General features: G+C 62.9%; 59 protein-coding genes and 1 tRNA gene (2 of these 60 running past the window's edge). 27 read left to right on the top strand and 33 right to left on the bottom strand.

Annotated features, from left to right (window positions below; genetic code table 11):
• The 6 genes from H143_RS20310 to H143_RS0108820 all read right to left on the bottom strand — a co-directional run.
• Window positions 1–669, bottom strand: the 5' portion of a protein-coding gene (locus tag H143_RS20310) for an arylamine N-acetyltransferase (protein ID WP_019937877.1). The gene continues 153 nt to the left of window position 1, outside the view; only the first 669 of its 822 coding nucleotides appear in the window; it begins with the start codon at window positions 667–669; its stop codon lies beyond the left edge, outside the window.
• Between the two features lie 49 nt (window positions 670–718).
• Complete coding sequence (locus H143_RS0108840; RefSeq protein ID WP_019937876.1) at window positions 719–1,876, bottom strand: iron-containing alcohol dehydrogenase; 1,158 nt, start codon at window positions 1,874–1,876, stop codon at window positions 719–721.
• Window positions 1,877–1,941: 65 nt separating this feature from the next.
• Complete coding sequence (locus H143_RS20305; RefSeq protein ID WP_155803575.1) at window positions 1,942–2,466, bottom strand: diacylglycerol kinase; 525 nt, start codon at window positions 2,464–2,466, stop codon at window positions 1,942–1,944.
• Entirely contained in the window at window positions 2,361–3,395 is a 1,035-nt protein-coding gene (locus H143_RS0108830; RefSeq protein WP_019937874.1) for a glycosyltransferase family 1 protein, read from the bottom strand. Before H143_RS0108830 ends, H143_RS20305 begins: the two co-directional genes overlap by 106 nt.
• Window positions 3,392–4,231, bottom strand: a complete 840-nt coding sequence (locus tag H143_RS20300; protein ID WP_019937873.1) for a UDP-2,3-diacylglucosamine diphosphatase — start codon at window positions 4,229–4,231, stop codon at window positions 3,392–3,394. The genes H143_RS0108830 and H143_RS20300 overlap by 4 nt, the downstream gene beginning before the upstream one ends.
• 128 nt (window positions 4,232–4,359) lie before the next feature.
• Window positions 4,360–4,812, bottom strand: a complete 453-nt coding sequence (locus tag H143_RS0108820; RefSeq protein ID WP_019937872.1) for a multidrug/biocide efflux PACE transporter — start codon at window positions 4,810–4,812, stop codon at window positions 4,360–4,362.
• 94 nt (window positions 4,813–4,906) lie between these two features.
• Between H143_RS0108820 and H143_RS0108815 the strand changes: the two genes are divergently transcribed.
• Window positions 4,907–5,776, top strand: a complete 870-nt coding sequence (locus tag H143_RS0108815; RefSeq protein ID WP_019937871.1) for a LysR family transcriptional regulator — start codon at window positions 4,907–4,909, stop codon at window positions 5,774–5,776.
• A 322-nt stretch (window positions 5,777–6,098) separates the two neighbouring features.
• Here the strand turns inward: H143_RS0108815 and H143_RS0108810 are convergent, their stop codons facing one another.
• The 4 genes from H143_RS0108810 to H143_RS0108795 all read right to left on the bottom strand — a co-directional run bounded on the left by H143_RS0108810 (window position 6,099) and on the right by H143_RS0108795 (window position 9,440).
• Window positions 6,099–6,434: a hypothetical protein gene (locus tag H143_RS0108810; protein WP_019937870.1), complete on the bottom strand. Its 336-nt coding sequence runs from the start codon at window positions 6,432–6,434 to the stop codon at window positions 6,099–6,101.
• Window positions 6,413–6,700 carry a hypothetical protein gene (locus tag H143_RS22430; protein WP_155803358.1) on the bottom strand — a complete coding sequence of 96 codons (288 nt, stop codon included), beginning with the start codon at window positions 6,698–6,700 and terminating at the stop codon, window positions 6,413–6,415. The genes H143_RS0108810 and H143_RS22430 overlap by 22 nt, the downstream gene beginning before the upstream one ends.
• Before the next feature lie 28 nt (window positions 6,701–6,728).
• Complete coding sequence (locus H143_RS23185; RefSeq protein ID WP_019937868.1) at window positions 6,729–8,264, bottom strand: methyl-accepting chemotaxis protein; 1,536 nt, start codon at window positions 8,262–8,264, stop codon at window positions 6,729–6,731.
• A 219-nt stretch (window positions 8,265–8,483) separates the two neighbouring features.
• Window positions 8,484–9,440 (bottom strand): LysR family transcriptional regulator, encoded by a 957-nt coding sequence (locus H143_RS0108795; RefSeq protein ID WP_019937867.1) that lies wholly within the window; start codon window positions 9,438–9,440, stop codon window positions 8,484–8,486.
• Window positions 9,441–9,569: 129 nt separating this feature from the next.
• On the opposite strand from H143_RS0108795, the gene H143_RS0108790 reads away from it, so the two are divergent.
• From H143_RS0108790 to H143_RS0108770, 5 genes are all read left to right on the top strand, one after another.
• The gene (locus H143_RS0108790; protein ID WP_231378486.1) at window positions 9,570–10,439 is read left to right on the top strand and encodes an ABC transporter substrate-binding protein; all 870 of its coding nucleotides are present in this window, start codon (window positions 9,570–9,572) and stop codon (window positions 10,437–10,439) included.
• A 16-nt stretch (window positions 10,440–10,455) separates the two neighbouring features.
• Window positions 10,456–11,187 carry an amino acid ABC transporter permease gene (locus H143_RS0108785; RefSeq protein ID WP_019937865.1) on the top strand — a complete coding sequence of 244 codons (732 nt, stop codon included), beginning with the start codon at window positions 10,456–10,458 and terminating at the stop codon, window positions 11,185–11,187.
• Window positions 11,184–11,927, top strand: coding sequence for an amino acid ABC transporter ATP-binding protein (locus H143_RS0108780; RefSeq protein WP_019937864.1), 744 nt, complete (start codon window positions 11,184–11,186; stop codon window positions 11,925–11,927). The genes H143_RS0108785 and H143_RS0108780 overlap by 4 nt, the downstream gene beginning before the upstream one ends.
• A gap of 14 nt (window positions 11,928–11,941) precedes the next feature.
• Window positions 11,942–13,297: a lyase family protein gene (locus tag H143_RS0108775; protein WP_019937863.1), complete on the top strand. Its 1,356-nt coding sequence runs from the start codon at window positions 11,942–11,944 to the stop codon at window positions 13,295–13,297.
• 98 nt (window positions 13,298–13,395) lie between these two features.
• A tRNA-Gly gene (locus H143_RS0108770) sits at window positions 13,396–13,470 on the top strand.
• 82 nt (window positions 13,471–13,552) lie between these two features.
• Here the strand turns inward: H143_RS0108770 and H143_RS0108765 are convergent.
• From H143_RS0108765 to H143_RS0108735, 7 genes are all read right to left on the bottom strand, one after another.
• Window positions 13,553–14,119: a DUF4337 domain-containing protein gene (locus H143_RS0108765; protein WP_019937862.1), complete on the bottom strand. Its 567-nt coding sequence runs from the start codon at window positions 14,117–14,119 to the stop codon at window positions 13,553–13,555.
• A gap of 77 nt (window positions 14,120–14,196) precedes the next feature.
• Window positions 14,197–15,879: a tetratricopeptide repeat protein gene (locus tag H143_RS20295; RefSeq protein WP_019937861.1), complete on the bottom strand. Its 1,683-nt coding sequence runs from the start codon at window positions 15,877–15,879 to the stop codon at window positions 14,197–14,199.
• A gap of 15 nt (window positions 15,880–15,894) precedes the next feature.
• Complete coding sequence (locus H143_RS0108755; RefSeq protein WP_019937860.1) at window positions 15,895–17,088, bottom strand: CaiB/BaiF CoA-transferase family protein; 1,194 nt, start codon at window positions 17,086–17,088, stop codon at window positions 15,895–15,897.
• A gap of 59 nt (window positions 17,089–17,147) precedes the next feature.
• Window positions 17,148–18,632 (bottom strand): tetratricopeptide repeat protein, encoded by a 1,485-nt coding sequence (locus tag H143_RS20290; RefSeq protein ID WP_019937859.1) that lies wholly within the window; start codon window positions 18,630–18,632, stop codon window positions 17,148–17,150.
• 5 nt (window positions 18,633–18,637) lie between these two features.
• Entirely contained in the window at window positions 18,638–19,753 is a 1,116-nt protein-coding gene (locus tag H143_RS0108745) for a phosphoserine transaminase (RefSeq protein WP_019937858.1), read from the bottom strand.
• A gap of 2 nt (window positions 19,754–19,755) precedes the next feature.
• A complete protein-coding gene (locus H143_RS0108740) occupies window positions 19,756–20,973 on the bottom strand; it encodes a hypothetical protein (protein WP_019937857.1) in 1,218 nt (405 codons plus the stop codon).
• Window positions 20,974–20,980: 7 nt separating this feature from the next.
• Window positions 20,981–22,465 carry a pyridoxal-dependent decarboxylase gene (locus H143_RS0108735; RefSeq protein ID WP_019937856.1) on the bottom strand — a complete coding sequence of 495 codons (1,485 nt, stop codon included), beginning with the start codon at window positions 22,463–22,465 and terminating at the stop codon, window positions 20,981–20,983.
• Window positions 22,466–22,755: 290 nt separating this feature from the next.
• On the opposite strand from H143_RS0108735, the gene trmB reads away from it, so the two are divergent.
• Genes trmB through thiS form a run of 3 tightly spaced genes read left to right on the top strand, consistent with a single transcriptional unit; the run spans window position 22,756 to window position 24,697 of the window.
• Window positions 22,756–23,520 (top strand): tRNA (guanosine(46)-N7)-methyltransferase TrmB, encoded by a 765-nt coding sequence (trmB, locus tag H143_RS0108730; RefSeq protein ID WP_019937855.1) that lies wholly within the window; start codon window positions 22,756–22,758, stop codon window positions 23,518–23,520.
• 32 nt (window positions 23,521–23,552) lie between these two features.
• Window positions 23,553–24,497 (top strand): prolyl aminopeptidase, encoded by a 945-nt coding sequence (gene pip, locus H143_RS0108725; protein ID WP_019937854.1) that lies wholly within the window; start codon window positions 23,553–23,555, stop codon window positions 24,495–24,497.
• Complete coding sequence (thiS, locus tag H143_RS0108720) at window positions 24,497–24,697, top strand: sulfur carrier protein ThiS (protein WP_019937853.1); 201 nt, start codon at window positions 24,497–24,499, stop codon at window positions 24,695–24,697. Before pip ends, thiS begins: the two co-directional genes overlap by 1 nt.
• 39 nt (window positions 24,698–24,736) lie before the next feature.
• On the opposite strand, the gene ffh is transcribed toward thiS, so the two are convergent.
• The gene (ffh, locus tag H143_RS0108715; RefSeq protein ID WP_019937852.1) at window positions 24,737–26,143 is read right to left on the bottom strand and encodes a signal recognition particle protein; all 1,407 of its coding nucleotides are present in this window, start codon (window positions 26,141–26,143) and stop codon (window positions 24,737–24,739) included.
• Window positions 26,144–26,273: 130 nt separating this feature from the next.
• Here ffh and H143_RS0108710 point away from each other — a divergent pair, with 130 nt between their 5' ends.
• Genes H143_RS0108710 through H143_RS0108695 form a run of 4 tightly spaced genes read left to right on the top strand, consistent with a single transcriptional unit; the run spans window position 26,274 to window position 28,704 of the window.
• Window positions 26,274–27,122: an inner membrane protein YpjD gene (locus H143_RS0108710; protein WP_019937851.1), complete on the top strand. Its 849-nt coding sequence runs from the start codon at window positions 26,274–26,276 to the stop codon at window positions 27,120–27,122.
• On the top strand, window positions 27,119–27,370 hold the full coding sequence (locus tag H143_RS0108705) for a PP0621 family protein (RefSeq protein ID WP_019937850.1): 252 nt from the start codon (window positions 27,119–27,121) through the stop codon (window positions 27,368–27,370). Before H143_RS0108710 ends, H143_RS0108705 begins: the two co-directional genes overlap by 4 nt.
• Before the next feature lie 17 nt (window positions 27,371–27,387).
• Window positions 27,388–28,044 (top strand): 1,6-anhydro-N-acetylmuramyl-L-alanine amidase AmpD, encoded by a 657-nt coding sequence (gene ampD, locus H143_RS0108700; RefSeq protein WP_019937849.1) that lies wholly within the window; start codon window positions 27,388–27,390, stop codon window positions 28,042–28,044.
• Window positions 28,045–28,083: 39 nt separating this feature from the next.
• The gene (locus tag H143_RS0108695; protein WP_019937848.1) at window positions 28,084–28,704 is read left to right on the top strand and encodes a glutathione S-transferase family protein; all 621 of its coding nucleotides are present in this window, start codon (window positions 28,084–28,086) and stop codon (window positions 28,702–28,704) included.
• Between the two features lie 60 nt (window positions 28,705–28,764).
• Here H143_RS0108695 and H143_RS0108690 read toward each other — a convergent pair whose 3' ends face one another.
• Genes H143_RS0108690 through leuC form a run of 3 tightly spaced genes read right to left on the bottom strand, consistent with a single transcriptional unit; the run spans window position 28,765 to window position 32,231 of the window.
• Complete coding sequence (locus tag H143_RS0108690; protein ID WP_019937847.1) at window positions 28,765–30,108, bottom strand: MFS transporter; 1,344 nt, start codon at window positions 30,106–30,108, stop codon at window positions 28,765–28,767.
• Window positions 30,109–30,164: 56 nt separating this feature from the next.
• On the bottom strand, window positions 30,165–30,809 hold the full coding sequence (gene leuD, locus H143_RS0108685; protein ID WP_019937846.1) for a 3-isopropylmalate dehydratase small subunit: 645 nt from the start codon (window positions 30,807–30,809) through the stop codon (window positions 30,165–30,167).
• 3 nt (window positions 30,810–30,812) lie between these two features.
• Window positions 30,813–32,231 (bottom strand): 3-isopropylmalate dehydratase large subunit, encoded by a 1,419-nt coding sequence (leuC, locus tag H143_RS0108680; protein ID WP_019937845.1) that lies wholly within the window; start codon window positions 32,229–32,231, stop codon window positions 30,813–30,815.
• A 185-nt stretch (window positions 32,232–32,416) separates the two neighbouring features.
• On the opposite strand from leuC, the gene H143_RS0108675 reads away from it, so the two are divergent.
• A complete protein-coding gene (locus tag H143_RS0108675) occupies window positions 32,417–33,361 on the top strand; it encodes a LysR family transcriptional regulator (RefSeq protein WP_231378485.1) in 945 nt (314 codons plus the stop codon).
• On the opposite strand, the gene H143_RS0108670 is transcribed toward H143_RS0108675, so the two are convergent.
• On the bottom strand, window positions 33,344–34,255 hold the full coding sequence (locus H143_RS0108670; protein ID WP_019937843.1) for a LysR family transcriptional regulator: 912 nt from the start codon (window positions 34,253–34,255) through the stop codon (window positions 33,344–33,346). The two genes, H143_RS0108675 and H143_RS0108670, sit on opposite strands and share 18 nt — an antisense overlap.
• A gap of 94 nt (window positions 34,256–34,349) precedes the next feature.
• Between H143_RS0108670 and H143_RS0108665 the strand changes: the two genes are divergently transcribed.
• The 3 genes from H143_RS0108665 to yghU are packed head-to-tail and all read left to right on the top strand — an operon-like array spanning window position 34,350 to window position 36,634.
• A complete protein-coding gene (locus H143_RS0108665; protein ID WP_019937842.1) occupies window positions 34,350–35,033 on the top strand; it encodes a peroxiredoxin-like family protein in 684 nt (227 codons plus the stop codon).
• A 12-nt stretch (window positions 35,034–35,045) separates the two neighbouring features.
• Window positions 35,046–35,750, top strand: a complete 705-nt coding sequence (locus H143_RS0108660) for a glutathione S-transferase family protein (RefSeq protein WP_019937841.1) — start codon at window positions 35,046–35,048, stop codon at window positions 35,748–35,750.
• Window positions 35,751–35,779: 29 nt separating this feature from the next.
• Window positions 35,780–36,634, top strand: coding sequence for a glutathione-dependent disulfide-bond oxidoreductase (gene yghU / locus H143_RS0108655; RefSeq protein ID WP_019937840.1), 855 nt, complete (start codon window positions 35,780–35,782; stop codon window positions 36,632–36,634).
• 57 nt (window positions 36,635–36,691) lie between these two features.
• Here the strand turns inward: yghU and H143_RS0108650 are convergent, their stop codons facing one another.
• A complete protein-coding gene (locus H143_RS0108650) occupies window positions 36,692–36,895 on the bottom strand; it encodes a hypothetical protein (RefSeq protein ID WP_019937839.1) in 204 nt (67 codons plus the stop codon).
• A gap of 133 nt (window positions 36,896–37,028) precedes the next feature.
• Window positions 37,029–37,349, bottom strand: coding sequence for a hypothetical protein (locus H143_RS20285; RefSeq protein WP_019937838.1), 321 nt, complete (start codon window positions 37,347–37,349; stop codon window positions 37,029–37,031).
• Window positions 37,350–37,595: 246 nt separating this feature from the next.
• Between H143_RS20285 and H143_RS0108640 the strand changes: the two genes are divergently transcribed.
• From H143_RS0108640 to H143_RS0108625, 4 genes are all read left to right on the top strand, one after another.
• Window positions 37,596–38,342, top strand: coding sequence for an SDR family oxidoreductase (locus H143_RS0108640; RefSeq protein ID WP_019937837.1), 747 nt, complete (start codon window positions 37,596–37,598; stop codon window positions 38,340–38,342).
• Window positions 38,343–38,490: 148 nt separating this feature from the next.
• Window positions 38,491–39,348 carry a DJ-1/PfpI family protein gene (locus H143_RS0108635; RefSeq protein WP_019937836.1) on the top strand — a complete coding sequence of 286 codons (858 nt, stop codon included), beginning with the start codon at window positions 38,491–38,493 and terminating at the stop codon, window positions 39,346–39,348.
• A gap of 128 nt (window positions 39,349–39,476) precedes the next feature.
• Entirely contained in the window at window positions 39,477–39,941 is a 465-nt protein-coding gene (locus H143_RS0108630; protein ID WP_019937835.1) for a DUF4440 domain-containing protein, read from the top strand.
• Window positions 39,938–40,684 carry a DJ-1/PfpI family protein gene (locus tag H143_RS0108625; RefSeq protein WP_231378484.1) on the top strand — a complete coding sequence of 249 codons (747 nt, stop codon included), beginning with the start codon at window positions 39,938–39,940 and terminating at the stop codon, window positions 40,682–40,684. Before H143_RS0108630 ends, H143_RS0108625 begins: the two co-directional genes overlap by 4 nt.
• Window positions 40,685–40,767: 83 nt before the next feature.
• On the opposite strand, the gene H143_RS0108620 is transcribed toward H143_RS0108625, so the two are convergent.
• The 4 genes from H143_RS0108620 to H143_RS21590 all read right to left on the bottom strand — a co-directional run bounded on the left by H143_RS0108620 (window position 40,768) and on the right by H143_RS21590 (window position 43,242).
• Complete coding sequence (locus tag H143_RS0108620; protein ID WP_019937833.1) at window positions 40,768–41,715, bottom strand: GlxA family transcriptional regulator; 948 nt, start codon at window positions 41,713–41,715, stop codon at window positions 40,768–40,770.
• 207 nt (window positions 41,716–41,922) lie between these two features.
• Window positions 41,923–42,198, bottom strand: coding sequence for a Txe/YoeB family addiction module toxin (locus H143_RS22005; RefSeq protein WP_081627024.1), 276 nt, complete (start codon window positions 42,196–42,198; stop codon window positions 41,923–41,925).
• Window positions 42,176–42,463, bottom strand: a complete 288-nt coding sequence (locus H143_RS0108615) for a type II toxin-antitoxin system Phd/YefM family antitoxin (RefSeq protein ID WP_019937832.1) — start codon at window positions 42,461–42,463, stop codon at window positions 42,176–42,178. Before H143_RS0108615 ends, H143_RS22005 begins: the two co-directional genes overlap by 23 nt.
• 407 nt (window positions 42,464–42,870) lie before the next feature.
• On the bottom strand, window positions 42,871–43,242 hold the full coding sequence (locus H143_RS21590; RefSeq protein WP_231378483.1) for a hypothetical protein: 372 nt from the start codon (window positions 43,240–43,242) through the stop codon (window positions 42,871–42,873).
• Between the two features lie 11 nt (window positions 43,243–43,253).
• Here H143_RS21590 and H143_RS23125 point away from each other — a divergent pair, with 11 nt between their 5' ends.
• On the top strand, window positions 43,254–43,388 hold the full coding sequence (locus tag H143_RS23125) for a hypothetical protein (RefSeq protein WP_019937831.1): 135 nt from the start codon (window positions 43,254–43,256) through the stop codon (window positions 43,386–43,388).
• Window positions 43,389–43,770: 382 nt separating this feature from the next.
• On the opposite strand, the gene H143_RS22935 is transcribed toward H143_RS23125, so the two are convergent.
• A complete protein-coding gene (locus tag H143_RS22935; RefSeq protein ID WP_019937830.1) occupies window positions 43,771–44,145 on the bottom strand; it encodes a hypothetical protein in 375 nt (124 codons plus the stop codon).
• 156 nt (window positions 44,146–44,301) lie between these two features.
• On the opposite strand from H143_RS22935, the gene H143_RS0108590 reads away from it, so the two are divergent.
• The 5 genes from H143_RS0108590 to H143_RS0108570 all read left to right on the top strand — a co-directional run bounded on the left by H143_RS0108590 (window position 44,302) and on the right by H143_RS0108570 (window position 48,270).
• Window positions 44,302–45,648, top strand: a complete 1,347-nt coding sequence (locus H143_RS0108590; RefSeq protein WP_019937829.1) for a site-specific integrase — start codon at window positions 44,302–44,304, stop codon at window positions 45,646–45,648.
• A gap of 76 nt (window positions 45,649–45,724) precedes the next feature.
• Complete coding sequence (locus tag H143_RS0108585; RefSeq protein WP_019937828.1) at window positions 45,725–46,087, top strand: type II toxin-antitoxin system RelE/ParE family toxin; 363 nt, start codon at window positions 45,725–45,727, stop codon at window positions 46,085–46,087.
• Window positions 46,087–46,407, top strand: a complete 321-nt coding sequence (locus tag H143_RS0108580) for a helix-turn-helix domain-containing protein (RefSeq protein ID WP_019937827.1) — start codon at window positions 46,087–46,089, stop codon at window positions 46,405–46,407. Before H143_RS0108585 ends, H143_RS0108580 begins: the two co-directional genes overlap by 1 nt.
• 42 nt (window positions 46,408–46,449) lie before the next feature.
• Window positions 46,450–47,058, top strand: a complete 609-nt coding sequence (locus tag H143_RS0108575) for a hypothetical protein (protein ID WP_019937826.1) — start codon at window positions 46,450–46,452, stop codon at window positions 47,056–47,058.
• Window positions 47,059–47,133: 75 nt separating this feature from the next.
• On the top strand, window positions 47,134–48,270 hold the full coding sequence (locus tag H143_RS0108570; protein WP_026349859.1) for a hypothetical protein: 1,137 nt from the start codon (window positions 47,134–47,136) through the stop codon (window positions 48,268–48,270).
• Window positions 48,271–48,367: 97 nt separating this feature from the next.
• Here H143_RS0108570 and H143_RS0108565 read toward each other — a convergent pair whose 3' ends face one another.
• The 4 genes from H143_RS0108565 to H143_RS0108550 form a co-directional block, all read right to left on the bottom strand.
• The gene (locus tag H143_RS0108565) at window positions 48,368–49,585 is read right to left on the bottom strand and encodes a hypothetical protein (protein WP_231378482.1); all 1,218 of its coding nucleotides are present in this window, start codon (window positions 49,583–49,585) and stop codon (window positions 48,368–48,370) included.
• A 322-nt stretch (window positions 49,586–49,907) separates the two neighbouring features.
• The gene (locus H143_RS0108560; protein ID WP_019937823.1) at window positions 49,908–51,467 is read right to left on the bottom strand and encodes an LA2681 family HEPN domain-containing protein; all 1,560 of its coding nucleotides are present in this window, start codon (window positions 51,465–51,467) and stop codon (window positions 49,908–49,910) included.
• 62 nt (window positions 51,468–51,529) lie between these two features.
• Complete coding sequence (locus tag H143_RS20270; protein WP_033365436.1) at window positions 51,530–53,278, bottom strand: UvrD-helicase domain-containing protein; 1,749 nt, start codon at window positions 53,276–53,278, stop codon at window positions 51,530–51,532.
• A protein-coding gene (locus tag H143_RS0108550; RefSeq protein WP_019937820.1) for an ATP-dependent endonuclease crosses the window boundary here: on the bottom strand, window positions 53,275–54,945 show its 3' portion. Its footprint extends 78 nt past the window's final position; the window shows 1,671 of its 1,749 coding nt (coding positions 79–1,749); the start codon falls outside the window, past its right edge; it ends in the stop codon at window positions 53,275–53,277. Before H143_RS0108550 ends, H143_RS20270 begins: the two co-directional genes overlap by 4 nt.

Raw genomic sequence — 54,945 nt, 5'->3', positions numbered from 1 at the left:
GACGTAGCGATTCATGACGCTGACGCGTCCATCGGGTTTGAACAGGCTCAGGAACAGATTATTGACGAACGGCGAGCTCGGGTGCGTGGCCGTAAAGTGATTGGCCATGTCGAAATCGACGGGAAGATCGTGTTCAAGCGTCGAAACCCAGGCGTCCGCGGGCTCGCTACCCAGGCGGTGCCGCAAAATCCAATCGTTATCCTTGCGATACATCCAGTGCGTCGTGTCCGCCGGACCGGAGCTTCCGCAGTCCACGAGCGGCACCGGGAACATGGGGGCGGGCCCGCCAAAGCCTGGGTCCAGAACGTAGGTTCCCTCTTCGACGGCGACGGTCAGGAACATATGGGTTCGCGGAGATTTCTGGCGCGGGGACATCAGCAGGACGCGCGCCGAATGCCGGGCAGGCTGGAATCCAAGCGCCTCAATCGCCGCCGCAAACAGCGTCATGTGCTCGAAGCAATAGCCGCCGCGCCGCGAGCGCACCAGCTTTTGCTGAAGACTGTCCAGATCCAGCCGCACGGGGCGGCCGAGCAGGACATCGAGGTTTTCGAACGGGATATGCCTCATATGCGCCCGCATCAGCCCATCCAGCGTTTCGAGCGAGGGCAAAGCATTGCCGCACCAGCGGATGCGTTCGAAATAAGCGTCCAAATCGAAAGCGGTCGTCATCTTCGGGCCTTCCTGATTACCGCGCACATCGCGCCAGCGGTAGCGCAGGTCAATACGCCGCCTGGTAGATCGCAAACGCATCGGCGCGCGTCACGTCGCGCGGGTTGTTCACGAGTAAACGCGTCTGCAGCATCGCGTCGTCGGCCAGCCGGCCCAGGTCGCCCTGGGTCACGCCCACCTCCGACAAACGCGAGGCAATGCCGGTCTGCGGCGACAGCCCGGCGCAATAGTCGATGAACGCCGCGCAGCGCTGCATGCTCGTGCCCGCGCTGCCCGGCACGACGATGGCCGCAAGCTCGGCGTACAGCTCGCGCGCCGCGTCCGCGTTAAAGCGCAGCACGTGCGGCAGCACCAGCGAGTTGGACAAACCGTGCGGCACGTGGAAATGCCCGCCCAGGGGATAAGCCAGCGCATGCACCGCCGCCACCGGCGCATTGGCAAAGGCCTGGCCGGCCAGCATCGCGCCCAGCAGCATGGCCTCGCGCGCCTGGCGGTCGTGCGGATCGCGGCAGGCTCGTAGCAGATGCCCGGACAAGAGCGCCAGCGCCTGTCGCGCCAAGCCGTCCGACAGCGGGTTCTTTTTATGGGCGCTGGTGTAGGCCTCGATGGCGTGCACCATGGCGTCGATGCCGGTGGCGGCCGTCACGGGCGCGGGCAGGTCCAGCGTGAGCTCGGCGTCCAGCACGGCCATGTCGGCGTACAGGTGCGGCGACACCACGCCTGCCTTGGTCGTGGCGCCGGTAGTCACGATGGAGACGCAGGTCACCTCCGATCCCGTGCCCGCCGTGGTGGGCACCTGCACCAGCGGCAGGCGCGGCCCGCGCACCTTGCCCACGCCGTACATCTCGCCCAGCGGCTGATCGGACGTCGCCAGCACCGCGATGAGCTTGGCCACGTCCATGGACGAGCCGCCTCCCAGACCCACCACCACCTCGACCCGCGCCTGGCGCGCACGCAGGGCCGCGTCCAGCACCACGTGGTCGGGCGGATCGGCGATCACGTCGTCGATGAGCGTGACCTGCCAGCCCTGCGCGGCCAGGCTGTCGAGCGCGGGCTGGATGAGGCCGCAGGTATTGAGAAAACGATCGGTAACCACGCACACCCGCGCCCGTGCGGCATAGCGGGCGCGCAGCAGTTCGCCCAGGCGGCGCGCGGCGCCGTAGGACAGGGTGATGTGCGCAACGGTCTGGAATTCGAAATCACGCATGGCGGCCTCCTCTTTTAAGAGGCTAAGAATACTGCGACTGCCTTGCGCGCCGATTTGTGCAGGCCTCAGAGGCGCATCAGCCAGTTCCAGAGCTGCGGACCCAGGATGAAGCCCCAGGCCAGCACGCAATTGACGAGCGCGACCGTGACGGCGGCGCTGCCCAGGTCTTTCGCGCGCTTGGACAGTTCATGCCGCTCGAGCGAAATGCGGTCGACGGCCGCCTCGATGCCGGAGTTGGCCAGTTCGACGACCAGGACCAGCAGCACGACGCCGACGAGCACCGCATGCTCGACCGGGGCGACCGGCACGAGCAGGCCGATCGGCACCAGGACGGCCGCCAGCGTGAGTTCCTGGCGGAAGGCGCTTTCTTCGCGGATCGCGATCTGAAAGCCGCTCAGCGAATACTTGAGCGCATGCCAGGCGCGCGTGATGCCGCGGTTTCCCTTGTACGGGTTGGGCGGCAGCGTAGAGGGTTCGGGTTTCTTCAAATGACGGCTTTCTCGGTAGGCGCGGGTTCGGACTTGGGCAACGGCCGCAGATGCGAAGCAAACTGTTCGGACGCCGCGCGCCACGAGAACCGCTCGGCCCAGGCGCGCGCGGCCCGGCGCTCGATCTTGAGCGCATCCAGGCAGGCCTGCTGCAGATCCTCGTTCATCGCGCCGGCGTTGCCGCCGCTCAGCACATCGACGGGCCCGGTGACCGGATAGGCCGCCACCGGCGTGCCGCAGGCCAGCGCTTCGAGCAGCACCAGGCCGAAGGTGTCCGTCTTGCTCGGAAATACGAACACGTCGGCCGCGGCATAGACTTTGGCCAGCTCTGCCTGCGTCAGCACGCCCAGGTAATTGGCGTCGGGGTAGTGTGCCTTGAGCTTGTCCAGGACGGGACCCGTGCCCGCGACCCATTTGGAGCCCGGTAGATCCAGCTCCAGGAACGCCTCGACATTCTTCTCGATCGCCACGCGGCCTACATACAGGAAGATGGGCCGCGTTGTATCGAGCACCTTGGATTCCATGGGATGGAAGATGTCCAGATCAACGCCGCGCGTCCACAGGACAACGTTGTCGAAGCCGCATTTCTCCAGGTCCTGCTTGACCACGGGCGTGGGCGCCATCACGGCCTGCGAAGCGCCGTGGAACCAGTGCAGGAAACGGTAGGTCCAGGAAAGCGGGATGCCAAAGCGTGCCTGCACGTATTCGGGAAAGCGCGTGTGATAAGCCGTCGTGAAAGGCAGTCCGCGCTCATGCGCATAGCGGCGCGCGGCAAGCCCGAGCGGACCCTCGGTGGCGATGTGCAGTGCATCGGGCGCGAAGGCGTCGATGCGTTTGCGCAGGCGCCGGTACGGCAGCAGCGAAAGCCGGATTTCAGGGTAGGTCGGGCACGGCAGCGTGCGAAATTCCTGCGGGGTGATGAGTTCGACCTCATGCCCGATCGCGCGCAGCTCGCGCGAGGTGCTCTTGAGCGTGCGCACCACGCCGTTGACCTGCGGCTCCCAAGCATCGGTGACGATCATGATCTTCATCGGTATTTCTCCTGGCGGAAAATGGCCTGGTTGGTGGCTAGCGCTTCTGGCTCGTGCGTGGGCACGGTCTGCGCGGAGCGCATCACGGTCCAGTAGACGATCTGGAGTTGGCCGTCGTAGGTTTCGACGAGCGCCGACAGGCTTTCAACCCAGTCGCCGTCGTTGCAATAGAGCGTGCCGTCGATCTCGCGGATTTCCGCCTTGTGAATATGGCCGCACACCACGCCGTCGCAATCGCGGCGTCGGGCCTCCGCGATCATCGCGTTCTCGAAGGACGAGATGAAATTGACCGCGTTCTTGACCTGGTGCTTGAGATACTGCGACAGCGACCAGTAGTCAAAGCCGAACTTGGCGCGGACGCGGTTGAACCAGCGATTGAGCGCGAGGATCATCGTATAGGCCGTGTCCCCCAGGTACGCCAGCCACTTGGCGTGCTGGATCACGCCGTCGAACAGGTCGCCGTGCACGATCCACAGGCGCTTGCCCGTGAGCGTCGTATGGAAGGCCTCTTCGCGCACGTGGATGTCGCCGAACGCGATGTCCTTGAACTGGCGCGCGGCCTCGTCGTGATTGCCCGGGACGTAGACCACGTTCGTGCCCTTGCGCGCCTTGCGCAGGATCTTCTGCACCACGTCGTTGTGCGACTGCGGCCAATACCAGCCCTTCTTGAGTTGCCAGCCGTCGATGATGTCGCCGACCAGATACAGGTGTTCGGATTCGTTGTGCCGCAAAAAATCGAGCAGATATTCCGCCTGGCAGCCTGTCGATCCCAGATGGATGTCGGACAGCCAGATTGCGCGATATCGGTGACTCGGTTCGAACGTGCTCTCACCCATGCATGACTCGTGCCGTTTTGGTTATACGGCATTGCGCCATGCCCGCATGACGACACGGTGACAGTCATGAAAAGTTTGTATGACATGTGGCGCATCTGCAAAAGAGCGCAACCTTGCCGCGCGAAACGCTATCGGCCCGTCGTGCCCAAGATCCTGCCGCGGGCGATCCAGCGCGCGCGCGCCGCGTCGTAGATTCCGTTGTACGCCATGGTGTAGGGCAGTATGAACAGAAGCAAACCCACCTCCACCATGAAGGCCTCGATCAGCGAGAAGTCCAGGGCGAACGCGGTCAGCGGCACGCAGACCAGCGCCAGACCGCCTTCGAAACCGCACGCATGCAGGGCGCGAACCCGGACAGTGCGCGCAACGCGCGACACCGGCCAAAGCCGATCGAAGGCGGCGTTGTAGGCCATGTTCCACAGCATGGCCGTGATCGAAATGATCACGGACAGCATGCCCACCTGCGTCATCGGACGACCGAGCAGCCAGGCGCCCAGCGGCGCGCTAAGCGCCAGCAGCAGCACCTCGAAACCGAGGGCGTGGATGAAGCGTTCGAGCAGGGATTTGTTTTGCCGTTTCATATCCGGACCGCGTTAGGGCTTTTGCAGACCGATAGGATTTTCATCGATTTTTTGTATATATTAAAAATACAATCCATCGATTAAATTGATAACCATGCGCTACTCGCCGGAAGGTCTGCACGCGTTTGTCCAGGCCAGCGCCCTGGGTTCGTTCTCGGCCGCCGCGCGCAAGCTGGGCAAGCGGCAGTCGACCGTCAGCATGGCGATCGCCAACCTCGAGGCCGACCTGGGACTGCAGCTTTTCGACCGCCAGGGGCGCCAGCCGGCGCTGACCGAGGCCGGCCGCAAGGTGCTGGGATACGTGCAGGAAATCCTGGCCGCCGGCGAACGGCTGGACGCGCTGAGTATCCGCCTGGCCGGCAACATCGAACCACGGCTGACTATCGTGCTCTCCGACGCCTATCAATTCAATCCCGACACCGCGATGCTGCGGGACTTCGAGCAGCGCTATCCGGACATCGAGTTCGAATGCATGGCCAGCGAGGCGGGCGATGTGCTGGACCTGCTGCAAAGCGGCCGGGCGCACCTGGGCATTGTGGTATCGCAGCCGGCCTATCCGCCCGACATAGGGGTCGCGCGCCTGCCCAAACAGGCGCAGATGGGCCTTTACGTGGCCAGGGATCATCCCCTGGCGCGGCAAAAAAGCATCACGCGCGCGCACCTGGCCGCCCATCGCCAGCTTTACCTCAACACCTACATCGACAGTACGCGCGCGCCGCAAGGCCGGGTCTGGTCCGCGCCGGACTATCTGATGCTGCTTGAAATGACGGGATACGGCTTCGGCTGGGCCGAGCTGCCGCGGGGCATGGTGGCCCAGTTCAGCCGCGGCAACCTGGCCGAACTCAGGCTGCGCGGCTGGCCCCGGCCCATTTCGATGGATGCCGCATGGTCCAAACCCAAGCCGCCGGGGCCGGCGGGACTGTGGCTATTGGAGCGGCTGCTGCAGGACGGCGCGGCGCGATAGACAGCGCGTTCCTGCCCCACCCCGTGAGCAAGACCGGCCGAGATCGACATCCTGACCGGCGAGAACAGGCTCATGGACGTTCCCGAGACGTGCAGCAGGGCCGCCACCGCGGGAATGCTCTGGCCCGCCTGAATGGCCAGCACCGCCTCCTCGTGCAGCGCCTTGAACATGCCTTGGGCGCAAGCGTGCGAGATGCCTGCGCCGGACAGGACTTCGGCCATCATGGCAAACAGCAAGACTGCCTGGACCGCATGCCTGCCGGTCGCCCACGCCGAACGGGCTTCCTGGCCAAGCAGGGTCCCCTGCCCACGGATCAAGGCGGTCATGACGCCTCCCTGACATCCGGCAGCAGCCGCGTCGCAACCAGCGCGCCAATGAGCACGACATACGGCAAAGCCCTGCGCGCGGTTGCCCAGGCAGCGCGCCTGTCCGGACGCACATCCATCAAATAGCGCAGCACGATGAGCGGACCGTAGGCGGCCAGCAGCGCGGCCTCCGGACCCAGCAAGAAGGCGGCGCCGGCCCGCAGCGCCAGCCCCGCCGCGATCCAGAGCGTCTCGCGGGCGCACTCCATGATCGATGCGCCCAGGTCCGCCGCCCGCGCGGTATGCCAGAACAACGGCAACCAAACCAGCATCAGCAGGGCGACCGGCACCATGGAGTACAGGCCCAGTTCCGCTCCGGGGATATGCGCGTAGGCGGCGACGGGCGATGCGCGGCGCTGCGGCCGCCCCCGGACCCGCAACGCCGATGGCCGCCGCAGCGCCTGCGCCGCGCGCCGCCGAACGCCGCCGGCCCGGCCAGCATGGCCACGGGCACGGCAATCAGCAAACCCAGGATTGCCGCCCTGATCGTGTTCAGGCGCCCGCTACCGATGGCGGCGATGACGGCCAGCGCGGGCAGCGACCAAAGGAAATAGCTCATCCGACAAGGATGACGGGACTGATCGCCGTCATGGCAGCCTGAACGCGCCGATGGCCTGGTTCAATTTCAGCGCCTGCTCCTTCAGACTCTCCGCCGCCGCCGCGCTCTGCTCGACCAGCGCTGCGTTCTGCTGCGTCATCTGGTCCATGTGCGCGATGGCCGTGCCAATCTCGGAAATGCTGCTGGACTGATACTCGGCCGAAGCCGAGATCTCGGCAATGGTGGTCGTCACGCGCTGCACGGCGCCGACGATGTCCTGCATGGTCTGTCCGGCCTGCTGCACAAGGGCCGCCCCCTGGTCGACGCGCTCGGTGGAATTGGAGATCAGCGCCTTGATCTCGCGCGCGGCCTGGGCGCTGCGCTGGGCCAGGGTGCGCACTTCGCCCGCCACGACCGCGAACCCCTTGCCCTGCTCGCCGGCGCGCGCCGCCTCCACCGCCGCGTTCAGGGCGAGGATATTGGTCTGGAAGGCGATGCCGTCGATCGTGCCGATAATGTCGACGATCTTGCTGGAGCTTGCGCTGATCTCGCTCATCATCTGGATGACCTGCGAGACCACGGCCCCGCCGCGGTTGGCAACGTCCGAAGCGTTCTCGGCGAACTGGTTGGCTTGGCGCGCGGCCTCCGAGCTCTGGCGCACGACGTCCGAGAGCTGCATCATGGATGCCGAAGTCTGCTCCAGACTCGCCGCGGCCTGCTCGGTGCGGCTGGAGAGATCGGCGTTGCCATTGGCGACCTCGGCAGCCGCCGTTTCTATCTCTTCGGAACCCTGGCGTACCCGGCGGATGATGTCGCGCAGGCCATCCTGCATGCGCCGCATGGAGGCGAGCAGGCTGTCGGAGCGGCCGTCGGCACGCAGTTCGCGGCTCAGGTCACCCGCGGCGATCACGTTGACGACATCGGCCGCGTCCTGCGGCTCTCCGCCGAGCTCGCGCAGGATGGAGCGCGTCAGCATAAAGCCAAGACCGGCCAGTACGACGAACAGCCCGCCGCCAATCAGCAGGAAGCGCGCGGCATAGGACCAGAACGCGGTATTGATGTCGTCGATGAACACGCCATTGCCGACCACCCAGTTCCAGGGCTTGAAAAGCACGGCGCACAGCAGCTTGGGCACGAGCTTGCGCGATGGATCGTCGGGACGCGCCACGGCGGCGGTCATGTAGGCTATGCCGTCCCTGGGCAGGTCCTGGGCATAGATGTCCGAGGTCATGCGCCCATCGGGCAGCCGGGATCCCTTGTCCATTTTGCCGACCCGGCTGGCGTCGGCATGCACGAGCATCATCCCGGCCATGGTGCGCACGAAGATGTAGTCATCGTCGTGGCGCAGGCCCGAGAGTGCCTGCACGGCCTGCGCCTGCGCCTGCTCGCGCGTAAGCTTGCCGCTCTGCTCGAGCGCGTAGTAGCGCTGCATGATGCCTTCGGCCAGCAGCGAGGACTTGAGAATTTCTCCCCGCCGCGATTCGAGCATGTTCTGGCGCAGCGCCTGCAACGCAAAGCCGCTGATCAGCACGATGCCGATCAAGGCAACCGCCACGATGGAAAGAATCCGGGTGCGCATCTTCATGCATTGTCTCCGTATGCGGTTATTGCCGATGGGGCGATCGGGCAATACCGCAGTTGTTGTCATTTTTGAATGGCAATCGTAAAGCGCAAGGCCGCGCTGCCTGACCACAAACAACACCGCAGATTGGGCGCATTTATTATTATTTTTGCTTATATCGATCCACCGCGACGAGCATTTTCTGGCTTTTAATCGAACGACACCCCTCTTTGATGCGCCCGGCTACTTCACCGAGGCGCCGCCCGGCCATAACGGCACGACCGCCTGCGCATTCTCCGGCGCGCGGGCCCGGAAGGCCTGGACGCAGCGGTGTACGCAGTCCAGAAAGGTGCCGGCATTGCTGCTGGGTGGCTGGCGCAGCTGGTGAATGTATCCGAACAGGATCCAGCGTTCGGGTACCAGCGGGCGGATCACCAGACCGCTCAGATCGATGGCCTGTACGCACAAACGGTCCAGAATGGCGATGCCGGCGCCGTCGCGGGCCAGTTGGCAGGCCATCAACGACGAGCGCGTCTCGATCGCATACTCGGGCCTGACACCGCCCGAGCGCAGGAAATCGTCCACCTGATGGCGCCAGGGCTGTCCGGGCCACAAGCCCAGCAGCGGCTCGGACCCCAGATCCGCGGCGCTCAGCGATGGCTTGGCCGCGAGCCGATGCGTGGCGGGCAGTACGGCCTCCATCCGGGCCTGGAACAGCGGGTGGTTTTCGATTTCGACAAAGGGATGGCTGACCGGCAGGGAGATGATGCCCAGGTCGTACAAGCGTGTGCCCATCTGGGCCTCGATGCCAAAGCGCGACTGCTCGTCGACCGAGACGCGGATGCCCGGGTTCTCGCGGCAGAAAAGCGCAAGAGCGGGCGAGACGATGCCCTGGCCGATGCGCGAGGCCGTCACCAGTCGCAGCCGGCCCCGGGTTTCGGTGCGGATAGCGCTTGCGATGCGTGGAATTTCGTCGAATCCGGCCAGGATATGTTCGGCATCGCGATAGAACGCCCGTCCTTGCTCGGTCAACTGCAGGCGCCGGCGCGTCCGGTGAAACAGCTGCAGCTGGATTTCCGCTTCCAGCAAGCCGATCAGGCGGCTCGCGGCGGGCGGGCTGATATTCATGGTCTCGGCTGCCGCAGCGAGCGAGCCTTGGCTGACCACCAGATGAAAGAGACGCAGGGCGCGGATGTTCAATACTTTTCTTTTTGCGGCAACCGGTTGGCGGATATGGGGTTTTATCCCACTCTTCCATTTTTTTGAATAATACGTTGATTAATTCACATTATTCAACGACAGCGTCACCTTAGACTTTGGCATCAAAGCGTGGCGGTGATACCGATCCGCCAGGCAAAAAAACCATACCGAAAGGAGACAACGATGATCCGGATGCGAATCTTGATGGCGGGTGTTCTTGCGCTGGCAGCGTGCGCGCAGGGGCCGGCGGCCATGGCGGGCAGCCTTGAACTGGTCGCCCCCGGCGTGTTGAAGGTTGCCTACCGCACCGACGACAAGCCGGTTTCTTTTATTCAGGACGGCAAGCCCACCGGTTTCATGGTGGAGTTGATGAATACGGTCGCCCGCCGCATGGGTCTGAAAGTGACCTATATCTCGACGGCGTTCGCCGCCATGCTGCCTGCCGTGAGAAATCATCAGTACGACACCGCGGCCTTCGGTGTGCTGGTGACACCCCAGCGCAAGGCGGTCGTGAACTTCACCACCCCGGTCGGCTACGGCCAGGCGCAACTGGTGAGCCGCAAGAATGCTTCGCTGGCCACGCTGAAAGACGCTCAAGGCAAGACCGTCGCGATCACGACCGCAAGCGCTCTGATCCCCTTGCTCCGCAAGATTGCGCCCGAGGTGTCGATCAAGGAGTTTCCCAACGTGGCATCGAGCACCAACGCGTTGCTGGCCGGACAGGTCGATGGGCTGTTCACCGGCAACGCCACGGCGCAGCGCATCGCCATGCAGCACCCGGAACTGGTTGCCACGCAAACCGTCGAGAGCGACGCCAATGCGCTGCCGGTCGCCAAAGATCATCCCGCGCTGCGGGCGGCGATGAACAAGGCGCTCGCTGCGACGATGGCCGACGGCACCTACGGCAAACTGTTCGCCAAGTGGAATCCCAAGGGGGTGCGCATTCCCCGGCGCATGTATGCCGACTATCCGGGCATGCCCCGCCAAACCGCGCAATAAACACCGCGCAACCATCATGCATCACGGTCTGCAGCAGATTTTCTCCACATTTTTCAATCCGACGCTGATCCTGCGGGCGATGCCGCAGTTGCTAATCGTCGGCCTGCCCAATACGCTGCTGCTGGCGGTGTGCGCCAGTGCGATCGGCATCGCGCTGGCGCTGCTGGTGGCGGTCGGCCTGTTGTCCGAGCAGCGCTGGGTGCGCCTGCCATGCCGCGCCTACGTCGACATTCTGCGCGGTCTGCCGCATATCCTGACCGTCTACCTGATCGGGCAGGGCCTGCCGCTTGCCGGCCTGAGCCTGTTCGGGGACAACACCTACGGTTATGCGGCGCTGGCGATCGGACTGATCGAAAGCGCCTATTTCGCCGAAATCTTCCGGGCCGGCTTCCAGGGTGTCGAGCGCGGCCAGGTCGAAGCGGCGCGCAGCACGGGCATGACCCAGTTCCAGACCCTGCGCTACATCATCATGCCGCAGGGCGCGCGGCGCGTTCTGCCGCCGCTGACCGGCCAGTTCATCCTGGTCATCAAGGCCACCTCGCTGGTGTTCCTGCTGGGCCTGACGGCATCGCAGCGGGAAATGTTCGCGCTGGCTCAAGACAGCGCGATCAATAACGCCAATCTGTCGCCGCTGACTGCCGCGGGCCTGATCTATCTCGCCCTGACGATTCCGACGACCTATGTGATCAACACCTGGGACCGCCGCCTTCGCGGCGGTCGCGCAACCCGAGCGGTAGGATCCGAATGAACCCGCACCCAGGCACCCGCGTGCGCTTTGAACGCGTGAGCAAATCGTACGGCAATGCCGCCATATTGCACGATATCGATCTCGAGGCGCCAGGCGGCACGACGACCTGCATCGTCGGCCCGTCGGGCTCGGGCAAATCCACGCTGCTTCGCTGCGCCAATTTGATGGAGCGTCCGCAATCCGGGCGCATCCTGCTGAACGACCTCGATATCACCGCGCCCGGCACCGACATCGACGCGGTGCGCACGCGGGTCGGCATGGTGTTCCAGCACTTTCATCTGTACGCGCATCTGGACGTGCTCGCCAACGTCAGCCTGGCCCTGCGCAAGGTGCGCGGCCTAAAGCGGGACCCAGCCGAGGCGATCGCGCGCGACAAGCTGCTGGCGGTCGGCCTGAACGGCTTGGAAGCGCGTCGGCCGCAGGACCTGTCGGGCGGGCAGCAGCAACGCGTGGCCATTGCGCGCTCGCTTGCCATGGAACCCGAGGTCATGCTCTTTGACGAGGCCACCTCCGCCCTCGACCCCGAACTTGTCAAGGGGGTCCTGGCCGTCATGCGCGATCTTGCACAGGCCGGCATGACCATGATGGTCGTGACGCACGAAATGCGTTTCGCGCGCGAAGTCGCTGGCCAGGTCGTGTTCGTGGACGGCGGGCGCATCATCGAGCAAGGACCGCCTGAGGAATTTTTCGACCGCCCGCGCCACCCGCGTCTGCGCCATTTTCTGGAGCAGGTCCTTTGACCTGTGATGCACCCATGACTGATACGTTTACCGCGCGGCCATCGAGCGCCGACATCCAAAACCTGTTCGCCCAGCGCAGCCATTGGCAATCCTGGCTCGATGTCGAGGCGGCGCTTGCCCAAACCCAGGCCGAAATGGGCATGATTCCGGCGGCCGCGGCGCTGGAAATCGAACGCAAGGCCAATCTGGATCATGTCGATGCGACGGCCCTGGCAGCCGATATTGCACGCACCCGGGCTCCCATCGTGTCGTTGGTGCGGGCGCTGGCGCGAGTCTGCGAAGGCGATGCCGGCGGCTATGTGCACTGGGGAGCCACCACGCAGAACGTCATGTTGACTGCCCGAACCCTGCTGATGCGCCGGGCGCACGAGGCGTTCATGACCAGGCTGGGCGACGTGCTGTTCAAGCTGGCGGATCTGGCCGATGCGGGGGCCGGCATGCTCACGGCCGGACGCACCAATTTCCGCCAGGGCCTGCCGATCACCTTCGGTTTCAAGGCAGCCGCGTGGATCGAGGAGTTCCTGCGGCACCAGCAGCGCTTCGAAGGCGCCGAACCGCGTGTCTTCGCTTCGCTGTGGGGAGGCGCGCTGGGCGCTATGCACACGTACGGCGACCAGGGCGGCGAACTGAATCGCCGCCTGTCCAGACGGCTTGGCCTGACGCCGCTGACCGTGCCGTCGCGGGCGGGGACCGACTACATCGTGGAGCATTTCCTGTTGCTCGCGTTGTTCAGCGCAAGCTGCTCCAAGATCGCCCGGGATCTGTACGGCCTGATGGCCGACGAGATCGGCGAAGTCTACGAGAATCAGGGCGACGAGGTTGTCGGCTCCAGCACCATGCCCAACAAGGTCAATCCCAAAGTCGTCGTGGTGGTGATCGCGCTTGCCGCCCGCTTGCGCGCCCTGACGCCGTTGGCGCTGGAGGCGATGCAGCCCACGCATGAAGGCGATGCCGCCAACAACCAGATGCTTTACGCGCTCATCGATCAGGCCTGCCCCCTGGCGTACGAGCTAGTCTGCGCGATGGACGAGCTGCTGGCCTGTCTGAAGCTGGCGCCGGAGAACATGCGCCGCAATGTCGCGTCTTCGGGGCAGACCATGGCTGCGGAAAACGCGATGATGATCCTGGCCCCCGCGTTGGGGCGGACCCAGGCCTACGAGCGGGTCAAGCATGCGATCGCGCAGACCGAGACGCGCGGCGGCCAATTGGCCGACCGGTTGCTCGAGGAGGAATCGGTGCGCCATGCCGTCGAGGAGTCCGCGCTGCGGGCGGCGCTGGACCCGGCCGCCTATACGGGCAACAGCGCACAGATGGCGAAAACCATGGCAGCCAGCGCGCGCCGCGCCGCGACGGCACTGACCGGCGGCTAAGCGCAGGTCAGCCCGCTCGATTCGCACCGCGAGGCACGCGCCCGCCATTTGCTGAACAAGCCGTGAAGACCTAAAATACCGCCTCTTAGGCGTTGCGTGCGGGCGTCGTATAACGGCTATTACCTTGGCTTCCCAAGCCAAAGACGAGGGTTCGACTCCCTTCGCCCGCTCCATGCATTTGCCGGCAATACCCCGTGCAGACTCACGAGGACATGCCGCTCAAACGCCTTTGCAGGCCGGGGTTCGCCGCGCGCCTCAGGCCAGATAACTTACCGCTGCCTTGCCCGCGCCCACCACGCCCAGGGCGATCGCAACATACCAGGGCCACTTCTGCCCTTTGGTAATGATGGCGATCGTAGCCACCGCAATGCCTATGTGCACCAGCGTCGCCGCAAACGTCAGTCCGTGGTGCTTTTCCTCGTGCTTGTTGCTGGCGGCGAGTTTCTCGTCGCGCTTGTGTTCGAGTTCCTGGGCCTTTTTCTGTATTTCGCGAGTCTGCGCTTCGTAGCGCGCGGCCTGCTTGAGGTAGTCGGCGGCATGCTCGGCGTTCGTGCCCGCCGCAATGGCATACAGGTTCTGCTTGATGCTCTTGGCCTGGTAATAGGCCCATTCGTCGCTGGCCTGGGCCTGCATGAGCACGGCGTCGTTCTTTTCGGAAATCGCGTGTCCCGTCTCGACGGTCTCCAGGCTGGCGACCACGGCCGCCAGCACGGCCAGCACGGCAATGGTGGCCGACACCCTGATCATGAAATTGTCGCCTGCGTGCATCGCGCGCTCGGCGTGCTCGGCATGCTCAAGCTGCTCGTTGGCCAACTCTTCCATGGTGAATCTCCATCGTCATGAGCAAAACTGGAACCTGTGCCGAGCAGTCTGTTTGCAGGCCTGCCCCATGCACAGCGTCAGACCGCGCGCAGGAAATAGAACCCCTGAACCGCATCCACTACGCCCTGGCCCGCGAAACTGATGATCCGGCCCGTCTCGTCCATGCGCGCAAGCTTGAAGATGACCGCGGGCGCGCCATTGGCCGCCGCCAGGCAAAGCTGTCCGTTGATCATCTGCCAGCGGTCGGCGTCGGCGGTCCCTGGATTCTGCAGTAGACCCTGCGCGGCCAGCGACATCGCCGACGAGAGCAGGCGTGCGTTGAGGTCGAAGAATTTCCAGGTGCTGCCTTCCAGTTGCGCCGCCGTCAGCGCGGGCGCCTCGGCGTAACTGGCCAGGATGGCCTGAAGTTCTGCTTGATCGTTTTCCATATGCTTTGTTTGCCTCTCGCCAGAAATAGTTTGTGGCGCCTCATTCGACGAAGCCGCCTTCAATGCCGCCACGACTTCGGTAATGACCGGCTCCCATGCCCCCATCGCAGGCTGGTGGAAAAGCCGCGCGGTCGGATACCAAGGGCTGTCCTGGCGGTTCAGCAGCCAGCGCCAGCAGCCATCGTAACGCGACAGGATCCAGACCGGCCGGCCCAGCGCGCCCGCCAGATGCGCCACTGCCGTGTCGACGGTGATGACCAGATCCAGGCCCGCGATCAATGCCGCCGTGTCGGCGAAGTCGCGTATCTCGTCGGTCCAGTCGACAAGCTGCAATCGGTCGAGCGACGCCTGCGCCTTCCCGGGCGACTCGTCGATCTGCAGGCTGACCCGTTGAACACCCGGAACCGCCGCCAGCGGCGCGAGCTGGGCAGGCCGCAGGCTGCGGCGCGCATCGAAAGGCCGTCCCGGGGCGCCGGCCCACACCAGGCCCACCTTATATCCAGGCAACGCCGCCAGCCGCCGCGACCAGGCCGCCGCCGCGATGGGATCGGCAAGCAGGTAGGGCGTGCGGGCGGGAATTGTCTTGAGCGTCGTGCCGAACAGCCCCGGCAGGGAGCGCATCGGCGTCTGGAAGTCGAAAACCGCGGTCTCAAGCAGCCGATCGACCACTTCGATGCCGGGCAGCGACGCGCGCAGCAGCCTGAGCAGCGGCGACGGAACGAGCAGCGTGACATGGGCGCCACACGCGGCCGCCATCGGGACATAGCGGACAAACTGCAGGCTGTCGCCATAGCCGTCATCGGCGAAAACCACCAGCCGCTTGCCGGCAAGCGGCTCGCCGCCCCAATCCGGGCACGTGATCGCGGCCAGTTCCTTGCGTTTCCCGTATAGCTGGAAATACCAGCGAAAGATTTCGAAGCCGCGCGGCAGGTCGCCGGCGCGCAGCAGAGCCATCGCACGGCCCAGATGCACCGGGGCGTAATCCGGCTTGAGCGCCAGGGCGCGGTCATAGCTGGCCACCGCCTCGTCCAGGCGCCGAAGATCATATAGGGCCACGCCGCGGTTGCGGTAAACCTCGACGTCGGGCTTGAGCGCCAAAGCCCTGTCGTAGCTGGCCACCGCTTCCTCGAAGCGGCCCAGCCTATACAAGACCGTACCGCGGTTGCGCAAGGCCTCGACCAATTCGGGATCGAGAGCGATCGCCTGCTCGAAACTCGCCAGTGCCTCGCCAAGACGCTGTTGCCCAGTCAGCTGAACGCCGTGATTGACGAGCGCCGCCGCATCGTCGGCCTGCCGCTGGCCTGCCGTCGCAAGCGTATCACCGTCCTTCAAGGCCAGCCCCCTTGATCACGCAATCACTCCCAGTTCCCGCAGCCTGGCTCTCTGACCGGCATCGAACCCAGCGGCCTCCAATACCGCATCGGTGTGCTCGCCCAATGTCGGCGCCCGCCGCGCGATGGCGCCTGGCGTCTGCGACAGCAGGGGAAAAATCGCGGGCTGCTCTACCTCGATGCCGCTGGCTGCCTTGACCGAGGCAATGGCGCCGCGGGCGCGGTAGTGAGGGTCGCCGGCGATATCGGCCACCGTATAGATGCGGCCGCAAGGAACGCCGGCATCGCGCAGGGCCTCGATCACCTCGGCGATTGTGCGCTGCGCCGTCCAATCGCCGATGGCGGCATCCAGCTCGGCGGCGCGCCCGGCCCGACCGTCGTTGCGCGCCAGGTCCGGATCGCTCCCCAGTTCGGAGCGGCCTATTTTGTCCATCAGGCGGCCGAAAATGCCGTCGCCGTTGCCCGCGATGAGCACGTAGCCGTCCTTGCACAGATAAGCGTTGGACGGCGCGATGCCCGGCAGGGCCGCGCCCGCCGGTTCACGCACGGCGCCGAACACGGAATACTCGGGCAGCAGGCTCTCGGTCAGGTTGAAAATGCTCTCGTACAGGGCGGCGTCGATCATCTGGCCCTGTCCGCCGCGCGCATCGCGCTGGTACAAGGCCAGCAGCACGCCCAGGGCGCCGTGCAGGCCGGCCACGGTATCGCCGATGGAGATACCGGCGCGCACCGGCGCCCTGCCCGGCTCGCCACTGAGGTAGCGCAGCCCCGCCATCGCCTCGCCGATGGCGGCAAAGCCGGGTTCGCCCGACTTGGGCCCGGACTGGCCATAGCCCGAGATGCGCAGCATGATCAAGCGCGGGTTGGCGGCGTGCAGCGTTTCCCAAGACAGGCCCCATTTTTCCATCGTGCCGGGGCGAAAATTCTCGATCAGCACGTCGGCCTGGGCCGCCAGGGCGCGCACCACGGCCTGCCCCTCGGTTTGGCGCAGATCCACGCATACGGACTGCTTGCTGCGCGACTGGGCTTCCCACCACACCGAGGTGCCTTCGTGCAGCATGCGCCATTTGCGCAGGGGATCGCCTTGGCCGGGAGGCTCGACCTTGATGACCTGCGCGCCGAAGTCGGCCAAGGTCTTGGCCGCGAAAGGGGCCGCGATCAGCTGCCCCAGTTCCAGCACGCGGATGCCGGACAGTATCTGCGCCGCCATGTTTCCCCCCTAGGCTTATCTCGTCGCACGCAGCCAGCAGTCTACACGCGCGCCGCCGTTCAGACGTGCCCGCGGGCCGCGGCCATGCGGCGCGCCAGCATGGCGTCGAAGGCATCGTAGATCTTCTGGACGTACGGATTCTTGTAGTCGTAAATGTCCTGCGTTTTTTCCGGATGCGCCAGCATGGTGGCGTTGGCCTCGAACACCAGTACCCGGCCGTCGGGCAAGACGGAAAAATCCACGCCGCCGTAGTCCAGGTCCAGGACATGGCCCAAGGCCTCGATCGCCGCCATGGCCTTATCGCCCAAGGCCTGCCGCGGGTCGGCCAGGAAGGCCTCTTCCTCGCGGCGCTTGCGTGCATCGTGCTGCATGCCCGCAGTGTCGTGATGCACGATCCAATGGCTGCCGATGGCCAGGTGGTAGGCGTAGGGCTGGCGGTCGACGAAGATGACGCGGTACTTGCGAAAGCCTGCGTCGGCCGAGGCGTAATCGACGTAGTCGGTCAAGTAGTAATAGGGTGCGGGCCAAGGCTTGAATGCCGCGACGTCCGCTTTCGATTCCAGTTTGTCCAGGTGATCGCCGCCGTGCGAACCGACAGGCCGCAGCAATATGGGAAAACGGTTCCCCGGCAAGGCATGCAGCGCATCGCGCAAGGCGGCAGACTCGACACGCAAAGTGCACGGCACAACAACGTTTTCGATGCCGCCAAGCAGATCGGGGATCAAGTGGCGGGCCGTGCGCGCGACAGCCTGCGCGGGATTGATCACAGGCTTGCCGCAGGTGTGCAGCAAACGCGCCATGGGTTCGAGGGCAGGATCCATCACATCCGGATCGCCGATCGCGTTCAAGACCAGGTCGTAGTCGGGCAGGCGCGCCAGTTCGTCGGGCCGGGCGTATTCGATGACACAGACAATGCGCGTGACCGACTTGCGCGGCAAGAGGTATTCGGTGGGAATATTGCCCAGCCCCGCGCCCCACAGGACCAGCACGGTCATGCGCGGATCGCAGGCATGGTCCACATACACCGCCTTGCGGCTATAGACCGCGTCGCGGTGCTTCTTCGCTTCTTCGAGTTCGCCGCGCGACTCGAAAATAGCCGCCAGGTTCATGTGGACTTCGATCTGATCGGGGTCAACCTCCAGCGCGGCCTGATACCAGATCAGCGCTTCGTCGTAGTCCTTCAGCTCGTAGTAGATCGTGCCCACGTTGAGCAGGGCCTGGGCATAGGCGGGCCGGCACCGAAGCGCCGCGGCATAGCAGTCCAGGGCCTGCTGCGGCCGGGCCATGCGCTTGTAGGCCACGCCCATATTGTTGTGGGCCTGGGCATGGTCCGGCTGCAGCGCCACGACCTGCCGAAAGCGGGTCACCGCCTCATCCAGTTCGCCCAGCGCCATCAAGACCAGGCCCAGATTGTTGTGGCCGCCGGCGTGATCGGGATATTCGCCCAGAAAACGCCGGTAGGCCTGCTCGGCCTGGCGGTAATGCCCGCTTTCCTGAAGTCGGCAGGCGTGCTGAAACGCCTGTTCGAGCCTGCTCTGATCCATGACCGTCAGACGCAATGCCGCTTGCGGAAATCATGCATGAATTGCACGAGCGCCTCGACGGCCTCGATCGTCACGCCGTTGTAAAGCGAAGCCCGCATTCCGCCGACGGAGCGGTGGCCGTTCAGCCCGGAAAAACCCGCCTGCGCGGACGCCTGCAGGAATTGCTTTTCCAGTTCGGGCGTCGCCATGTTGAAGACGACATTCATGATCGAACGGTAGGCCGCGTCGGCCCGCCCGCGATAGAAACCATCGCTGCCGTCGACGGCCGCATACAGCAGCTCGGCCTTGCGGCGGTTGATTGCATCCATTTTGTCCAGGCCGCCCACGTCATCGCGCAGCCAGCGCGTGGCCAGCATGACGGCATAGATGGCAAAGACCGGCGGCGTGTTGTAGATGGAGTGCGCCGCGGCATGGGTGCGGTAATCCATGAACTCGGGCAGGTGGCCCGGCGGCACCTTGTCCATCAGCGCCTCGCGTATCACCACGATGGTCACGCCGGCAGGGCCGAGGTTTTTCTGCGCATGCGCATAAATGAGGTCGTAACGCTGCGCCTCGCAAGGCCGGGAGAGGAAATCGGAGGACATGTCGCACAGGCGCGGCACATCGTCGCGGCCCATGGTTTCCTGGAACTGCACGCCATCCACCGTCTCGTTGGAGATGTAGTGAAAATACGGCGCCTCGGGCGAAAGCGTCAGGTCCCGTGCCCGGGGCAGCACCTTGAAACCGGCGTCCTTGCCGCTCCAGGCCACCTCGATGCGATGGCGGCTGGCGGCCGCGGCAAGTGCCTTGCCGCTCCAGTAGCCCGTGTGCAGGTATTCGGGCGACGGGCCGTCCGGACGCGAAAAAGCCATGGGAAACGTGAAGAACTGCTGGGTCGCGCCGCCCTGCAGGAACAGCACGTGGTATCCGTCGGGCAGGCCCAGCAGCGTGCGCACATTGCGCTGGGCCTCGGCCACCACCGCGGCGAACCACTCGGAGCGGTGGCTGATTCCCAACACCGACATGCCGACTTCCGGCACGCAAAGCATGGACTCATGCAGTTGCTGAAGAATGGTTTCCGGCAAGGCCCCCGGACCCCCGGAGAAATTTCGGGCATTGCGCAGTCGAACAGCGTCCAGCATGGTCAGGCTCCTGTGGCTCGCGCGGCGCAGTCGGCGAGCATGGCCTGGAAGGCTGCGAATACCTTGTGCATCTGCGATTTTTTATAGGGGTAGAGATCTTCGGGATCCATGTCGTGCACGATGCCGCAGGTATCGGCCTCGAACACAAGCAGTTCGCCGCTGGGCGTTTCGCCGCAATCGATGATCAGGTAGTCCAGTCCCACCCTTTCATGGAAGGTGCGGAAAGCCTGAGCATGGCGCGCGCCGAACTCTTGGTCGAAGTTGCGCATGGCCGCGCCTTCCTCGGCGCGGTTGGCCGCGCTTTCCTGCATGTCGGCATTGAGATAGTGCACCATCCAGCGCCGCGAGATGCCCATATGCCCCAGATAGGCCCTGCCCTGGATGAGCACGATGCGGTACTTGCGGTAGAGCCCGTCGGGGCCGCGGTAGTCGACGAACTGGGACACGAAGAAATCGTCGCCCGGCGACGTACCGAGATACGCCGACAGTTCGGCCGGTGCGTCGATTTTCTCGAGGTTTTCACCCGCATTGGAATCAACGGGCCGCACCAGAATGGGAAACTGCGCTTCGGGCAAAATGTCCTGCAGGTTCGCCGCGCCGCGTGCCAGCTCGTCCAGCGCAAGGCGGTCGGTGCGCGCCAGCGCGGGCGACACGATGCCGGGCGCGCCGCGCAAGGCCGCATGCAGTCCGTCGCGCGAGGTACTGAGCACCCTCGCGGGAAGATTGAGCACCGGCGTATGCCACCTGCCCAAAGGTTCGACCAGGCCTTGCAGCAGCTTGCGATTGCCCACGTTCTCGCCCACGGCGACCATGGCCACGTCGTGCGGCGGCAAGGACTTGGGCACCGGAATGCCGGGTCCCAGGTACAACAGGTACAGATCGATACTGGAGTCGGCGATCAGAAATTCCAGCGGCGTGTTGGCCATGAAATCGCCGGGTCCCACGAACACCAAAAGCCTGAGGGTGACCGGCTGACGTCTGGCCGGCATGAAATAGATTTGCTGGGCTTGCAAGGCATAGCCCTGCATGGACAGCGACTGCTCGCGCTGGCCATTGAGCAGCAGCACCATGGACAGATCGAGCATGGCGTGGGCATCATCGGGCGCTTGGTCGAGGCGCCTGACCAGATCGTGCTGCAGGCAGATCAAGTCCTGCTTGCGAAAGGCGCGGGTAATCAGTTCGGACTTGCCGATGAGCGGAAGATGGGATGCTGTAGTCATGGATTGATCAAAGACAGGCCTCAAGCGCCATCCGGTTGCCGATCTGGAGCACGCCTTGGACCAGGTGATCGACATCGGCCGTGCCCGTGCGATGGTTGACGATAGCCGCGCGTATTGCCAGCCTGCCGTTCACTGTCGTGGTCGAGGGCGCGCAAACGCCTGCTTCATGCAAGGCCACCACGATGGCTGCATTGAGGCTGTCCGCCTGCTGCCCATCGATGCCCGCGGGCAGGTAGCGAAAGCACACGATGTTCAGGCTCACCGGCGCCAGCAGTTCCAATACCGGTTCGGCCTGCACGCGCGCAGCCAGATGCCGCGCCACCCGGCAGCTGTTGGCGATGGCGCGCCCCAGCGCGTCGGCGCCGTATACCTGCAGCGTGAACCAGGTCTTCAAGGCGCGAAAGCCGCGCGACAAGTCCGGCCCGAAATCGCAGGGCCAGGGCGAGTCGCCGGCCATGCCGCGGGTTTCGCGCTTGAGGTAGGCGGCGTCGGCCGCAAACGTGTCCAGGTGCTGCTGGCCGTCGCGTACCAGCACGAAACCCGCGTCGTAAGGCACCTGCACCCATTTATGGAAGTCAAAGGCGATGGAGTCGGCGCGTTCGATGCCCGCCACCTTCGGCGCCAATTCGGGCGACAGCATGGCCATCGCGCCGAAGGCGCCGTCGACATGCAGCCACACGCCTTCATGCTGTGCGATGTCGGCCAGCTCGGGCAGCGGATCGACCGCGCCGACGTCCACCGTGCCGGCGCTGCCTACAATGAGAAACGGCGTATAGCCCGCCTGCCTGTCGGCGGCGATGGCGGCCCGCAAAGCCTGGGGCTGCATGCGCAAGTCGGCATCGAGCGGAATCAGCCGCAGCGCATCGGTGCCCAGGCCGGCAATATCCATGGCCTGCGCAACGCAGCCGTGCGCGCTGACCGCGGCGTAGGCCACCAGCCGCTGCGCCTGCGCCGCCAGACCGCGGCTGCGCACCTGCAGGCCCAGCCGCGCGCGGCTGGCCACCAGCACGCCGATCAGGTTTGCCGTGGACGTGCCGGTGACGAACACGCCGCTGGCCGACGCCGGGAAACCGAACAGATCGCGCATCCAGCGCGTGATCTGGCGCTCGACTTCGATCGGAATCTGACTGCGCCCGCCCACATTGGCGTTGAGGCCCGCGGCCAGGGTTTCAGCCAACATGCCTACGGCCGTGCCGCCGCCTTGCACCCAGCCCATGAAACCGGGATGCACATTGCCTATCCCGTAGGGCAGGATTTCGGTCATGAAGCGTTGGTGGATCTCACCCAGGTCGGACGGCCTGCGCGGCAGATCCTGGGAAAAGCGCCGGCGTACGGAATCGGGGGCGGGTTGCCAGACGGGGCGCGCGCGCAGCGTGGCCAAGTAGTCGAACATATCGTCGAGCATCTGGTGGCCCTGGCGTCGCAGGGCCGTCCAATCGGCGGGGTCCAGGCTGTCCGGGTTCGGAGCGGCGCCGACGGCGTTTCCGGTCATGAAATTTCCTTGCCGCGCGCACCTCGCGCAGCCTGCCGCCATCTTGCCATCTGATTTCGCGCTCAAATTCGCCGAACGCACGGCCACATGGGCTTTATTTCGCGATTTTAGGATTGCGCATCGCCGCAGGCTGAAAATTCCCTGTCAATCAGGCAAAAAGGTTCGCATCCGCTGCGGGGCATTCGGATCAAATCCGCAATCCGGCTCTGATGCCAGGCACATGGCAAGTGACGGGTTCGGGCATCCTGAGGCCGGGCGGAAGAGCGCTGCGGCCGACTACAATCGGCCCCATGAGTACGAATACCCCAGATCCATCCCAGTCGCCTGCGCTCCTGTCCGACGGCGTACAAGCGGCGCTGGCCCCGTCCGGCCGCGCGCCCGCCAGCCCGGGCACCCTGCACATCCGCAGCTTCGTGCACCGCCGCGGGCACATCACCCAGGGCCAGCGCGATGCGCTCGAACACCTGCTGGACAAATGGTCCCTGCCCTACGCGCCGCGCCCGCTGGATGCCGCGGCCGCCTTCGGCCGCCAGGCGCCGCTGATCCTGGAGATCGGCTTCGGCATGGGCGAGACCACCGAGAAGATCGCCCTGACCCGGCCGCAGGACAACTTCCTGGGCGTGGAGGTCTTCAACGCCGGCGTGGGCTCGCTTTTGCGCCGCATCGAAGAATCGGCCATTCCCAATCTGCGCATCGTCCAGCACGATGCCGTGGAAGTGGTGCGCGACATGATCGCCCCCGAGACGCTGGCCGGGGTGCACGTGTATTTTCCCGATCCCTGGCCCAAGAAGCGCCATCACAAGCGCCGCCTGATACAGCCGGCATTCGTGGCGCTGCTGGCCAGCCGCATTGCCCCAGGCGGTTACCTGCATTGCGCCACCGACTGGCAGGAGTATGCCGCGCAGATGCTAGACGTGCTGGGCGCCGAGCCGCTGCTGCGCAATACCTGCGCCGACTACGCGCCGCGCCCCGATTACCGGCCGCAGACCAAATTCGAAACTCGCGGCCTGCGCCTGGGTCACGGCGTGTGGGATCTGATTTTCAAGCGCATCTGAACGCGCCACCGTCATCCAATCAAGGAAGGCATATGCTGTACCCGCCTATCGAGCCCTATCGCAAAGGCATGCTGGATACCGGCGACGGCCACCAGGTCTACTGGGAGCTGTGCGGCAATCCGCAAGGCAAGCCCGCGGTGTTCCTGCACGGCGGACCCGGCAGCGGCTGCACCCCGGTGCACAGGCGGCTCTTCGACCCCACGCGCTACAACGTGCTGCTTTTCGATCAGCGCGGCTGCGGCCGTTCGCGGCCGCACGCCAGCCTCGACAACAACACGACCTGGCATCTGACGGCCGACATGGAACGCCTGCGCGCCGACGTCATGGGCGCGGAAAAGTGGCTGGTGTTCGGCGGCTCCTGGGGCTCGACGCTGGCGCTGGCCTATGCGCAACAACACTCCGGGCGCGTCAGCGAGCTGGTGGTGCGCGGCATCTTCGGCCTGCGCCGCGCGGAACTGCGGTGGTTCTACCAGGAAGGCGCGTCGTGGCTCTTTCCCGACTATTGGGAAGACTTTCTCGCGCCCATCCCATCCGATGAGCGCGGCGACCTGATCGCGGCCTACCGCAAGCGGCTCACCGGCGACGACCCGGTCGAACGGCTGCGCGCCGCCAAGGCCTGGAGCCTCTGGGAAGGCAGGACCATCACCCTGATGCCCAGCGCCAAACACCAGCAAAGCCACGCGGACGAACGGAACGCGCTGGCCTTCGCGCGCATCGAGAATCACTATTTCGTACACGACGGCTTCATGGAATGCGACGGCCAGCTGCTGCGCGACGCGCACAGGCTGCACGGCATCCCCGGCACCATCATCCAGGGCCGTTACGATGCCTGCACGCCGGCGCGCACCGCATGGGAACTGCACAAGGCCTGGCCGCAAGCCGTCTTTCACCTCGTGCCCGATGCCGGCCATGCCTTCGACGAACCCGGCATCCTGGCACGCTTGATCCAAGCCACGAACACCTACGCGGGCCGCTGATGCAGATCACCCTCAATGGCGCCCCGCGCGCACTGCCCGCAGGCCTGGCCGTGGCAGGCCTGATCGAGCTGCTGGGCTACGCCGGCAGGCGCGTTGCCGTGGAACGCAACGGCGAGATCGTGCCCAAGAGCCGGCACATGGATACGTCTTTGCAGGACGGCGACCAGGTCGAAATCGTCGTAGCCGTGGGCGGCGGCTAACCCGGCTTTCGGGGACGGGCCGGGGCGCCGCCCGGCGCCTCAGCGCCCGCCGAAGCGTCCCAGGCCCTTCATGGCCCCCATGGCGCGCATCATCTTGCCCATGCCGCCCTTCTTCATCATCTTCATCATGCCCTGCATCTGCTCGAACTGATTGAGCATCTTGTTGACTTCCTGCACCGGCACACCGGCACCCGCGGCAATGCGGCGCTTGCGCGAGGCCTTGATGAGTTCGGGCTTGGCGCGTTCGCCCGGAGTCATAGCGTTGAGGATGCCCTCGGTGCGGCGCATCTGCTTCTCGGCCTGTCCGCTTTGCAACTGGCCTGCCGCCTGCTGGAACTGCGCCGGCAGCTTTTCGAGCATCGAACTCATGTCACCCATTTTCTTGACCTGGGCGATCTGGTCGCGGAAATCGTTGAGATCGAACTTGTTGCCCGACTGAATCTTGGCCGCGAGCTTCTGCGCCTCGGCGATGTCGATGTTCTTCTGCGCCTGCTCGACCAGCGACACGATGTCGCCCATGCCCAGCACGCGCTGCGCCATGCGGTCGGGATGGAAAGGCTCCAGGCCGTCGAGCTTTTCCGACACGCCCATGAACTTGAGCGGCTTGCCGGTGACGTGCCGCACCGACAGGGCCGCGCCGCCGCGCGCGTCGCCGTCCAGCTTGGTGAGCACCACGCCCGTCAGCGGCAGCGCATCGGCGAAGGCGCGCGCGGTATTGACCGCGTCCTGGCCCTGCATGGCATCCACCACGAACAGGGTTTCGATGGGATGAACCAGATCGTGCAGCGCGCGGATCTCGCGCATCATCGCTTCGTCGATGCCCAGGCGGCCGGCCGTGTCGAGAATGAGCACGTCGTAGTGATGGCGCTTGGCGTGATCGACCGCGTTGCGCGCGATGTCCTCGGGCTTCTGGCTCGGATCGGACGGCAGGAAGTCAACGCCCGCCTGCGCGGCCACGGCCTTGAGCTGATCGATGGCGGCCGGGCGGTAGACGTCGGCGCTCACCACCAGGACTTTCTTCTTGCCGGTGGGCCGGCCGTTGCTGGTGTGGCCACCCTCGGCCAGCCAGCGGGCCAGCTTGCCGGTGGTTGTGGTCTTGCCCGCGCCCTGCAGGCCGGCCATAAGGATGACGGCCGGCGGCTGCATGGCCAGGGACAGTTCGGCCGCGCCCGGACCAAGGTCGCCGCCCATCAGGCCGGCCAGTTCCTTGTGCACCACGCCCACCAGGGCCTGGCCGGGCGTCAGGCTGCCCACCACGTCCTCGCCCAGGGCTTTTTCCTTCACGCGAGCCACGAAGTCGCGTACCACCGGCAGGGATACATCGGCCTCCAGCAGGGCCATGCGCACTTCGCGCAGCATCTCCTGGGTGTTGGCTTCGGTCAGGCGCGCTTCGCCGCGCAGCGTCTTGACGACGCGCGAAAGTCGTTGGGTCAGATTATCGAGCATGGGAAAAAGAGGCGTTACGCTTACACTAACCGGCTAAACCGGAACCTTTTTACCGCCGGGCCGCCCCAAGGTGAAAACCGCCCCCCTCGGGGGGCAGCAAGCCAAAGGCGCAGCGTGGGGGTACTTCTTTATGTCGCTGGGTATTGTATTTCACGCCATCTCGGCCCTGGCATATGCCTTGATGGGCGCGGGCCACACGCGCCGCCTGCTGCGCGACGGCAATGCCGAACAGGTCGGACAGACCGCCCGCATGTGCTTGCTCGGCGCCCTGGCGCTGCAGGCGGTCGCCCTGTACCTGAGCCTGCAGCAGGACGGCCAGCTTTTCATAGGATGGGCCCTGGCCCTGTCGGCCGCCGTCTGGCTGGGGCTGGTGGTGTACTGGATCGAGGGCTTCTTCATCCGACTGGACGGCCTGCAGTTGCTGCTGATCCCGGCAGGCTTTCTGACCACGCTGCTGGCGGCGCTGTTTCCGCAAGGCTTCATTGTGCCGCATGCCGGCAACACCTGGCTGCGCGCTCACCTGGTCATTTCGCTGGCGGCCTACGGCCTGATCACGATCGCCGCCCTGCAGGCCATGCTCATGTCGCTGCTGGACCGGCACCTGCGCCAGCACGAAGCCGCGGACGCGCGGCGCGGCCTGCTGGCCCTGGTGCTGGACGCGCAACCGCCCCTGCTGGTGCAGGAAAGGCTGTTGTTCAGGCTGATCGGCGTGGGCTTTGTCGTGCTGACGCTGGCGATGATCACCGGCTCCGTCGCATCGATGGAACTCATACACCGCGTCCTGCCCTTCGACCATAAAACCGTGTTCACCGTGCTCTCATGGGTCACGTTCGGCGGCCTGCTGGCCGGCCGCCACCTGCGAGGCTGGCGCGGCCAGCAGGCGCTGCGCTGGACACTGACCGGCTTCGTGTTTCTGATCCTGGCCTACACGGGGAGCCGGTTCGTGCTCGAAGTCATCCTGCATCGAGGCTTGACATGAAATTCATTACCTGGCTACTGATCATTCTGGCGGCAATGACCGTCTCGCGCATGAACAACGCCCGCAAGGCGGCGGCCCGCCGCACGGCCGCCCAGCCCGGCAAGGCACCCAAAAGCATCGAGTCCATGGTGGGCTGCGCCCACTGCGGCATCTACATGCCCCGCTCGGAAGCCCTGCTGATCGGCAAGCGCACCTGGTGCTGCGAAGACCATGCGCGGCGGGGGCCCGCCTCAGGCCGGCAGGCGTAAGGCGCACGAGAGCCGACATGCAGACCCTCGCATTGGACCGCCACGGCTGGCTGCGGCCCGGCCTGTCGCGGCCCGGCCTATCGCGACACAGCCATACGCGGCCCGGCCATTCGTGGCCCGGCCATTCGTGGCCCGATCCTTCCGTGCAATGCCTGCCCTCGCCCAACGCGGATGCGCGCCCGGCGGGCGTCGCGGTGTCGCTGCTGGTCATTCACAACATCAGCCTGCCGCCCAATCGCTTTGACGGCCCCTGCGTGGCCGACCTGTTCCTGAACCGGCTCGACTACGGCGCGCATCCCTGGCTCGAACGCCTGCGCGGCCTGCGGGTTTCGGCGCACTTCTTCGTGCGCCGCGACGGCGGCGTGCTGCAGTTCGTCTCGACCGAAGACCGGGCCTGGCACGCGGGCGCATCCCATTTCAGGGGACGCGAACGCTGCAACGATTTCTCCATCGGCATCGAAGTCGAAGGCGCGGACACCGTGCCTTACGACGACCGGCAATACGAGACCCTGTCGCGTTTGGTGCCGCTGCTGCGCAGCCGCTACCCCCTGACCCACGTGCGCGGCCACGAGCACATCGCGCCCGGCCGCAAGACCGACCCCGGTCCGGCCTTCGATTGGCTGCGCTTGGGCCATGAAAGCGGCTATGCTCGCCGCTCCATGCCGCCGTTCTGAAAACCGGCCGCCCGACGCGGCCACACATCGGGAATTATCATGCTGAAAATCTGGGGCCGTCTGACTTCGGTCAATGTGCAGAAAGTCATGTGGGCGGTGCGGGAACTGGCGCTGCCGCACGAACGCATTGAGGCCGGCGGCCAATTCGGCGTGGTCGGAACGCCCGACTACCTGCGCATGAATCCCAACGGCCAGGTACCCGTCATCGACGACGGCGGCTTCGTGCTGTGGGAATCGAACGCCATCGTCCGCTACCTGAGTTCGCGCTACGGCGAAGGCACGCTGTGGCCTGCCGATCCTTGCGCGCGCGCCGACGCCGACCGCTGGATGGACTGGCAGGCCACGGAGTGGCAACCGACCATGCTGCATGCCTTCCAGGGCCTGGTGCGCACCCCCGAGGAAAAGCGCGACCCTGCCGCCATCGCGGCATCGACCGCCAAGGCCAACGCCAAGGCGCTGATACTGGAAAAAACGCTGCAGGACAGGGAATTCGTGGGCGGCACGCAGATGACGATGGGCGACATCGCGCTGGGCTGCGCGGCGCATCGCTGGCTGGGCCTTCCAATGGAACGCCCCGCCACGCCGGCCTTGTCGACCTGGTACCGGCGCCTGATGATGCGGCCCGCGGTGCAGGGCGTCCTGACGCTGCCGCTCAAGTGAGATCTGCCCTGGCACGACGGGCCACCCCTGCGTGCGGCGCAAGGGCGGCGGCCTGAGGGATCAGTCGGGCAGATCCCGCCCTTTGGTCTCGGGCAGGAACCACGGCAGGATCATGCCCAGCACATACACCGAGCCGAAGATCAGCGCGGCCTGGGACACGCCGCCGAAGGACTTGATCAGCGTACCCGACAGGATGGGAAAGAACCAGGCGATCAGCCGCGCCGAGTTGAAGACGAAGCTGACCGCGGTGGAGCGCACCGACGAGGTGAAAAGCTCGGCCGGGTAGATGGCCAGCCAGCCGAAGGCGCAGCCCAGGGTGAAAAAACCGTTGATGGGCGCCACCACCTGCATGCCCTGCACCGTGTCGACCCATGCATAGACCAGTATCGTGGTCAGCAGCGAGCCGGCGAAGGTCAGGAAAAGAAACCAGCGGCGGCCCACCGCGTCGATGATGAAACCCGAGGCCAGATAGGCCAGGATCGCGCCGATGGTATAGGTGATGTTGACTGAGGAGACCCAGCCCTGGACGTTGGCCACGTGGCCGGCGACGGCAATTGAGGCCGTGTAGGCGGGCAACCAGCTGGATACGGCCCACCAACCCACGATGGTGACGATGGACAGCGCCGTGGCCAGTACGATGCGGCGCGCGGCCTCGCGCTCGGTGAAGATCTGCTTCAAGGTCAAGGGCCGCTTGCCGGAGGCATTCTGCGACAGGCCGCCCTCGGTGGCACCCCAGCGTTTGTTGCGCACGGCCTCGATCCACTTCTCGGATTCGTCCACGCCGCGGCGCAGATAGAGCACGAAGAAGGCCGGCAGCGCGCCCACGAGGAACATCACGCGCCAGTTGTCCGCGCCGAAGGGATCGAACTTGCCCAGGAAATACCAGATCACCGCGGCGATCAGCGTGCCCCAGCCGAAGCCGGACTGCAGGAAGCCCGCGCCTTTGGCGCGCGCTTCCTTGGGCCAGGTCTCGGCAATCAGGGCGATACCGGTACTCCATTCGCTGCCCATGGCCAGGCCGGTCAGAAAGCGCAGCGCACTCAGTTGCCACACGGTCTGCGACAGCGCCGTAAAGCCGGTGAGCACGGCGTAAAGAAACACCGACCACATCATCATGCGCTTGCGGCCGATGTAGTCGGCCATGGTTCCGCCGACCAGCCCGCCTATGCCCCAGCCGAGCAGCGTGATGCCGATCACCAGGCCGATGTAGATGGGGCGCGAAGCCGTCTGCGCGGGCGTGAGCACCGAGTGCATGAGCGCGGGCAGGATGACGATCAGGGCCAGCGCCTCGTAGCCGTCGAAGATCCAGCCCAGGAAGGCGCCGTTGAGTGTGCGCCAATGCTTGGCCGTCAGATTGGCATGCCACGACGCGGGCGATGCCTTCAGAGTGCTCTCGGGTTGCATGTATATCTCCTACACGTGTTGTATTGGTTTAGGTATCGAATCCGCGCGAGGCCCGGCTACATGCCGCGCGCGAGCCAGGGTTCCCGCGCCAGCCGCTCGCGGGCAAACGCGTCGATCTCGGCGGCGTGCCGCAGCGTGACGCCGATCTCGTCCAACCCCTGAAGCAGCATGGCTTTGCTGAAGGCCGATATATCGAAGGCGTGGCGCCTGCCGTCCGGCTCGACAACGGCCTGGCCCGGCAAGTCGACGGTCAGCGTGTAGCCCGCAGTGGCCTGCACGGCCTCGAACAGCGCGTCCACCACGCCCTGCGGCAGGACGACGGGCAGCACGCCGTTCTTGAGGCAGTTGGCATGGAAAATTTCGGCGAAACCGGGCGCGACCAGCGCGCGGATGCCCCATTCAGCCAACGCCCAGACGGCATGCTCGCGGCTGGAGCCGCAGCCGAAGTTGGCGCGTCCCAGAAGGATGCCGGCGCCCTGATAGCGCGGCTGGTTGATTGCGAAGCCCGGAACAAGGCGCCGCCCCGCGCAGTCGTCGCCGGGTTCGGCCGGATCGAGATAGCGCCATTCGTCAAACAGATAGGGACCGAATCCGGTACGGCCTATCATTTTCATGTACTGCTTGGGCAGGATGGCATCGGTATCGACATGGGCCCGATCGATGGGTACGACCCGGCTTTCCAAGGTGGTAAATACCTGCATGGTCTAGGGCCTGTCAATACGAGAAACGTCGACGAAATGTCCGGCGATGGCGGCGGCAGCGGCCATCGCCGGGCTGACCAGATGCGTGCGGCCGCCGCGCCCTTGCCGACCCTCGAAATTGCGGTTCGAAGTCGAGGCGCAGCGCTCGCCGGGGCCGAGCCGGTCGGCGTTCATGCCCAGGCACATCGAGCAGCCCGGCTCGCGCCATTCGAAGCCCGCCTGGCGGAAGACCTCGTCCAATCCTTCCCGTTCGGCCTGACGCTTGACCAGTCCCGAACCGGGCACCACCAGCGCCTGCACGATGCCCGCGGCCACCTTGCGGCCCCTGACGAAGCGCGCCGCATCGCGCAAGTCCTCGATGCGGGCGTTGGTGCAGGAACCGATGAAGATCTTGTCGAGCGCGATGTCCGCGATCCGGGTGCCGGGGGCCAAGTCCATATAGGCCAGCGCATTGCGCAGGCCGGCGCGCTTGATCGGATCGGCCTCCTGTTCGGGATCGGGCACGACGCCGTCGATCGAACAGCTCATGCCGGGCGTGGTGCCCCAGGACACCTGAGGCCGGATATCTGCGGCGTCCAGGGTCAGTTCGGCGTCAAAGACCGCACCGGGGTCGCTGTGCAACGTGCGCCAGTATGCCTCGGCCACTTCACGCGGCACGCCCCGCGGCGCGCCGGGGCAGCCGCGCAGATAACGCAGCGTGGTTTCGTCCACCGCCACCATGCCGCAACGCGCACCCGCCTCGATGGACAGATTGCACAGGGTCATGCGCGCTTCCATGCTCATGGCACGCACCGTACTGCCGCCGTACTCGATGGCATATCCGGTGCCCACGTCCGTGCCGAAGCGCCCCAGCAGCGCCAGCGCCGCGTCCTTGGCCGTGACGCCCTCGGCCAGTTCGCCTTCGATGGCGATCCGCAAGGTTTTCATGCGCGCCAGGCGCAGGCATTGCGTGGCCAGCGCATGCTCGATGTCGGATGTCCCGACCCCGAAGGCCAGCGCGGCGAAGGCGCCGTGCGTGCTCGTGTGGGAATCGCCGCAGATCAGCGTGGTGCCCGGCAGGGTCAGTCCCTGCTCGGGCGCCACGACATGCAGGATTCCTTGCCTGGCGTCGCCGAGCGGATATTCGGTCAGCCCGAACTCGCGGCAATTGGACTGCAGCGCCTGCACCTGCGCGCGCGCCACCGGATCGGCAATGGAGGCCAAACCCTGGCTGCGATCCGTGGTGGGAACATTGTGATCCGACATGGCCAGCACGGACTCGGGCCGGCTCGGCCTGCGCCCGGCCAGGCGCAGGCCGTCGAAAGCCTGCGGGCTGGTCACCTCGTTGATCAGATGGCGATCGACATAGAGCAATGTCGTGCCGTCGTCGTTTTCCCGGACGGCATGCCGCCGCCAGATTTTTTCGAATAGTGTCTGAGGCATCGCGAATCGGCAAGTGTTATCCGGCAGCCCGTCTCCCGGCTTTGGGCTCGCGGTCGTTCGGCAGGTGCCGGACTACCCGGCTATACCCGATAAAACCGCCATACATGCCGAATGACGGGGCATGTTATCGTCCGTCCCGACGAGCTGCCATTTCTTTTTCGACAAGCCAGCCATCTCGATTCGCGATGTCTGGTACTGCCCAAGCCGAGGGTCAGGCCATGCGTTTCGATCTCGAATCCTTGCGGATGTTCGCCGCAGTAGTGGAACAGGGCAGTATTGCCGCCGCGTCGCAGGCCACGCATATCGTGCCCTCGGCGGTCAGCCGCAGGATTTCCGAACTGGAGCGCGATGTCGGCATGCCGCTCTTCGAGCGCCACAGCCGGGGCGCGCGGCCGACGCCGGCGGGCCAGACGCTGTATCGGCACGCCAGGCGCATCTTCGAGCAATGCGAGCAAGCCGAGGGCGAGCTGGACGAATACTCGCAGGGCGTGCGTGGGCATGTCCGGCTGTCGGTCAATTTCACGGCCATGGTTCATTACCTGCCGCCCGCGCTGCATCGCTTTCTCTCCAGCAACCGCGCCATCAAGATCGACCTGATCGAGAAGACCAGCGATGTCGTCATGCGCATGGTGGAAAACGGAACCGTGGATTTCGGCATCTGCGCGGTAACCGAGCCGGCGGCGCGGCTGACCTGCGTTCCGTACCGCGTGGACCGGCTGTTCGTCGTCGTGCCGGCCGGCCATCGCTACGCCGACCGCGCCAGCCTGCGCTTCGAAGAGGTATTGGACGAGGATTTCGTCGGCATGCAGGACGGCGCCTCGATCTATACGCTGAGCCAGCGCGGCGCGGCGCTGCACGGCCGCCGTCTGAAGCTGCGCATCCAGGTGACCTGCTTCGAGGCCGTGCGCAATATGGTGGCCGTGGGCATGGGCGTGGGCCTGCTGCCGGAAATCGGCATCCCCGCCGATATGCCGGGACTGGTCAGGATCGCGCTGGACGAACCCTGGGCGCAGCGCTGGCTGCATATCGTGTATCGCGACCTGGACGCCCTGCCGGCGGCGGCACGGCTGTTGATCGAGCAACTGGGGCCTGCCAACCTTGAAAGCAGCCACTCACTGGCCGCCGGCTGAGCCGGGCGGCCCGGTATCGAGCGACGCCGCCATGTAGTCGGCAAATGCCTGCACCTTGTATGAAGGACGAGGCCCCCCGGGAAAGACGGCATGCACCTGCACCGGCTCCAGGGCATAGCCGGCCAGCAGAGGCAACAGCGCCCCCGAGCGCAGTTCGGCCGCGCACATGGCGGCCGACACCCGGGCGATGCCCAGGCCGGCGAGCGCGCCGGCCTGGCGGCCGGGCGCCGAGTCCGTCTGGACGCGGCCGGCCACGTCGACCGAGATGACCGTGCCGCGCCGCTTGAAGACCCAGCTCTCGCGCCCCGATCCATTGGAACCGACGATGCAGTCGTGGCCGGCCAGGTCAGCGGGGTGCCTGGGCATGCCGCGGGCCTTCAGATACGTGGGCGCCGCGACGACGAACCTGGGCAGCGTCGCGAGCTTGCGCGCGCCGAAGGTCGAGTCCGCCAGCCTGCCGAGCCGGATGGCGACGTCCACCCCCTCGGCGACCAGGTCCTGGTAGGCGTCCGATACCCGCAGATCCACCCGCAGCAGCGGATAGCGCGCCAGAAAGCCCGGCAGGCGCGGGATCACCTCCCGCATGCCGAAAACCACGGGCAGCGCCACGCGCAGGGTGCCGCGCAGCGAATCGATGCCGCGCGCGGCATCCTCGGCCTCGTCCAGGCCGGCCAGGACGGCGCGCGCCCTTTCGAGAAACGTCTCGCCCGCCGCCGTCAAGGTCAGCCGCCGCGTGGTACGCAGCAACAGCTTTACCCCGAGCCGGGCCTCCAGTCCTCCCACGATGCGCGACACCGAGGGCTGGGACAGGTTCATGTCGCGCGCGGCGCGCGTAAAGCTGCCGCTTTCCCCGACCCGCGCGAAGACGGTCAGTTCTTGAAGCCGACCATTCATTTGTCTGACGAATAAATGTTGTCCATACCCAAGCATAACTTCGCATTGATGAATAGATAACAATCGTTCCACCCGTCACTCAGGAAAGCCCATCATGTCTTTGCAAGACCGTCTGGATGCCCTCAAGGCCGATTTCGAAGGCGGCAAGCGCGCCTTCAAGCCCAGTCCGGAGGTACTGGACATCATGCACCGCGCCACAGCCGAACTGATCGCGTCCGGCCAGGCCCTGAACGCCAGCAAGGCCGGCGACAAGGCCCCTGAGTTCACGCTCAAGGATCCCGACGGCCGCCTGATCTCCTCGGCGGACCTGTTGGCAAAAGGACCCCTGGTCGTTTCGTTTTATCGCGGCGTGTGGTGCCCCTATTGCAATCTGGAACTGCAGGCCCTGCAGGCAGCGCTACCGCAGATCGAGGCCCGGGGCGCGCAGGTCGTCGCCTTATCGCCCCAGACCGCGTCCAACAGCCGCAAGTCTCAGCGCGAAAACGGCCTGGACTTTCCCATCTTGAGCGATGAGAAAAGCCGTGTAGCGGCCGCGTTCGGACTAAGGTTTTCCCTGCCGGACTACCTTGTGGTGCTTTATAAGGGTTTCAAGAACGACCTGCCGACGTTCAACGACGATCCGGCCTGGGTGCTGCCCATGCCGGCGCGGTACGTGATCGGAACCGACGGCATCATTGCCTATGCCGAGGTCAATCCCGACTACACCCAGCGCCCCGATCCGGCGGAACTGCTCCCGGTGCTCGACAAGCTGCGCATGCGCGGCGCACAACAAAACTGAAGGACTCACCCCATGATCCGCTTCTACTTCCATCCCACGCCCAATCCAGCCAAGGTCGCCCTCCTTCTCGAGGAAGCGCAGTTGCCGTACGAATTGGTCCCTGTCGACACCAGCAAGGGCGAGCAGCACCTGCCGGCCTTTCGCGCGATCAATCCCAACGGCAAGGTGCCAGCCATTGTCGATACCCAGGGGCCGAACGGCAATCAGGCCCGCGTCTTCGACTCCACGGCGATCCTGCTCTATCTCGCCGAAAAGACCGGCAAATTCCTCGGCGCGCCGCAGGATCGTCCCGAACTGCTCTCCTGGCTGCTGTTCCTGGCCTCAGGACTCGGACCATTTTCGGGTCAGGCGGTGCACTTTCAGTTCGCCGCCCCGGAGGGCCTGGACTACGCGGTGAACCGCTATCGGCGCGAGGCCGAGCGTCATTACCAGGTGCTGGACGCGCATCTGGAAGGCAGGACCTACCTCGTCGGTGACACCTACACGATCGCCGACATGTCGGCCTGGGGTTGGCTCGACCGGGCTTCGCGCGTGCGCAAAGGCGCCGAAGATCCGCTGGGCCCGTATCCCAATCTCAAGCGCCTTTTCGAGACGGTCGAGGCCAGGCCCGCAGCCGCCCGCGCGCGCGAGGTCGGCAAGAACCACGAATTCAAGAAAGTCAACGACGAAGAGACCAAGCGCGCGCTCTTTCCGTCCAACTATCCTCCGGCCGCGTAAGCCGGCCTCGAACGACTGCAGAGACGAGCATGACCGATTCCACCGATTACGTCCCCCCGACAGTCTGGACCTGGGCCAAGCCTAGCGGCGGCCACTTCGCCAGCATCAACCGGCCGATTGCCGGCCCCACGCACGACAAGGATCTGCCGGTGGGCCGGCATCCGCTGCAGCTTTATTCGCTGGGCACACCCAACGGCGTGAAGGTCACCATCATGCTGGAAGAGCTACTGGCCCTGGGCCGCCCCGGCGCCGAGTACGACGCCTGGCTGATCAATATCGGCGACGGCGACCAGTTCGGCAGCGGCTTCGTGGCGGTCAACCCGAACTCGAAGATCCCGGCGCTGCTGGACCGCAGCGGACCCGAGCCGATACGCGTGTTCGAATCGGGATCGATCCTGCTGTACCTGGCGGAGAAGTTCGGCGCCTTCCTGCCCCAGGACATCGCCGGCCGCACCGAGACGCTGAACTGGTTGTTCTGGCAGATGGGCAGCGCGCCCTACCTGGGAGGCGGATTCGGCCACTTCTATGCCTATGCGCCCACCAAGATCGAATACGCCATCGACCGCTTCGCCATGGAGGTCAAGCGCCAGCTCGACGTGCTGGACCAGCGCTTGGCCCAGAGCGAATACCTGGCCGGCGAGGCGTACACCGTCGCCGACATTGCGGTGTTTCCCTGGTATGGCGGACTGCTCAAGGGATGGCAGTACGATGCCGCCGAATTCCTGTCGGTACAGGACTACAAGAACGTGCAACGTTGGGCCGACACGATTCTCGCAAGGCCTGCCGTGCGGCGCGGCCGCATGGTGAACCGCGTACGCGGCGACGCGTCGGAACAGGTTCGCGAACGCCACGACGCGAGCGACTTCGACGGCGTCGGAGCCTGACCTGCTGCGGCCAGAAGCATAGACCCGGCCATGACTGCCGTCACGGCCGGGACGCGATCACGCCGTCGTGTTGACGACGGTGCCGACCGAGCCGCTGGTCGCCGTAACGCCGCGCTGCGCCTGATCGGTGGTGCCGGGCTTGCTGCCGTCCGAATCGCCGTCCGAGTCGGTGCTGCGGGCGGCGGGTCGCGACGAGGCGGCCGATGTTTGCGCAAAGTACGCAGGGTTATGGGCCATGGAGGACAAGGCTGAGATGGACATGGATTTCTCCTTTGAGTTGCCATGAAGCTTGCAGGCAATCGACACAATGCCGATCAGCCTGATCCTAACGATGCCGACTTAGATCAGCCTTAGCTTCTTGCCCAGATCGCCATGGCATGCGATGACATCGCATTCAGATCCTTATCAGTTTTTTGTTCAATTGCCCGTCGGATAGACCGGAACCGCCCGTGACAGGAACTCTGACTGCAGACTCGACAGCGAGAACGGGCCGTCCTTCGTAGGCGACAGCCGCGATCCGCTTGATCAGCCGCGCGAAGACCTGCCCGGCTGCGGGAATTGGCGCATTGCCGAGCACGCGGCTTGGGATCACCGAATCGAGCCGGGGACGAATCGCCGCAAAGCGGACGGAATCGTCCCAACCCTCACGCAACGCCGCCACCGGATCGGCGGACAGGCGTGCCGCCCTCTTGCCGCCGAGGGCATGCGTATCCATGCGTCCGATATGAAACCGATATACAGGATGCCTGCGCGCCGAGGCGACAGGCAGGCGCAGCTAGTCGTGAGCGCCGGACACACGCCGTTTGTCGTCTTGGGACGCATGGCTTTTTTTAAGGGTTATACGTCCTTTAAGTCATTTCTTGCCTGCTCGATAATTCGTCGGCGAAGTCAGCTTGAGTCAAATGCGGCCGCACTTGAATCGTGACTCGATCAACGGTGAAGCAAAACAAGGAATGTAGATATGAGACTTAAGAACAAGGCAGCTTTGATCACGGGCGGCACGAGCGGCATAGGCCTTGCCACTGCCAAGCTCTTCATCGCGCAAGGCGCCCGGGTGGCGGTAACTGGCCGCGACGAAGCCGTGTTTGAGCGTGTGAAATCCGAGCTTGGCGAGAATGCGCTCGTCCTCAAGGGCGACGTGCGCTCGATCAGCGACATGCGGGCGATTGCCGCAACGATAAAAGAGAAGTTCGGCGGCCTGGATGTCGTGTTCGCCAACGCCGGCTGGGCTTTTCCCTCCGCGCTCAACGAAATCGACGACGAACTCTATAGCGAGATCATGGACATCAACGTCAAGGGCGTGGTGTTCACGCTTCAGGCGGTGCTGGCCGACTTGCGGGAAGGCGCCTCGGTCATTCTCAATACATCGTTCGTGGATCAAACCGGCAAGCACGGGATTTCGTTGACCGCTGCCGCAAAGGCAGCCGTGCGCTCGCTTGCCCGCAGCTGGTCCTACGAGTTTCTCGACCGGAAGATCCGCTTCAATGCCATCGCCCCGGGCGCAATGGATACCCCCCTGCTAAGCAAGTGGGGGTTGTCCAACGAGGTTGTCCGCGAGCGCAAGCAGGCAATGGCGAAAACCATTCCGGCCGGCCACATGGGCAAGGCAGAGGACGTCGCCTACGCGGCGCTTTATCTCGCCAGCGACGAATCGGCTTATGTCATCGGTACCGAAATGGTCGTCGATGGCGGAGCCTCGCAGCTTTAGGCATGCGGTGCCCGATGTCGGCCTTTGAATGCCATCGAGGCCTATCCAGACTCCAAAACAACCAACAGGCTTTCCGCCCTGGTGGACCTTTAATCCGGCCCGACCTGACTGCGCTTACAGAAGGGCCTCAGTGCAAGGAGAAATTATCTTGATCGAGCATCACAAAAATGACAACGCTTACGAGCAACTCACCGGAGCAGGCCATTCACGCCGCGATGCGCTCAAGCTGGGCGGCGTCGCGGCTCTCGCCGCCGTCGCGGGCGGTGCAGCGTTGCTCGGCCACACCACGCCTGTCTTTGCGCAGACCGCAAGCAAGGCAGGCAGCCTCGCTCAAGATGAGCCGCTCAATATCCTGATCGTGACCTACGACGGAGGAACACTTCTTGATTTCGCCGGGCCCAGCGAGATTTTCCACCGGCTGCCTAATACCAAGGTTCGCTACGCGAGTCTCGATGGCGGCCACGTGACCCTCGAATTCGGGGTCGTCTACGGGAATACCGAAAGATTGGCCGATATCGAGAAAACCGACTTGATCCTGGTTCCCGGCGGATCCAACCTGACCGCACCGATGGGACCGGCGTATCAGGCGCAGATCCGTCGTCTGGCCGAGGGCGCCAAGTATGTGACCTCGGTCTGCAACGGTTCGCTCGTGCTTGCCGCAACGGGCGTGCTCAAGGGCAAGCGCAGCGGATGCCATTGGGCTTTCCTTAACGAGCTGCCCAAATATGGCGCGATCCCTGTGGCGGAGCGCTTCGTGGAAGATGACAACGGACGATTCATGAGCGGAGGAGGCGTAACTGCCGGCATCGACTTCGCACTACGCGTTGCAGAAAAACTGCGCGGCCGCAAGGCGGCTGAATTTACGCAGCTGCTGATCGCCTATGACCCGGCGCCCCCCTTCCATTGCGGCGATCCCAGCGATGCGCCGCCGGAAATCCTCGCCATGGTCGACAAAAGACTGCCCGGCGCATCGAAAGGCCTGGCCTTGATTCCGGGCCTTCACTGAAATCATCCCCAGGCAATGCTCATAAGAAGGTCGGCGGCTTGCGATGAGGCCGCCATCTGCATTGCCTGAGCCATCCGCCCCAGCCTGATGGCCCTCTTTCACCAGATCCTTTGACAGGAAATCAAAAAGTGCGATCGATTCGTTTATTTGCCGCCGCCCTTGCAGTTGGCCTTTCTCCTTTCGTGTTTGCCGTGCCGGCATTGGCAAACGGCCCGACACGTCAAACCGAGGCGGCCATCAAGGCCCAGAATGCGCGATGGGCGAACGCCTTTGGGCGGGGAGACTACGCCGCGATAGGCCATCTCTATACAAAAAACGGTGCGCTCTTGCCGCCCGGAGGCGACAGGGTCACGGGACGCGCCGCGATTACCGCGTACTTCGCCAAGGCCTACGCTGGATCCCGGCCGGGCTCGGTATCTTTCAGCAATGACGAGTTCTACGGCGACAATCAGGCGGTGACTGAAGTCTCGGACGCCGACGTTCGCGATCATGATGGAAAGCTCCAGATCCATGCCAAGCAAACACTCATCTTCTTGAAGCAGGGCGGTGTCTGGAAGCTGCATCGCGACATGTGGAGCAGCTACGCGCCATGAGCATTCGAGGCGGTGAAATGATGAAAAATGATGGGCCGGCGATTGCTCGAGACAAGCACTTGAGGATTGGCGGCCTGATCTTCCCGGATATGGATCAATGTGATTTCACCGGCCCTTTCGAGGCGCTGTCGCGCATTCCCAACTCGACCTTCCACACGCTGTGGAAAGACAAATGCATTGTGCGGGATATGCGAGGCATGCAATTGGTCCCCGACACATCGCTGGAAGAGGCGCCTGGACTCGATGTGCTGCTCGTTCCGGGCGGGTATGGCCAAGAAGACGTTGCGGCCGACGAAGCGGTTCTATCTTTCATACGTGCGCAAGCCAGGCACGCCTTGTATGTGTACTCGGTGTGTACGGGTGCCCTGATCTGCGGCGCCGCCGGGTTGCTGCGCGGCCGAAAGGCAACGACTCACTGGACGGCGATGGAAATACTGCCGCTATATGGCGCCATCCCCTGCCATGACCGTGTCGTCATCGATGGTGGCTACATCAGCGCAGGAGGCGTCACATCGGGCATCGACGGCTCGCTCATTCTGGCCGCACTGCTTCGTGGAGACCAGGTGGCCAAAGAGTTGCAACTCTACATGGCCTACGAGCCGCAGCCGCCTTTCGATTCGGGATCTCCCGCAAAGGCATCCGTCGATGTTCTGAAAAACGTCCGTGGGCGAGCGTTCGAAATCACTGAACGGCGCTTTGCCAGCGCCCGCAGATACGCGAAACGCGTTCTGGATTCTGTGTAACGACGCCGTTGGCTTGATGCCCGCAGTGCTTCTTGCCGGCGCGCCTCTGTCGTCGGCGCCGGCAGGAGCAGTTCGTCGATCAATTAGCGCCTGCCGAAGAAGCGGCTCTCGCGCCGGATCGATTGCGGAGGATGTCCATGCAGTTTGACAAAAGCCCTTCGCATTCTCTCCGGATCGGTGAACCCCACAGCCAGGGCAATCTGTTCGATCGGTTCGCTACCGTCCTGCAAGCGCAGCCGCGCCGCTTCGACGCGCAAGCGCTCGACTGCCTTGGCAGGCGTTTCACCAGTCTCCCGGCGAAACGCGCGTCCGAATTGCCGCGGACTCAATCTTGCCGCCTCTGCGAGTCGCTCGACAGGAAGCGCTTCCGCCAAATGTTCCCTGGCAAAGTTCAGGGCGACGCGGATGCGATCCGACTCCGGTTCCATTTGGGACATGGCGGAAAATTGAGACTGGCCTCCTGGTCGGCGATACGCCACGACCAAAAGCCTGGAGACAGCGCGCGCGATTTCTGCGCCCATGTCTTTTTCTATCATCGCCAGCGCCAAGTCTATTCCCGAAGCGATGCCCGCCGAGGTCCAGATTCGACCGTCTGCGATATAGATACTGTCACCCTCGACTCTGACGAGAGGAAAGCGTGACTGCAATTGAGCGATATATCGCCAGTGGGTTGTCGCTCTCCGATTGTCCAGCACGGCCGTTTCCGCAAGCAAAAATGCGCCCGTGCATACGCTTGCCACCCGCTCGGCTCTGTTGCCCAGTTTCCTGGCGGCAGCCACGTTTTCCGATGTCTGCATCGGCTCGATATCACCCCCCACGAAAATGACGGTATCAAAGCTGCGCCGCCCGAGCGGCTTCGTCTCGATCGCAAGCCCGGCATTGCTGCGAACCAACCCGCCCGCCTGAGAGATCACCTGCAGATCGTAGGGGGTATGACCAGCGGCAATGGCCGCCTGGTTGAAAGTCGAAAGCGGCCCGGCAAGATCAAGAGCGTCGTAGCCATGGCAAACGAAGAATCCGATTCGATGCATGATTGCGTAGCCGGCCGAATATCCTGGAATGTCTGATTATAAGGGAAGCATCACTTTACGACACAAATCCTCGGCCGCCAGACTGATGCGCTGTTTTATGACGCGACTGGCGCTCTCGGAGAGACCGGCCTGATGTCTCCGACAGATCACACGCTACGCTGAGCGCTATAAAAAAGCCCTTTAGAGAAGGGCTTTAATGGTCCTATTTTAGTAACGGTATCTACACTGCAGGATAATTAACTGCCCATCCTCTACTGCATAAATAAGGCGGTGTTCCTGATCGATCCGCCGGGACCAACACCCTTGCATTTGACCTTTCAATGGCTCGGGTTTGCCCACTCCTTCGAATGGCGTACGTAGGGTTTCGGTGATTATTCTGTTGAGACGGCGCAGAATTTTGACATCCTGTTTAGCCCAAAATTCGTAGTCTTCCCAAGCGCCTGGCGTGAAAGCGATTTTCCTATCTTTCTCCGGTTTCTTCATTTAAAGGGTCATCCTTGTTGATGATCCCGTGGACTTGTAGATTGCCGGCGCGGACATCTGCAACCGCCTTCATCAGCCTTTCGGCATTTTTGGGTGAGCGCAGGAGATACAGCGTCTCAATGATGCCGTCGTAGTGTTCTTTCGACATAACGACTGCATCTGGAGCATCTCGACGGGTAATAACCGTCACATCAGCGTCGTCAATCACTTGGTCCAGAACAGCCTTCAGGCCGTTCCGGGCGTCTGTGTAATTAACGATACGCATGTCATGTCTTGTCCGTTGAAAAGCGGCTTGAGATCCAATGAGTAAGTGCGCCCCTATGTCACACTTCTAGGCAGGGAATCTAAAACCATAGTTGAGAATACATACATGTCCAGTTAACTGGACATGTATGTATTCTATGTGCAATGCTGCCGAGATGCAAGATATCGGTCGTCACTTCCGCCGTGTCTCTTCCTTCACACGACAGGCGTAGCCGCTTCGGGATAAAGCCCTGGCAGCAAGAACATCAAGGCATCTAGTGGAAAGCCGGAACGCAGGGGTGCATAGGGGCCGGAGCTGGCCACAATCCCTTGCTTGAGTCATGCAGCAATTAGGTTGCGCGCAGTGCGCTCGCCCAGGCCTGTCGACTGCGCGAATTCGCCGCGCGGCATCTCGCCGCGCAGGAACAGCTAGTGCAGTGGCACGATGGCTTCTGCGCGCAGCCCGCTGGATTTATCGGCGGCCCTGAAATGCACGAGGCCTTCGATGTGGCGGCGCATCTCGTCCAGGTTCATCAATTGGCGCAAGACTTGAACCGGGTCCAGGCATACGTCCAGAAAGGTATCGACCGAGGCGGTGAGTGCCTTTTCGCTCAGGTTGCCACGACCGTCTAGATCGCCTTGTCGTGGCGAGTCGGCATAGCCCAGCGCGTCATAGTATTTGTCCCGCGCGCACGCCAGGCGGTGATGCGCGCATGCGGCGGATATCAGCCGCATGCCCTGGTGCATGGGCTTGTCAAACACGTCATCGTAGGCCTGCAGGAATCGCGGCACGCTATCCAACGGGGCGGGACGTGACGCCCCACGGCGACTTCGACCTGGCGCAGCTGGCCCGGCACGACCAAGATTCCCTGCTCGCTGACGCGATCGTCGTCGGGGAAATGCCGGTACAGCGTTTCATGCGCCAGGACGGCCACGCGGCTCGATAGAGGGTTCCAGGCGCCTTCGGCTTGCAGGCCCTTCCAGTTCTTGTTCGGCCTGAATGTGCGCCAGTGCCACGCACTGCAGGCGTGCGGTCTTGGCGTCTACGGAAAAGTCCGCCGATAGCGCCCGAGCGATATTCAGAGGATGGGTCCCCTGCCCCTCGATCCGATTGCTGTAGTAGAAGTTCATTTGGCGCGTGAGTCCCCGCAAGCTTGCCAGCGTGGCCGGCGCCACCGGCCCGAGCAGGGCAGCGGCGGCCGTCTCCACTGCCACCGCTTTCTCCATCAAGTGAACGAGCGATTGATCTCCTGGCAGCAACGGTGTGAACTGGCATGGGGAGACATACATTTCTGCCGCCATTTTTTCCTGCCAAATATTGTCAATAACCTATTGATTATGAATAGATAATATGAAAAATATGCGAAGAGTCATAGTGAATTTTTGCCGGCAAAAATTCGCTATTTTGAGATCTACTGTCTTGCCCTTTTCGTCGGCATCCCCGGCAAGACGCATGTCGCGAAATTGAGCAATGATCACGGCGTTGAGCGCGGCCAGCGAATATTTTCCCAAGCGCGGGATGAGGGCTTTTGCCTTCTTATGCTCCCCGGCCTGCGTGGACTCGTGCTTGGTGGGCGTGAGTCCGGAACTGAGAAATCTTCTATCTTTTTGAATTATTTGAAGATTTTCTCTGGTGCCGAGGCCGGAATCGAACCGGCACGCCTTGCGGCGGGGGATTTTGAGATTGTTCTTGAAGAATAGCATGGGACTACGCTGGAACCCGCTAAGCCTTGCTGGGCTTGGTTTTCCAATGGGTTAGTCCCGTCTAACCTTACGCCTTGACCAGACCGATTGCGGCACACTTCCCGATGCCGTGGCTCCTGGCTGGTTCCTGCGTTCGATCCCGAACTAGGAGGCGTCATGGCCAAGATCAAGCTCACAAAATCCGCTGTCGATGCGGCCGAAGTCACCGGCAAAGACTACGAACTGCGGGACACTATTGTCCCCGGATTCCTCTGCAAAGTCACCGCCCACGGCCGCAAGGTCTTCATGCTCCAGTACCGCACGAACTGGGGCGAGCGCCGCAAGCCGAAAATTGGCCAGTTCGGCGAGCTGACCGTCGAGCAGGCCCGCTCGATCGCGCAGGACTGGCTGGCCGACGTGCGCAAGGGCAACGACCCCAGCGCCGCCAAGCTGGCCGCGCGCATGGCCCCCACGGTCAAGGAGTTGTGTGGGCAGTTCATCGAGGAATACTCGAAGCCGCGCAACAAGCCCCGTACGGTCGATACCTACCAAGGCTACATCGACCGTCACATCATCCCGGCGTTGGGCAAGATGAAGGTGCCCGACCTGACGCGCGCAGACATCACGGCGCTGATGCGGGACAAGGCGCATATCGCCGTCACGGCCAACCGGCTCCTGGCTTGCCTGCGCAAGATGCTTAACATGGCCGAAGTGTGGGGCTACCGGCCGGACGGCTCTAACCCGTGCCGCCACGTCCCCAAGTACCGGGAAGATGGCGAGACGCGCTACATCGTCAACGACGAGCTGGCGCGTCTCTATGCTTATCTCGACCGGGCGGATGCCGAAGGGTTGGAGCACCCGATCCTGACGCTGGCGATCCGCCTGCAATTCGAGTTTTCGGCACGCATGATAGAGATCCGCACGCTCGAATGGGCATGGGTCGATTTCGAGAATCGCCGCGTCGTCTGGCCAGACAGCAAGACTGGCGACATTTCCAAGCCGATGAGCGAAGCAGCCTACCAACTGTTGTCCAATGCCCCGCGCATCAACGATTCGCCTTACGTGTGTCCAGCCATCTTCGACAGCAAGGAACCGCTGCCTGAAGGCACCTATTACAACTCCTGGCGGCGCATCCTGGAACGGGCCAAGGTGCCGCACGTCGGCACGCACGGCATTCGCCATCGCGCCGCCACCGACATCGCCAATTCCGGCGTGCCCATCAAGGTCGGCATGGCGCTGACTGCGCACAAGACCGTCACGCAGTTCATGACGTATGTGCATACCGAGGATGACCCGATCCGGGCGGCTGCCGAGAAGGTCGCCAACCTACGGCGGGACGCCATCGACAGCCGGGCGTCGGCTACGCCGACTGCGCCGCCGGCGGCCGCTTCCGCCATCGCGGAAGGCGAGAAGACCCGCACCAGTCAGGGCAACTATCGGCCCTATCGCCACCGCAAAAGCCCGAAGCGCGCCGTGCCGCCTGGCACAAAGCGGACCACGCCGGAGGCGGCGGCCGGTACCTGAACCTGGCACCCGAATTGTCGTATCGCTGATACGACAATTCGGGGTTTGCCATCCATACCCGAACGGATATAATTTCATGGTACAGAAACGCAAGCTCCTCTATTGGGAAGGCTCGTCGAAAAAGGACTTCAAGGAGTTCCCGATCGACGTGCAGAAGGACATGGGTGTGGCGCTGTTCGTCGTCCAATTGGGCGGCACGCCGGATTCGGCCAAGCCCTGGAAGGGGCTGGGTTCCGGCGTGTATGAGCTGGCGGAAGACCATCGCGGCGACACCTTCCGCGCGGTCTATACCGTGCGGGTCGGCGACACGGTGCATGTGCTCCATGCGTTCCAGAAGAAATCCAAGTCCGGCATCGCTACGCCGCAGCCGGACGTGGAACTGATCGAGAAGCGGCTGAAAGCAGTGCTCGCCCGCTACGGGGCGAGCGGGAGAACGTGATGACCCGTATCAACCATCCCCAAGGCACCGACAACGTGCTGCTCGACCTCGGTTTCGACGACGCCAAGGAGTTGTCGGCAAAGGCCGCGCTTGCGTTCAAGCTCAACGCACTGATCGACCAGCGCGGCCTTAGTCAGTCTGAAACCGCGACGATTACCGGCATGACCCAGCCGAAGGTGTCGCAGGTGCGCCGCTACAAGCTCCAGAACATTTCTCTGGAGCGGTTGATGCAGGCGCTGGTGTCGTTGGACCAGCATGTCGAGATTGTTGTCCAGCCTGCGCGGCGTACGCATACTCCCGGCATCACCGTAGCCGCCTAAAATGTGCAAGTTTTAACTTCAACAACGTGCTCGGAGCACACCTTGGCAGACGCAGAACTCAAAGAACAAATCTTGAAGTCAGTTTATCGGCGTATCGCGCATTTGCCGAATCGGAACGCATCCGCCTGGGAAATTCGGGCTGAATTCGATCATGTCGATAAAGACACGTTCTTCGATGCCCTCATCGAGATGGTGAGCGAGAAGACCTTGTTCGATCGAGGTCATGGTTACGTTGCATTGACGCCTGACGGACGAGACAAGGCTGACCGTCTTGTGAATCCACCGCCTACGTTCAATCACAACACGCTCAATATTGGGCAAGCGGTGAATTCGCCCGTACAACAAGGCATCCACGCGCACCAGACCCAAACCACCACGTACACGGGGCCATCGACGGACGAACTCCAGCAGTTGGTGGATCTGATGAAAGCTCATCTCGCCGAGTTGCAGTTGCCTGCCCTGGACGAGCGGAAAGCTAAAGCGCAGTTGGCGACGATCGAGGCTCAACTCTTGGATGAGCCGAACCCAAGTATTGTTAAGGAAGCCGGACACACCCTGCGCAACATCACAGAAGGGACGATTGCCGGGCTTCTGGCAAATGCAGCACCAAGCGTATGGCCGATCGTGCATGGGCTGCTGGCACAATTTTAGTCTCGATGCGAAGTCCACGTCGTGGTTTTTCCGGCTCGACCAAGCGCGGCTATTTCAAGTTTTATTGGATTCCATATGTTCTATTCGCGCAAGCTAAACAGAGAAACTGGCCGCGTCGAGGTCTGGGAATGTGAATGGTCGAATCCCGGTACAGGGATGGCCAGGAAGGAGTTCGTTCGCAAGCACGGCGACGAAGATGAAGTCGAATTTGAGCATGAGCAATACTCCGCCGCGGCCGCTGTCTGCTGGGCGCCGGGACGGACCATCGGCAACATCGCCGTTAGTTCTGAGGAGGTCTTCGGTCACTTCGAGGGCAAGTCCGGGACAGACGCGGTGCTCCCGTGCCACATCGTTCCGTGTGGAAAGTTCAGGAACGGCGCTCAACGCTGGTACTGCAAAACGCACCAGATCCACTGGGGCACGAAGGCTGACATTGCGGCTTTGCCAGAATCAGGGGAGGTGCTATGCAGCAACCACCTGATGGAGATGAGCTACGTCGTCGATCCCCTCGAAGTTGAATTCAACGAGTACGAGGAAATCGGAATCTGGTGCTCGCTGCCCCCGGCGCTTTCCAGCCGACCGATCGCAAAGCGCGCGCCGAAGATTCACGTGCATAAACGATTCTCCGGTGCCGAGAAGAAGGTACTGGATCGGGATTTTGACGCGATCGTGTGCTCGTACAACCAGGACGCCGGCCTTTTCGCCAGCACCGACATCACACTGATCCAGGTGACGCCACCTGCGGCATTTGAATTCGTTCGTTCCCTCGAACTGGGGTATGAAACCTCCTGCGTCACCTGCAAGAAGTGTGGATACCCTCACCTTGACCTGGGGAGCTTTGCGCGGACGCCGCACGCCAAGCATTTTTGCGGCAACTGCGGCAACGACAGCATTTGGAGTGGCGAGAAGATCGTCTCAACGCCCCTCAAGCCGCTCCATGACCAGTTCAACAACAGCAACACCTATGTGACGCCGGATCGGCAGCTCAACCTCGATGAGTATGCCGGGCACCACTTCGATATGTGGTCGTCAACCCCGGCAGTCCTCTGGACCGCTGACCGCCCCCAGGAGCACGGCATCCATGTGCATGTTTATGAGGGTGAAGGCCATCGCCGCCTCGTTGACGACACGTTTGGCGAAGTCATCTTGAATGGGCAAGTGCTGGATCGCAGGCAGCTATGGCAATTCATGACTGAGAATACGCGCTATTAGCGCATGTGGCGCCGGGCGTTGATCTTATCTGTATCGGATGCCTAGGTCGGTGTTGGCCGCTGCCGATGCTCGATTGCCACTCGGTGTAACTGTGCATCTAGCGCCAAGTATGTTCCTCTTTGGCGACCTTTTGCTTCATGGTGGCCACATCAATGCTTTGCGCTGCCACACGGCGGGATTCAACTTTTTCGGCGGTAACCTCGCCAAGCAAGCTTTCCCCGGCGCATGCATGAAGCGCTTCTTGAAATGCCAATTCGTGAGTCCGCGCCAGTAGCATACTGTTCTTTGAATCGTCCACTACCATGAAGCGCACGGGGTTCAAACGCAGCAACGTTCGCCAGCGTTCGTCGATAGAGACGAAGTGCGGAATGAAGAATGAACCAAATCGTGTTAGGCGAGCGGTTTGTTCCATGATCCGCAGATGTGTCATATCCCAAGCCATGCCGCGAACTGCCTTGAACAGCTTGGCCGAAGGATTGATAACCGGGCCAAAGAAGGGTGCGGCTTCTTTGCCCCGAATGCCACTCCAGATCAAGCTTAATTCGGTTGCGGGAACGAAACCCAGCTCCGATATGCAGAATCGGAGTAATTCGTGCAGGATCTGATCAATGTCGCGCTTGCTTTGATTCCGCCACAGCGTAGCAAATCGAAGCAGTAACGCTTGGACGCCGAGACTCTTGGCTTCATGGTGTACGACCGACTCGTTGGCATATAACTCTGAGAGAAAGGCTTCCGCATCGGGTCGAAGCGATGCTTTCAGAGTTTCTGCGGGAGTGCCGAAATCAAACCGGCTTGGGTTGCTTCTGAAGGCTTCCCAGTTGAGGTGGTCAAGCATGCGAAACGCGATCAGGGTGTTCAAGGGCCTCAGGTTGTTTTCATTTTCCCGGGCCAAGCGAACGTTCTCGTAGAGAAACGGCACGACATCGAATTGCACCCGGGGGTTCTTGGCCTTCAGCATTAAAACCTCGATCACACGATCATGGTCGGCTTGCTGAATATTCTCCCCATTTAGCGTGGCGCGCATTTTCTCCGCGAAGTTGGAATCGAAGCTCAACGAGTAGTCAAGGGGCACCGTTGTTTGCCCGCCCGTGAGTCGTGCTTGTACGCTTATATGGCGCGATATGAAAAACGCCCGCGGCCCCTCGAACAGCGGCGTCACATAGATGCTAGAGGTCGCTCCGAGTTCGAGATCCAGCTCCACTGCACCAGCCTGATCAGTGCTGATCAGCGCCCGCAGGTCGGTGCATTCTGCGGCTCGATGCGTCTCGAGATCTCCGAGTGCAGCTTGATCGCCGGTGAGGATGGCGCGAAACAAGATGTCAACGACAGGCGGCTGAGTCATAGAGGGACAATGATCGAGAGGGTAATGAATGTCAGTGAATTTTCGTCAGGTTGATCCATATGCCTGCGCTGCGACCGACACCTAACACAGGTATATCGGCTTGCGTGACGGATTCCTTAAGTCGGATGGCTCGCCGGGGAATCCACCTCGTTCCATCCCGCTCGCGCCGTTGCAATCGCTTCATGAATCCGCCGCCCACGAGATGGTACGGCTTGAGGAATTGCATGCACGCTGGCAACGCCGAAGATGAAACCCACCGACATGGACGGCGGCGTGGGCGCCGGATGCCGTGCACTTAAATCTCACTGCCGCGCCCGCGAACCCAGTCGTGGTCGGGGATGACTAACGATCCAATAGCACCGGATGTCCGCTGTACTAAGCCTTGTTCATGCTGCGAAATCGAGAGCGCGAGCATTTGGATGGCCGACCTGGCAACTCGTAGTGCGCGCAATGCTTCCCGGGTAAATTGCTCCCGGCGATGATGTTCAATTTCAGGTGTCTGCCTGCTACGTGCGGGATCTCCAAAGTCGTGCAGTACCACAAATCGGTGCGTGCCCGCGTTGCGGAGGTCCTTTTGAGAGCGCAGGATACCCGCGATGCTGTCGTAGTCCTCGGCAAGCTCCACAAGACCATAGAGGGCACTGACGCCCCCGCGAATCACCTTCTCGACCTTCTCGGAAAGGGGGCGTGCACCAGTTACCTTGTCAGGGGTTCCTCGCCATAGCTTGCCAAAGTAGACCTTCTCTGGCGGTTGTCCAAACTCGAAATAATGGTTCGCCGTCACGGCTATCTTGTCGAGCAGGTCGAGGGCTGTACGATGCGCCAAGATAAGCGCAGACGCATCGGGGCCGTAGGTGGCGTAATCAAGGGTATCCCCAAATCGCCCCGTCGTGGGCCACACGTTTTCGTCGGCAGCCCGCCAGGCCAAGTCACGTGCGAGTATAAAATCGCTCTTCAGTACGTTGAACATGGCAAATACGGGGGGCGGCATTCCGCTGACGCCGGGCTCGCGTTCCAGAATTCCGGGAAGCATGAGCCAATCCAGCTTACCTAAGGTGGGATCGATGAGTTCGACGGCTGGTGCAAGTGTCAGGCGTTCGTGTTCAACCCACCTGATGAATGGATCGGCGTGTGGCGATCGCGGCGGCGGATCTTCCAGCTCGCTGGCGAACGCAGCGATCTTTTCCGCAGCCTGCGCACCGGCGTATTGGATGACTCGATCTTGATATCGATGTGCAATCTTCGCCAACATGATTGCCTCGACACGTGCAAGGTCTGAACAGACGCCTCGCTCGTAAAGCCATAGTAAATTATGGGCCGCGGAACTTGCCGCAACTCCGTTTTCCGGATCGATCTCTAGCGCTGCAAGCCATGCATCATGAGCTTCGCCAAGTCGGTAGCTGCTGCTGAACTGGTTGGCGAGGTTTGTCCAGGCTTGGGTTCTCAGCGCGGGGTCGGCATCCGCGGCCTGCGCTACCTTCCAGAAGCATTGTCGTGCCTCGGCACGACGCTCTCTGGTGTGTTCCTGATGCTCCAACCACATGGGGTTACGAGGCGGGGTACCTGTCGCCGCGACCAATCCGTTCGCCAGGTTATAGATGATGTCGGCCGTTGGGAATCGGCTATGCAGTTCGCGAAATAGCGTAAGCCCTTCTTCAATCGCATCCTGTTGTCGAGTCAAGGCACCGCCATCCACCAAGGTGCTCGCCCGCAAAATCATCAGATTGAAGCGTTCGGGTTCAGCGGTATCAAGATCGATCTCCCGGGCCTGCTTTACTGCCTCGGCAGGATCGTTATCCAGCAGGGTTTTCAGATGAGTCGCCTGCTCGTAAAATCTGTCATGCATTGACGACATTATCGCGGACTCCTTGGGTGTACGTCCTTATTTGATCGTCTGATTGCAGCAGATTCGGTGTTTCATTGACTCGGATCGGTTGTAGCCGAAGGGATGCCAACTTCCTGAAACCCATGCTCTATCAAACATTGGCGCAACTCCGCCAGCGCATTGGAAGGAACGCCTAGCCACAAGAGGTTTCGGGCGCGGGTCACGGCTACATAGCCAATGCGTCCGACCTCGGATTTGACTCCGCCCAGCAGCGCCGAAACGTGCTCCTTGTTTGCCATGTAGAGCACGGCATCTAGGCTTTCGCCCTTTGCCTGGTGAACAGTATCCACGCGGACCCGAGCGGCGCTGGGCGCGGCGAGGTCGGCAGCAACGGCTAACGGGGCATTAGGCAAGCTCTTTTTCGCCAACTTCATGCCGATATTGTCGGTAGGCTTTAGACCGTGATCGCTTTCCAAGATGGCGAGCAATGCCTTCACTCTGGTGAGTAGTTGCGGATGCCATTCCGTGTCGGCCGAAAGTGTCGTGGACGGCAAGCCCGTATCGGGATTTCGCGCAAATCGCCAGATGAGGCGCCGCAGACTTTGGGCCTCGGGGTATCGTGCGGGCTGAGTTATCGAGGCCACCAACCCCTTCGGCGGATCAGCAAGGAGGCTAACGATGCATGTGGCTACGCCCTTGAAGGCGCCTAAATAGTCCTGCTTTTTGTCACGGGCAATGGCAGCCTGAGCAAACCCCTTCACTGTTCCTTGACCGGCCGGGGAATCGTTGCCAGCCAGCTTGTCAGCAAGGTCGCGGCCACGGCATAGCACCGCGGATCGTTCGACTTTCAGTTCTGCTGCAAGCACCGCCGCCTGGAAGGCGGTGACAACTTTATCGCGATCGGCGGTTTTGTACGGAATGAAGAATGCGCCATGCGTGGTATCAGGTGCTTTTCGATCGGGCACATCATTGCGTGCGGACAACTTGTTTGCCAGTTTGACGAGCGGCGGAACAGACCGATAGTTTCGGGTCAATCCAAGGTCCGTGACTCCAGTGCGCCCGCCATACTGAGAGAGAAACGCGCCGTTTGCCCCAGCGAATTCGTAGATACCTTGGTTGGGGTCTCCGATCAGCGAGACTCGTACGCCGGCGCCGATGAGTTGTTCGAGGATGGCTTGGTGGAGCGTGCCAATATCCTGCGCCTCGTCGATAAGAATGTGCGGATACCGGCGAGCCAAGGCTCGCAGGATGACCGGCTGTTCTTGCAGCGTTCGGTAGCACCAGTAACGACCAAGATTGTGCGTGTAGGCGCCCGTCTTCCCTAGTCGATGCACGAGCTTGGATGCGTCGCTTTGATTCAGCTCCACCACCTGATCGTTGTTCACGTAATAGAAATAGACGCCAGACGTGCGTGCGCCGACCTGCATGTTCGTGATGCTGACGGGATAATTCCCTGGCTTGAACGTAAATCCGTTTAGAAACGACTCGCCACCCATGACGAGAAAGGCGGCCTGCGTCGCCCCCATCGTTTGATGGGCATGTGGGTGAAGCACATGGCGCGCGATGAATCCATCCAGCGTATCGATGTCAACACGGTGGCCACCAGTGCCAACAGACATTTCCTTGAGCAGCACCTGGTAGTTCTGTCGGAAAGTATCCACAGCCACATTGGAGAATGAAAGCAACGCAACCCGTCCTCGATGGTCGCCAAGTTGCCGGCGTATTTCCGCGAGCCGTCGAACCGATGTCAGCGTTTTTCCGCTGCCTGCACACGCGATGACAGACATGGGTGCAAGCGCCGCATCGACAATCGCCGACTGTTCCGGGGAAAGCTCCGTCATGGATGCTCCGCTGTCTTCTGGCAGGCGTGCTCAATGGCTAAGCGGATATACTCGGGTACGGTGCATGCGGCTCCCTCAGTCAGAACTTGAGCGAGAGCCTGACCGAATCTCCCTTTTTGGACGTTGCTCTGCGTGCGCTCAAACATGCCGCTGAACAGGAGGCGTGCTTTGTCGGCGTCTCCAGTGGCTGCGTTAACCGCAGTCTCGACGGCTTCGCCTATCTTTGGATGCAGCTCCTTGAGTGCTTTGAGCATGGCCGAACGATTATCTTCATGCAGGGCCAAGTCGTACTCCAGTGTCTTCACTCCGTGAAAAATCTTGACGAGTGTGTCCTCGCTTTGCTTCATCTTGGCCGTATTGTCAGATACCTTGACAGTATCGCCGGCAGCGGGATACAGCGTCTTGGGTTCGCTTCCGTCGGCAGGCGTGTCCACGGGGTCCGCGTCAGTTACCACGGAAACGGGGATCTTCAAGGCATTCTCGCCGAACAAGGGAAGGAAGGAGTCGAAGTTCAGTCCCTCGACGCTGATAAGACTTACGCCATGCTCGCGTAGCTTGTATCCGGCTTTTTCGGCCAACACACTGACCAGCATCAGTTCTGCGGCGCCTTCTACGAAGATGACACGACGGGCAAAAAAGATCTCTGCGCGCGTCACATCGAGGTAACGCTCCAACTTCTCGCGCTTCCCTTTTTCGAAGGCAACGTCGCGGGGGAAGAAGGTTTCGACCGTGCTTCCCGTATCCACCAGACAGGCCAAGCTGTTGATGTCGGCGATGCTGGCAAAATTCGGAGAATGGCTGGTCACGAAAAGCTGGACGGGTTTTTCTCCATCGGTCGCCTTGATCGTTTCCAGATAACCCAAGAGGATGGCTTGGAGCTGAGGATGCAAATGTGCTTCCGGCTCTTCAATAATCAATCCGCGATAGCTTGATTCCGGGTTCTTGGCCAATTCGCTGAGGACCACCGCCATGAAAATCAGGTTATTGAAGCCGAGGCCGTTCTGTTCAATCTCGAAAGCATCGACCATGAGCGAAAGACGGGATGCCAGTCTCTGAAAGTCGCTTCCGCTCAATCCGAGTTCCAGAAGCTGGGCCAACTGCGGGCCTAGCATACTGTCGTGCCGACTCCTGATCGCTGTATGGGTGTTGGTGATCGGCTGATGCTTTTTCAGTTCTTCGTCGAGCTTTTCCAGTGCTTCGTTGATCTCTTTCCGCCCGGCATCGTCGGACAGAAGCTGAAATAACCGGGCAAGTTGGCTACTCCGACTGGGTTTCAAGCTTTGGGAGGCATCACGCAGCGGTGGCAAGTACACCCCGCGCAGATTCTCCATCATGTCGGCGGTCAGCCCGACATCTTCGTGATCGCCGCACCAGCGTTTGGCACGCAGTCGGCCAATCTTATCGGCTTCCGCATAGCGGATGGTGATGTGAGCCTCAGCCTTGCCAGCGGCATCTATCTTCAACGCCGGCAGGAAGTCGGCTTCGTCGTCTTCATCGAGGCCGCGGAATATGTACTGGAACGTGATGTCTCCGCTGGGCGCCCCGCCGTGAGGTCGATGAACGTCATCGACGTCGAGGCGGGGGTAGGGTTCGTCGTGCCCCGCAAGTAACGCCCGTAAGCCGTCAACCACAGCAGTCTTCCCGACATTGTTGGCACCCACCAGAAC

It is taken from the genome of Bordetella sp. FB-8 (assembly GCF_000382185.1).
GTDB lineage: Bacteria > Pseudomonadota > Gammaproteobacteria > Burkholderiales > Burkholderiaceae_B > Bordetella.
This window is presented reverse-complemented; position numbering and strand designations above follow the sequence as displayed.

What these genes read in the sequence shown, in the direction of transcription:
- H143_RS0108585 (WP_019937828.1), top strand. Translation starts at nt 45,725, where the DNA reads ATGGTACAGAAACGCAAGCTCCTCTATTGGGAAGGCTCGTCGAAAAAG.
- H143_RS0108580 (WP_019937827.1), top strand. Translation starts at nt 46,087, where the DNA reads ATGACCCGTATCAACCATCCCCAAGGCACCGACAACGTGCTGCTCGAC.
- H143_RS0108785 (WP_019937865.1), top strand. Translation starts at nt 10,456, where the DNA reads ATGCATCACGGTCTGCAGCAGATTTTCTCCACATTTTTCAATCCGACG.
- H143_RS0108690 (WP_019937847.1), bottom strand. Translation starts at nt 30,108, where the DNA reads ATGCAACCCGAGAGCACTCTGAAGGCATCGCCCGCGTCGTGGCATGCC.
- H143_RS0108765 (WP_019937862.1), bottom strand. Translation starts at nt 14,119, where the DNA reads ATGGAAGAGTTGGCCAACGAGCAGCTTGAGCATGCCGAGCACGCCGAG.
- H143_RS0108705 (WP_019937850.1), top strand. Translation starts at nt 27,119, where the DNA reads ATGAAATTCATTACCTGGCTACTGATCATTCTGGCGGCAATGACCGTC.
- H143_RS20285 (WP_019937838.1), bottom strand. Translation starts at nt 37,349, where the DNA reads ATGGATACGCATGCCCTCGGCGGCAAGAGGGCGGCACGCCTGTCCGCC.
- ampD (WP_019937849.1), top strand. Translation starts at nt 27,388, where the DNA reads ATGCAGACCCTCGCATTGGACCGCCACGGCTGGCTGCGGCCCGGCCTG.
- H143_RS0108840 (WP_019937876.1), bottom strand. Translation starts at nt 1,876, where the DNA reads ATGCGTGATTTCGAATTCCAGACCGTTGCGCACATCACCCTGTCCTAC.
- H143_RS0108615 (WP_019937832.1), bottom strand. Translation starts at nt 42,463, where the DNA reads ATGCGTATCGTTAATTACACAGACGCCCGGAACGGCCTGAAGGCTGTT.
- H143_RS0108665 (WP_019937842.1), top strand. Translation starts at nt 34,350, where the DNA reads ATGTCTTTGCAAGACCGTCTGGATGCCCTCAAGGCCGATTTCGAAGGC.
- thiS (WP_019937853.1), top strand. Translation starts at nt 24,497, where the DNA reads ATGCAGATCACCCTCAATGGCGCCCCGCGCGCACTGCCCGCAGGCCTG.
- H143_RS0108830 (WP_019937874.1), bottom strand. Translation starts at nt 3,395, where the DNA reads ATGAAGATCATGATCGTCACCGATGCTTGGGAGCCGCAGGTCAACGGC.
- H143_RS0108570 (WP_026349859.1), top strand. Translation starts at nt 47,134, where the DNA reads ATGTTCTATTCGCGCAAGCTAAACAGAGAAACTGGCCGCGTCGAGGTC.
- H143_RS0108735 (WP_019937856.1), bottom strand. Translation starts at nt 22,465, where the DNA reads ATGACCGGAAACGCCGTCGGCGCCGCTCCGAACCCGGACAGCCTGGAC.
- H143_RS22935 (WP_019937830.1), bottom strand. Translation starts at nt 44,145, where the DNA reads ATGCTATTCTTCAAGAACAATCTCAAAATCCCCCGCCGCAAGGCGTGC.
- H143_RS0108710 (WP_019937851.1), top strand. Translation starts at nt 26,274, where the DNA reads ATGTCGCTGGGTATTGTATTTCACGCCATCTCGGCCCTGGCATATGCC.
- H143_RS0108650 (WP_019937839.1), bottom strand. Translation starts at nt 36,895, where the DNA reads ATGTCCATCTCAGCCTTGTCCTCCATGGCCCATAACCCTGCGTACTTT.
- ffh (WP_019937852.1), bottom strand. Translation starts at nt 26,143, where the DNA reads ATGCTCGATAATCTGACCCAACGACTTTCGCGCGTCGTCAAGACGCTG.
- H143_RS0108620 (WP_019937833.1), bottom strand. Translation starts at nt 41,715, where the DNA reads ATGCATCGAATCGGATTCTTCGTTTGCCATGGCTACGACGCTCTTGAT.
- trmB (WP_019937855.1), top strand. Translation starts at nt 22,756, where the DNA reads ATGAGTACGAATACCCCAGATCCATCCCAGTCGCCTGCGCTCCTGTCC.
- H143_RS0108745 (WP_019937858.1), bottom strand. Translation starts at nt 19,753, where the DNA reads ATGCTGGACGCTGTTCGACTGCGCAATGCCCGAAATTTCTCCGGGGGT.
- leuD (WP_019937846.1), bottom strand. Translation starts at nt 30,809, where the DNA reads ATGCAGGTATTTACCACCTTGGAAAGCCGGGTCGTACCCATCGATCGG.
- leuC (WP_019937845.1), bottom strand. Translation starts at nt 32,231, where the DNA reads ATGCCTCAGACACTATTCGAAAAAATCTGGCGGCGGCATGCCGTCCGG.
- H143_RS0108640 (WP_019937837.1), top strand. Translation starts at nt 37,596, where the DNA reads ATGAGACTTAAGAACAAGGCAGCTTTGATCACGGGCGGCACGAGCGGC.
- yghU (WP_019937840.1), top strand. Translation starts at nt 35,780, where the DNA reads ATGACCGATTCCACCGATTACGTCCCCCCGACAGTCTGGACCTGGGCC.
- pip (WP_019937854.1), top strand. Translation starts at nt 23,553, where the DNA reads ATGCTGTACCCGCCTATCGAGCCCTATCGCAAAGGCATGCTGGATACC.
- H143_RS0108820 (WP_019937872.1), bottom strand. Translation starts at nt 4,812, where the DNA reads ATGAAACGGCAAAACAAATCCCTGCTCGAACGCTTCATCCACGCCCTC.
- H143_RS0108590 (WP_019937829.1), top strand. Translation starts at nt 44,302, where the DNA reads ATGGCCAAGATCAAGCTCACAAAATCCGCTGTCGATGCGGCCGAAGTC.
- H143_RS0108695 (WP_019937848.1), top strand. Translation starts at nt 28,084, where the DNA reads ATGCTGAAAATCTGGGGCCGTCTGACTTCGGTCAATGTGCAGAAAGTC.
- H143_RS22005 (WP_081627024.1), bottom strand. Translation starts at nt 42,198, where the DNA reads ATGAAGAAACCGGAGAAAGATAGGAAAATCGCTTTCACGCCAGGCGCT.
- H143_RS0108755 (WP_019937860.1), bottom strand. Translation starts at nt 17,088, where the DNA reads ATGGCGGCGCAGATACTGTCCGGCATCCGCGTGCTGGAACTGGGGCAG.
- H143_RS20290 (WP_019937859.1), bottom strand. Translation starts at nt 18,632, where the DNA reads ATGGATCAGAGCAGGCTCGAACAGGCGTTTCAGCACGCCTGCCGACTT.
- H143_RS0108775 (WP_019937863.1), top strand. Translation starts at nt 11,942, where the DNA reads ATGACTGATACGTTTACCGCGCGGCCATCGAGCGCCGACATCCAAAAC.
- H143_RS20270 (WP_033365436.1), bottom strand. Translation starts at nt 53,278, where the DNA reads ATGACGGAGCTTTCCCCGGAACAGTCGGCGATTGTCGATGCGGCGCTT.
- H143_RS23185 (WP_019937868.1), bottom strand. Translation starts at nt 8,264, where the DNA reads ATGAAGATGCGCACCCGGATTCTTTCCATCGTGGCGGTTGCCTTGATC.
- H143_RS20300 (WP_019937873.1), bottom strand. Translation starts at nt 4,231, where the DNA reads ATGGGTGAGAGCACGTTCGAACCGAGTCACCGATATCGCGCAATCTGG.
- H143_RS0108780 (WP_019937864.1), top strand. Translation starts at nt 11,184, where the DNA reads ATGAACCCGCACCCAGGCACCCGCGTGCGCTTTGAACGCGTGAGCAAA.
- H143_RS0108660 (WP_019937841.1), top strand. Translation starts at nt 35,046, where the DNA reads ATGATCCGCTTCTACTTCCATCCCACGCCCAATCCAGCCAAGGTCGCC.
- H143_RS0108560 (WP_019937823.1), bottom strand. Translation starts at nt 51,467, where the DNA reads ATGTCGTCAATGCATGACAGATTTTACGAGCAGGCGACTCATCTGAAA.
- H143_RS0108675 (WP_231378485.1), top strand. Translation starts at nt 32,417, where the DNA reads ATGTCTGGTACTGCCCAAGCCGAGGGTCAGGCCATGCGTTTCGATCTC.
- H143_RS0108815 (WP_019937871.1), top strand. Translation starts at nt 4,907, where the DNA reads ATGCGCTACTCGCCGGAAGGTCTGCACGCGTTTGTCCAGGCCAGCGCC.
- H143_RS0108810 (WP_019937870.1), bottom strand. Translation starts at nt 6,434, where the DNA reads ATGGTGCCGGTCGCCCTGCTGATGCTGGTTTGGTTGCCGTTGTTCTGG.
- H143_RS22430 (WP_155803358.1), bottom strand. Translation starts at nt 6,700, where the DNA reads ATGAGCTATTTCCTTTGGTCGCTGCCCGCGCTGGCCGTCATCGCCGCC.
- H143_RS0108740 (WP_019937857.1), bottom strand. Translation starts at nt 20,973, where the DNA reads ATGACTACAGCATCCCATCTTCCGCTCATCGGCAAGTCCGAACTGATT.
- H143_RS0108670 (WP_019937843.1), bottom strand. Translation starts at nt 34,255, where the DNA reads ATGAATGGTCGGCTTCAAGAACTGACCGTCTTCGCGCGGGTCGGGGAA.
- H143_RS0108625 (WP_231378484.1), top strand. Translation starts at nt 39,938, where the DNA reads ATGAGCATTCGAGGCGGTGAAATGATGAAAAATGATGGGCCGGCGATT.